General features: G+C 65.8%; 45 protein-coding genes and 3 tRNA genes (2 of these 48 running past the window's edge). 27 read left to right on the top strand and 21 right to left on the bottom strand.

Annotated features, from left to right (window positions below):
• The 13 genes from GQY20_RS12065 to GQY20_RS12005 form a co-directional block, all read right to left on the bottom strand.
• Nucleotides 1–7493, bottom strand: the 5' portion of a protein-coding gene (locus GQY20_RS12065; RefSeq protein WP_157217300.1) for a hypothetical protein. Its footprint begins 139 nt before the window's first position; the window shows 7493 of its 7632 coding nt (coding positions 1–7493); the start codon lies at nucleotides 7491–7493; its stop codon lies beyond the left edge, outside the window.
• A gap of 40 nt (nucleotides 7494–7533) precedes the next feature.
• Nucleotides 7534–9354, bottom strand: coding sequence for a ShlB/FhaC/HecB family hemolysin secretion/activation protein (locus GQY20_RS12060; protein WP_198350927.1), 1821 nt, complete (start codon nucleotides 9352–9354; stop codon nucleotides 7534–7536).
• A 256-nt stretch (nucleotides 9355–9610) separates the two neighbouring features.
• The gene (locus GQY20_RS12055) at nucleotides 9611–10378 is read right to left on the bottom strand and encodes a hypothetical protein (RefSeq protein WP_232476011.1); all 768 of its coding nucleotides are present in this window, start codon (nucleotides 10376–10378) and stop codon (nucleotides 9611–9613) included.
• The gene (locus GQY20_RS12050) at nucleotides 10365–12383 is read right to left on the bottom strand and encodes an adenylate/guanylate cyclase domain-containing protein (protein ID WP_232476010.1); all 2019 of its coding nucleotides are present in this window, start codon (nucleotides 12381–12383) and stop codon (nucleotides 10365–10367) included. The genes GQY20_RS12055 and GQY20_RS12050 overlap by 14 nt, the downstream gene beginning before the upstream one ends.
• Before the next feature lie 17 nt (nucleotides 12384–12400).
• Nucleotides 12401–15484 (bottom strand): CHAT domain-containing protein, encoded by a 3084-nt coding sequence (locus GQY20_RS12045; protein WP_232476009.1) that lies wholly within the window; start codon nucleotides 15482–15484, stop codon nucleotides 12401–12403.
• 96 nt (nucleotides 15485–15580) lie between these two features.
• Nucleotides 15581–16903 carry a hypothetical protein gene (locus tag GQY20_RS12040; RefSeq protein ID WP_157217297.1) on the bottom strand — a complete coding sequence of 441 codons (1323 nt, stop codon included), beginning with the start codon at nucleotides 16901–16903 and terminating at the stop codon, nucleotides 15581–15583.
• Complete coding sequence (locus tag GQY20_RS12035; protein WP_157217296.1) at nucleotides 16887–20237, bottom strand: polysaccharide deacetylase family protein; 3351 nt, start codon at nucleotides 20235–20237, stop codon at nucleotides 16887–16889. Before GQY20_RS12035 ends, GQY20_RS12040 begins: the two co-directional genes overlap by 17 nt.
• A 98-nt stretch (nucleotides 20238–20335) precedes the next feature.
• On the bottom strand, nucleotides 20336–21625 hold the full coding sequence (locus GQY20_RS12030) for an MFS transporter (RefSeq protein WP_157217295.1): 1290 nt from the start codon (nucleotides 21623–21625) through the stop codon (nucleotides 20336–20338).
• A 31-nt stretch (nucleotides 21626–21656) separates the two neighbouring features.
• Entirely contained in the window at nucleotides 21657–22079 is a 423-nt protein-coding gene (locus GQY20_RS12025) for a DUF4112 domain-containing protein (protein WP_157217294.1), read from the bottom strand.
• A 61-nt stretch (nucleotides 22080–22140) separates the two neighbouring features.
• Complete coding sequence (locus GQY20_RS12020; protein WP_157217293.1) at nucleotides 22141–23592, bottom strand: ABC transporter substrate-binding protein; 1452 nt, start codon at nucleotides 23590–23592, stop codon at nucleotides 22141–22143.
• Entirely contained in the window at nucleotides 23589–25124 is a 1536-nt protein-coding gene (locus tag GQY20_RS12015) for a peptide ABC transporter substrate-binding protein (protein ID WP_157217292.1), read from the bottom strand. The genes GQY20_RS12020 and GQY20_RS12015 overlap by 4 nt, the downstream gene beginning before the upstream one ends.
• Before the next feature lie 19 nt (nucleotides 25125–25143).
• On the bottom strand, nucleotides 25144–26028 hold the full coding sequence (locus tag GQY20_RS12010; RefSeq protein WP_157217291.1) for an aldose 1-epimerase family protein: 885 nt from the start codon (nucleotides 26026–26028) through the stop codon (nucleotides 25144–25146).
• A gap of 45 nt (nucleotides 26029–26073) precedes the next feature.
• On the bottom strand, nucleotides 26074–26217 hold the full coding sequence (locus tag GQY20_RS12005; RefSeq protein ID WP_157217290.1) for a hypothetical protein: 144 nt from the start codon (nucleotides 26215–26217) through the stop codon (nucleotides 26074–26076).
• A 119-nt stretch (nucleotides 26218–26336) separates the two neighbouring features.
• On the opposite strand from GQY20_RS12005, the gene GQY20_RS12000 reads away from it, so the two are divergent.
• From GQY20_RS12000 to GQY20_RS11950, 11 genes are all read left to right on the top strand, one after another.
• Nucleotides 26337–26421 (top strand) — tRNA-Leu (locus GQY20_RS12000).
• Between the two features lie 61 nt (nucleotides 26422–26482).
• On the top strand, nucleotides 26483–28123 hold the full coding sequence (tig, locus tag GQY20_RS11995) for a trigger factor (protein WP_157217289.1): 1641 nt from the start codon (nucleotides 26483–26485) through the stop codon (nucleotides 28121–28123).
• Nucleotides 28124–28221: 98 nt separating this feature from the next.
• Nucleotides 28222–29166, top strand: a complete 945-nt coding sequence (locus GQY20_RS11990) for a glycosyltransferase family 2 protein (RefSeq protein WP_157217288.1) — start codon at nucleotides 28222–28224, stop codon at nucleotides 29164–29166.
• A gap of 77 nt (nucleotides 29167–29243) precedes the next feature.
• Nucleotides 29244–29918 (top strand): ATP-dependent Clp endopeptidase proteolytic subunit ClpP, encoded by a 675-nt coding sequence (gene clpP / locus GQY20_RS11985; RefSeq protein ID WP_157217287.1) that lies wholly within the window; start codon nucleotides 29244–29246, stop codon nucleotides 29916–29918.
• Nucleotides 29919–30029: 111 nt separating this feature from the next.
• The gene (gene clpX / locus GQY20_RS11980) at nucleotides 30030–31295 is read left to right on the top strand and encodes an ATP-dependent Clp protease ATP-binding subunit ClpX (RefSeq protein ID WP_157217286.1); all 1266 of its coding nucleotides are present in this window, start codon (nucleotides 30030–30032) and stop codon (nucleotides 31293–31295) included.
• 98 nt (nucleotides 31296–31393) lie between these two features.
• Complete coding sequence (locus GQY20_RS11975) at nucleotides 31394–31990, top strand: class I SAM-dependent methyltransferase (RefSeq protein WP_157217285.1); 597 nt, start codon at nucleotides 31394–31396, stop codon at nucleotides 31988–31990.
• Nucleotides 31991–32063: 73 nt separating this feature from the next.
• Complete coding sequence (lon, locus tag GQY20_RS11970; protein ID WP_157217284.1) at nucleotides 32064–34469, top strand: endopeptidase La; 2406 nt, start codon at nucleotides 32064–32066, stop codon at nucleotides 34467–34469.
• 148 nt (nucleotides 34470–34617) lie between these two features.
• The gene (locus GQY20_RS11965; protein WP_157217283.1) at nucleotides 34618–34890 is read left to right on the top strand and encodes an HU family DNA-binding protein; all 273 of its coding nucleotides are present in this window, start codon (nucleotides 34618–34620) and stop codon (nucleotides 34888–34890) included.
• 163 nt (nucleotides 34891–35053) lie between these two features.
• A tRNA-Val gene (locus GQY20_RS11960) sits at nucleotides 35054–35128 on the top strand.
• A gap of 117 nt (nucleotides 35129–35245) precedes the next feature.
• Nucleotides 35246–35470, top strand: coding sequence for a hypothetical protein (locus GQY20_RS11955; protein WP_198350926.1), 225 nt, complete (start codon nucleotides 35246–35248; stop codon nucleotides 35468–35470).
• A 93-nt stretch (nucleotides 35471–35563) separates the two neighbouring features.
• Entirely contained in the window at nucleotides 35564–38959 is a 3396-nt protein-coding gene (locus GQY20_RS11950; RefSeq protein WP_157217282.1) for a beta strand repeat-containing protein, read from the top strand.
• 126 nt (nucleotides 38960–39085) lie between these two features.
• Here GQY20_RS11950 and GQY20_RS11945 read toward each other — a convergent pair whose 3' ends face one another.
• Nucleotides 39086–39229, bottom strand: coding sequence for a hypothetical protein (locus tag GQY20_RS11945; RefSeq protein ID WP_157217281.1), 144 nt, complete (start codon nucleotides 39227–39229; stop codon nucleotides 39086–39088).
• Nucleotides 39230–39604: 375 nt separating this feature from the next.
• Here GQY20_RS11945 and GQY20_RS11940 point away from each other — a divergent pair, with 375 nt between their 5' ends.
• From GQY20_RS11940 to GQY20_RS11930, 3 genes are all read left to right on the top strand, one after another.
• Nucleotides 39605–39811 carry a cold-shock protein gene (locus tag GQY20_RS11940; RefSeq protein ID WP_157217280.1) on the top strand — a complete coding sequence of 69 codons (207 nt, stop codon included), beginning with the start codon at nucleotides 39605–39607 and terminating at the stop codon, nucleotides 39809–39811.
• Between the two features lie 129 nt (nucleotides 39812–39940).
• Nucleotides 39941–40150, top strand: coding sequence for a hypothetical protein (locus GQY20_RS11935; RefSeq protein WP_157217279.1), 210 nt, complete (start codon nucleotides 39941–39943; stop codon nucleotides 40148–40150).
• A gap of 82 nt (nucleotides 40151–40232) precedes the next feature.
• Nucleotides 40233–40493 carry a hypothetical protein gene (locus tag GQY20_RS11930; RefSeq protein ID WP_157217278.1) on the top strand — a complete coding sequence of 87 codons (261 nt, stop codon included), beginning with the start codon at nucleotides 40233–40235 and terminating at the stop codon, nucleotides 40491–40493.
• Between the two features lie 335 nt (nucleotides 40494–40828).
• Here GQY20_RS11930 and GQY20_RS11925 read toward each other — a convergent pair whose 3' ends face one another.
• The 4 genes from GQY20_RS11925 to cysT form a co-directional block, all read right to left on the bottom strand.
• Nucleotides 40829–41068 carry a hypothetical protein gene (locus GQY20_RS11925; protein ID WP_157217277.1) on the bottom strand — a complete coding sequence of 80 codons (240 nt, stop codon included), beginning with the start codon at nucleotides 41066–41068 and terminating at the stop codon, nucleotides 40829–40831.
• 188 nt (nucleotides 41069–41256) lie between these two features.
• Entirely contained in the window at nucleotides 41257–42318 is a 1062-nt protein-coding gene (locus GQY20_RS11920; RefSeq protein WP_157217276.1) for a sulfate/molybdate ABC transporter ATP-binding protein, read from the bottom strand.
• Between the two features lies 1 nt (nucleotide 42319).
• Nucleotides 42320–43180, bottom strand: coding sequence for a sulfate ABC transporter permease subunit CysW (gene cysW, locus GQY20_RS11915; protein ID WP_232476008.1), 861 nt, complete (start codon nucleotides 43178–43180; stop codon nucleotides 42320–42322).
• Entirely contained in the window at nucleotides 43177–44049 is an 873-nt protein-coding gene (cysT, locus tag GQY20_RS11910; RefSeq protein WP_157217275.1) for a sulfate ABC transporter permease subunit CysT, read from the bottom strand. Before cysT ends, cysW begins: the two co-directional genes overlap by 4 nt.
• A 236-nt stretch (nucleotides 44050–44285) precedes the next feature.
• On the opposite strand from cysT, the gene GQY20_RS11905 reads away from it, so the two are divergent.
• Entirely contained in the window at nucleotides 44286–44567 is a 282-nt protein-coding gene (locus tag GQY20_RS11905) for a DUF2061 domain-containing protein (RefSeq protein WP_157217274.1), read from the top strand.
• Here the strand turns inward: GQY20_RS11905 and GQY20_RS11900 are convergent.
• Nucleotides 44536–44952: an RrF2 family transcriptional regulator gene (locus GQY20_RS11900; RefSeq protein ID WP_157217273.1), complete on the bottom strand. Its 417-nt coding sequence runs from the start codon at nucleotides 44950–44952 to the stop codon at nucleotides 44536–44538. The genes GQY20_RS11905 and GQY20_RS11900 overlap by 32 nt on opposite strands.
• A gap of 103 nt (nucleotides 44953–45055) precedes the next feature.
• On the opposite strand from GQY20_RS11900, the gene GQY20_RS11895 reads away from it, so the two are divergent.
• A tRNA-His gene (locus tag GQY20_RS11895) sits at nucleotides 45056–45132 on the top strand.
• A gap of 33 nt (nucleotides 45133–45165) precedes the next feature.
• Here the strand turns inward: GQY20_RS11895 and GQY20_RS11890 are convergent.
• Nucleotides 45166–46092, bottom strand: a complete 927-nt coding sequence (locus GQY20_RS11890; RefSeq protein WP_232476007.1) for a DMT family transporter — start codon at nucleotides 46090–46092, stop codon at nucleotides 45166–45168.
• Between the two features lie 127 nt (nucleotides 46093–46219).
• Between GQY20_RS11890 and ccmC the strand changes: the two genes are divergently transcribed.
• Genes ccmC through GQY20_RS11860 form a run of 7 tightly spaced genes read left to right on the top strand, consistent with a single transcriptional unit; the run spans nucleotide 46220 to nucleotide 50992 of the window.
• Complete coding sequence (ccmC, locus tag GQY20_RS11885; protein ID WP_157217272.1) at nucleotides 46220–46936, top strand: heme ABC transporter permease CcmC; 717 nt, start codon at nucleotides 46220–46222, stop codon at nucleotides 46934–46936.
• Nucleotides 46933–47061: a hypothetical protein gene (locus GQY20_RS32815; protein WP_269769734.1), complete on the top strand. Its 129-nt coding sequence runs from the start codon at nucleotides 46933–46935 to the stop codon at nucleotides 47059–47061. The genes ccmC and GQY20_RS32815 overlap by 4 nt, the downstream gene beginning before the upstream one ends.
• A complete protein-coding gene (ccmE, locus tag GQY20_RS11880; RefSeq protein ID WP_157217271.1) occupies nucleotides 47058–47492 on the top strand; it encodes a cytochrome c maturation protein CcmE in 435 nt (144 codons plus the stop codon). The genes GQY20_RS32815 and ccmE overlap by 4 nt, the downstream gene beginning before the upstream one ends.
• Entirely contained in the window at nucleotides 47489–49420 is a 1932-nt protein-coding gene (locus GQY20_RS11875) for a heme lyase CcmF/NrfE family subunit (RefSeq protein ID WP_157217270.1), read from the top strand. The genes ccmE and GQY20_RS11875 overlap by 4 nt, the downstream gene beginning before the upstream one ends.
• Nucleotides 49417–49944, top strand: coding sequence for a DsbE family thiol:disulfide interchange protein (locus tag GQY20_RS11870; RefSeq protein ID WP_157217269.1), 528 nt, complete (start codon nucleotides 49417–49419; stop codon nucleotides 49942–49944). Before GQY20_RS11875 ends, GQY20_RS11870 begins: the two co-directional genes overlap by 4 nt.
• Nucleotides 49941–50351: a cytochrome c-type biogenesis protein gene (locus GQY20_RS11865; protein ID WP_157217268.1), complete on the top strand. Its 411-nt coding sequence runs from the start codon at nucleotides 49941–49943 to the stop codon at nucleotides 50349–50351. Before GQY20_RS11870 ends, GQY20_RS11865 begins: the two co-directional genes overlap by 4 nt.
• Nucleotides 50351–50992, top strand: a complete 642-nt coding sequence (locus GQY20_RS11860) for a tetratricopeptide repeat protein (protein ID WP_198350925.1) — start codon at nucleotides 50351–50353, stop codon at nucleotides 50990–50992. Before GQY20_RS11865 ends, GQY20_RS11860 begins: the two co-directional genes overlap by 1 nt.
• Nucleotides 50993–51257: 265 nt before the next feature.
• Here GQY20_RS11860 and ald read toward each other — a convergent pair whose 3' ends face one another.
• Complete coding sequence (gene ald / locus GQY20_RS11855) at nucleotides 51258–52367, bottom strand: alanine dehydrogenase (protein ID WP_157217266.1); 1110 nt, start codon at nucleotides 52365–52367, stop codon at nucleotides 51258–51260.
• Between ald and GQY20_RS11850 the strand changes: the two genes are divergently transcribed.
• From GQY20_RS11850 to GQY20_RS11835, 4 genes are all read left to right on the top strand, one after another.
• Nucleotides 52332–52979: an Lrp/AsnC family transcriptional regulator gene (locus tag GQY20_RS11850; RefSeq protein WP_232476006.1), complete on the top strand. Its 648-nt coding sequence runs from the start codon at nucleotides 52332–52334 to the stop codon at nucleotides 52977–52979. The two genes, ald and GQY20_RS11850, sit on opposite strands and share 36 nt — an antisense overlap.
• A 124-nt stretch (nucleotides 52980–53103) precedes the next feature.
• A complete protein-coding gene (locus tag GQY20_RS11845; protein ID WP_157217265.1) occupies nucleotides 53104–55041 on the top strand; it encodes a potassium transporter Kup in 1938 nt (645 codons plus the stop codon).
• A 7-nt stretch (nucleotides 55042–55048) separates the two neighbouring features.
• Complete coding sequence (locus GQY20_RS11840) at nucleotides 55049–55648, top strand: nucleotidyltransferase family protein (RefSeq protein ID WP_157217264.1); 600 nt, start codon at nucleotides 55049–55051, stop codon at nucleotides 55646–55648.
• 58 nt (nucleotides 55649–55706) lie between these two features.
• A protein-coding gene (locus tag GQY20_RS11835; protein WP_157217263.1) for a M13 family metallopeptidase crosses the window boundary here: on the top strand, nucleotides 55707–57671 show its 5' portion. 84 nt of this gene lie beyond the right edge of the window; only the first 1965 of its 2049 coding nucleotides appear in the window; its start codon is at nucleotides 55707–55709; its stop codon lies beyond the right edge, outside the window.

Here is a 57671-nt window from a genome sequence, read left to right as displayed (position 1 = left end):
GTCTGGTCGAGGAACGGCGTCAGCACGCCGATTGGCGTGTCGCCGTCGATCACCGAGACGATGTCCTGAACCGGCGGCGTCGGCGGGCCGCCACCGCCCTCCACGCAATCGCCGCCTGCGATCAGGCAGTTGTTGGCCTTGGAGCCAAGCGTATAGCTTCCGGGCTTGTCGCTGTCCGCCTGCTGGATCTTGATCAGCGGGATGATCGCCTTGCCGGTCGTGAAGCTGCCGTCGCTGTTGAGGATGCGGCCGTTGAGCACGATGTCCGTCTGCGTCCCGTTCGCTGGCGTGACGATAGCGACGCTGCGCGCCGTGAAGCCGCCGCGCGTGCCGGGCGTGGTGCCGTTCTGCCCGCTATTCTGGATGTACAGCGACTCGCCGGGCGTAAATTCCAGCGCGCCCGCCTGGATGTAGCCGGCGCTGTTGTCGAGCCCGTCATTCTCTCCGAGGCGGCCATTGCGGGCTTCCGTATCGGTTAGCGTCGCCAGATCCTGCTCGGCCTTGAGCGTGCCGACGAAGATGCTGTTGGCGCCAAGCTGCAAGCGCCCCGACAGCGTATCGTCCTTGCCGGTGATCGTTACCGATCCGTCCGGCGTGATGACGTCCAGCAGCCCGCCCGCGTTCAGGGAGAGAATGTTGCCGCTGGCCGCATCGGTGAACCGCACGTCGCCCGCGACGCGCAGGCCACCGGGGCTCAGGATGGTGAGCGCGCCGGTCGCGGAGGCGATATTGGCGTTGGCGCCGTCGGCGCCGATCACATCCAGATCCTCGATGCGGATATCGGGCGCGCTCGGTACCAGGGCGCCGGGCGCGTCGACGCGGATGGTGATGTTCTGCGCGTGGAGGCGCGAAAATTCACCATTGTCGAGCACATAGCCCTGGCTGCCGCCACTGCCACCGATCGTGGTCGTGGTGCCTGGCGCGCTGTTGCGCAGCGTGATCTGCGATGTCTCGGTGCCGCCCCCGATCACCGCCGCATTGCCGATCCTGATATCGGACGAAGCGATGGCGATGGTTTCGCCTATTGCCTTGCCCTCGATCGTCACGAGGCCCTGCGCGGCGAGGCCAAGGGCGGATCCGGCCTCGACATCGCCGGTGAGCCCGGCCGTTCCGCCGGATTGGATGTCGATGTCGGTGGCCGCGCGGGCATCGCCGATCGTCACGGCATCGCTTGCGAAGAAGGTTGCCCCGCCGGCAGACCGGGCCTGATCGACCGAGAGCGTGGCCGCGAGCAGCGCGATGTCGCCGCTGGTCGATGTGACCGAGCCGACGTGCAGGTCGCCGATCGCGTTCAGCGTGACGGCAGTGCCTCGCGCATCCACATGGCTGCCGGATGCTATGTCGCTGCGCACCAGCACAGCGCCGCCGCTCGAAGTCAGGTCGATGTCGCTGCCGGCGTGGAGCGTATCGATGTCGATCCCGGCAGCGGCATCGATCGTCGCGCCTTTGCCGGCCTGAAGCGATTGGGCGCTGAGCCCGCCAGTGCCGACGTCTAGCGAAAGGGCGCCGGCCGCGTTCGCGGAATTGACCGAGAGCGGCCCGCCCGCGTTCACGTGGATATCGCCTTTGGAAGATTGGACGTTATCGATGGAGAGGCCGCCCAGCGCGGTCAGCGTCACAGCCGTACCGCTCGCATCGACCAGACCGCCCGCGGCGATGTCCGCGATCTGGATCGCACCGCCGCTGCTGCTCAGCTGGATGTCGCCATCGGAATGGACCGTCGTAATCACGATGGTGCCGGCCGCGCTGACGCTGACTGTCGTCGGGTCGATGGCGTCGCCGGTCACGGACCCGCCGATGCTCTGCACCGTCACGGCGCCAGGCGCGGTGAGCTCGCCGAAGCCGATGTCGCCCGCAGCCGTCAGCGTGAGCGAGCCCGTGCCGCCCGCAGTGGCATTCTGCACGTCCAGCGTGCCGCCGCTGCTGCCCAGAGTCACCGACTGGCTGGCGGTCGCCTTGTCGACCGAGAGGTCGCCGGCAGCATTGATCCTGACGTCTCCTCCGGTGGCGGCCACATTGTCGATCGCAAGCTTTCCGGTCGCGGTCAGCGTCACCGCCGTTCCGGTTGCGTTCACCACGCCGCCGCTGGCGATATCGTCGCGCACCAGGATTGCGCCATGGCCGGCAGAGAGATCGATTTTGCCGCCGGCCGACAGGCTATGTGTGTCGATGCCAGCGTCCGCATCGAGCGCCATTGCTCCCTTGGCGTCGATCGAGCCTCCCGTGATGCCGCCCTGGGCACTGGTGAAGGTCACGCCGCCGCCTGAGTGGACGGCGATGAACTGAATGTCGCCGACGCTGGTCACCTCGATCGCGCCGCTGCCGGTGGTGGCCGCGGCTCCCAGCGTCGCCTTGCCCGCTTTGATGTCGATCTTGCCGCCCGCGGTGAGGCTCGAGGCGCTCACCAGCCCCTTGGCGTCGATCGCGATGTCGCGCGCGGCATCGGCCTCGGTGATTGCAGCATCGCCGCCGGCGGTGACCGCTAGGTCTCGCTTGGCGCTGACGCTGGCGAAGCCGACATTGCCGACGGCATCGATCTTCACGTCGCGCGTGGCGCCGATCGTGCTGCCCGTGATGCCCGCGCCGCTCAGCAATAGATCCTGTGCTGCATCGGCAGCGAGAACCGACAGATCGTTGACGGCCGTGATCGCGACATCGCCGATCCGCGACGTTGCCGATCGGATAGCGAGCGCCCCCGGCGCGGTCAGGGTCACGGCGTTGCCGATCGCATCGACGAGGCCGTCGGATGCGATATCCGACACCAGCACGGAACCGGCCAGCGAGGTGAGTCCAATGTCGCCGCCGGCATGCGCCTGGCCGATCGTCACATCCTGCGATGCCTGCACCGTCATTTTGCCGCCCGCGCGCACCGTGGCGGCGTCGACCGGGCCGTTTAAGGCGATGATGGACAGATCCTCGTCCGTCCGGACGACGCTGCCCGGTGTCGCTGAAAAGGCGGTTCCAGCCTCGAAATTCGCCGAACCGGCGTGGATGCTGTCGGCTGGCGTCGCGGCCTGGCCGGCATGGTTGATATCGATCCGCTGGCCGGTGGTGACGAACAGGTCACCTCCGACATCGAGCCCGCCGGTATCCGCGAAGTCGAACTGTGCCGAGCCGCCGGTGGTGAGCGCTGCCGATCCCTGTATTTCGATCGCGCCGCTCTCCGAATAAACGCTGATGTTCGGCGTCGTGGCTGATGCTGCGCCATTCGCTGAGGCTGTAAGATTGGCGATGCGCAGCGATCCCGTCGGCCCCGCGGCGCGATCGGTGATTTCGACGAAGCCCGCCTGATCGCCGCTTGCTCCGATCACGATGGTGCCGAGCTGTGCGGAACCGGACAGACCCAGTTCGTTGTCGTCCGCTACGGCGATCACCACGCGTCCGCCCGCGCCCGGGCCATTCGCTCCCGCGGCGCCGTTGACCGGCGCGATCGGCGGTTGATTGGGTTGGGGGGAGGGGCCGCCCGTACCGCTGCCGCCGGCCGCGCCCTGGCCGCCCGCGCCGTCCGCCAGCAGCGATGCGCTGCCGAGACGGATCGAACCGCCGGATGCGGAGACGGAGGCAAAGCCGCCATTCCCCGCGCCACCGGCACCGCCGTCGCCGGCCGCCGAGCCGATCCCCGACGCATCGCCGCCACGGCCACCCGCGCCACCCGTGGCGCGAACGTCGAAGATCAGCGCGGAATGCGGATCATCCAGGATAGAGAGCGTGCCTTGGCCGCTGGCCAGCAGCGTGATGCCGCCTCCGTTCGCCTGGCCGCCTTGGCCACCCGTTCCGCCTGTCACACCGGAACTGCCCACGCCGCCGGCGCCGCCGGTCGCGCTCGCATCGATCGCCGTTGCATTGGCGATGGCTGCGGTCGCACCGCCATCGGCAGTAAAACCGATGGCGCCGCCCGCGGCATCGCCGCCGCTGCCGCCATTGCCACCATCGGCACTGTCGCCGCCGGCACCCCCGATGCCCGCCGCGGATGCCGAGAGCGCCTTGATCGTGAGCATGCCGCCGCCGCTCGCATAAAGATCGATCAAACCGCCAGTGCCCGCACCGCCGGTTCCGCCGTCGCCGGACAGGCCCATGCCGCCGGCCCCGCCCAGTCCCTTGGCGGAGAGCAGCGCGCTATCCGCCAGCAGAGTCCCGCCAAAGCTCGACAGGCTGATGGCGCCGCCGCTGCCGCTGCCGCCCATGCCGCCGGTGGCGCCATTGCCACCCGCGCCGCCCACACCGTCCGCGGTAAGCGCCAGGAGGAGCGGGTCCGCGTCGCTGAAGCCGATCGATCCGCCGAAGCCGCTGCCGCCATGGCCGCCCATGCCATTACCGGCGCCGCTGCCACCCGCGCCGCCCTGGCCGCTTGCGTGCAGATTCGCTGCGCTGCCGAGGTCGATGCTGTTGCTGCTGCTGGCCGAGGTGGCGATCGTCGCCATGATCGTGCCGCCGCGACCGTCGCCGCCATTTCCGCCACCGGAGCCGAAGGGGCTGTCCGGATTGCCCGGCAGCCCGTCGCCACCGATGCCTCCGGCATCCGCATCGAAACGGCTCGCCTTGAGCGAGCCGGCAGTCACCGAGAGGTTCACATTGCCGCCCCGGCCTTCGCCGCCATCGGCATTGCCGATGCTCATCTCGCCCGGGCCGCCGCCGAAGCCCCGCGCGTCGATCGATACATCGCCGAGCGCGATCGTACCGCTATGGGAGGAGGAAGAGCCGGAGCTCAGTCCAACGGTGCCGCCCTGGCCCAGCCCGCCGGTCCCCCCGGAATTGGAGGTGCCGCCCCGCCCGCGCGCCGACAGCCCTACGTCGCCCGAGCGAAGCTCCCCCGACGCCGCATCGAGGGTGATCGTGCCCCCGCTTCCAACGCCGCCATCGCCGCTTCCGCCGCCACCAAGCGGCGAGGCGAAGGATTGCGCGGAATCGCCGCCGCGTCCATCGGCGGTCAGCGTCATCGAACGGGACGTGATCCTGCCTGGAACGCCGGCTTCGCCTTGGTCCGCTTCGACGGTGATCCGGCCGCCGGTGCCGTTGGCGCCGGTGCCGCCTGCCGCGGTGGAGTAGCCGCCGAAGCCGCTGGCGTCGGCGTTCAGCGCGAAGCCGCTGGATCCGGAGGGTGCGCCGATCGTCCCATCGATCGCGGAAACCAGGATGACGCCGCCACGTCCCTCGGATCCGCCTTCGCCGGCCATCATGACGCCATTCCCGGACGTGCCGGTTGCAAACAGGTCGACGCTCGTACCGCGTATCGTCACGATGCCGCCGGTCGTCGAAACCTCGATCGATCCGCCCCCGCCATTGCCGGCCGAACCGTCTTTTCCCTGAAACGACCCGCTGCCGCCGGCGCCGCCGGCGCCGTTGGCCGTGATCGAAAGAGTGTTGGCGGAGGCCGCCCCGCCGCTGACCGCGCGGAAACTGGCGTTGCCGCCGGTGCCGAAGCCGCCATCGCCGCCATGGGGCGTGCCATAGCCGGTCTCGAATGCGTTGCCGCCGTCACCGCCGAAGCCGGAAACGTCGAAACTTACGTCGCCTACGGTCAGCGTGCCGGCATTGGCATAGATGTCGATCGTGCCGCCGCGGCCGGCGCCTCCGTGATAGCCGCTGCCGCTCCAGGCATCCGATCCCCGGCCGCCGGTCGCGCTGGCGTCCGCGGTGACGTTGCCGAGCGTCAGGCTCCCGGCGCCCGCGCCCAGGACGATCGTTCCGCCCGTGGCATTGCCGCCGTCGGTGCCGCCTATCCCGTCCGCGCCGACGGCCGAGGCGATCAGTGTCGCGTCGGTAGCGGAAATCGATGCGACGGGGGTGCCGGTGGTGACGATCGAGATCGAGCCACCCTCGGCATCGCCCCATCCGCCGCCGCCGATCGTCTGGGTCTGAAAGCCGCTATTGCCGGTCGCCTTGGTGGATGCCGTGATGCCCTTGGTGACGGCGATCTTGGCGCCGTCCGCCAGCACCGAGATGCGTCCGCCGCTCGCCACATTGCCGTCCGCTTCGGCCGAGAGAGCGAGAGCGCCGCCGATGGTGAGCGATCCGCCGGTCATGGCGATCGATGCCGTTCCGGCGACCGCCTCGTCATGGCCGGGCAGCGCATCGGCCTTCAAAGCAAGATCGCCGCCGATCGTGATCGTGCCGCCATTGCCTTCGATCTTCGCCGTCCCCGCCGTCACGTTGCCGAGCTGGGCATCGAGGCCGGAAACGATCAGCGTGGCGTCGCCGCCGACCTTCACCGTGCCGCCTTTGGCCGCGAGGGTGACGGTGGCGGGCACCGGATAGGCATTGGCATCGAAGCCGAAGGATTGCAGGACCAGATCGCCCCCGACCTGGATCAGCTTTCCCGCATCCGCCTCGAAGTGGATGTCCTGGCCGGCGTTGATCACCAGATTTTTCGAGAAATTCAGATTGCCGGCAACGCTTACGTCATTGGTCGCCGCTGCCAGCACGCGGGAAGAGAAAGTTCCGTCGGTCAGCTTCAGGTCGGCATTTTGTCCGACGCCCAGGTTGAAGTCGATGCCCAGCTGGAAATCGCCGTAATTGTCGAAGAAGGTGCGGATGTTCGATCCCGAAGAGAGCACGACGACGCCATTTTCGATGCTGGCGTTCGATGCGGCTTCGAAGCCGACATTGCCGCCGACAAGCATGGTCACCGCGTCGTTCTTGGGCACCGCCACCATCATCACCAGGTGCGGATCGCCCGATCCCGTGCTGGCGGGCCCGGTGGTCGTGCCGGTGTGGCTCAACGTCACCTCGTCGCCCGCGATCTTGGGATCGACATAGGATCCCGTCGTCACCTGGATGTCGAACAGGTTTTGCGTGATCGTGATGTCGGCAGCCTCCGCCGCCACATAGTTGGCGGTGCCGTTCACCGTCACCGTGCCGGCCTGGCTGATCCTCGGGGCGATCAGCGCGACATAGCTGCCCGCGTTCAGCGCATTGATCTTCGCGCCTTTCTCGACGGACACCGCGGCGCGGCTGTCGGCATCGCCGCGGAACTGGACGGTCTTCGCGCCGGGCTTGCTGATGATGTCGTCTGCCGTGAGCAGCAGGCTGCCGATGTTGAAGGTGGCGGACGATCCAACCACGATGCCGCCCGGGCTGTAGAACCATAAAGTACCGCCGCGTGCCGATCCGATCGTGCTGTTGATGGTGCCGTTCAGCCCGATCGGCCGGCTTGGATCCTCGGGTATGATCCGGTTGAGGACAGTATAGTTGCCGCGGCCCGTAAAGTTCGCGACATTGTCCTTGGGCAGGAAATCTATCGTTCCGCCGCCCGATCCGCTGTCGCTCGGTGTCCAGTTGATGATCGCGCTGGAAGATCCGATCGTGATCGTTTCGATGCCCGGCGTCGAGCGGTCGTATCCGACGCTGCCGGATGCCGTACTGGGCGCGCCCTGAAACGCCTGGCCTCGTGCTACCGACGGCATGGCCAGCACGGCCGCCAGCGCACAACTCGCCAGCAGGGGCAAGTGGCGGCGGCGGATATGCCCTCCGGACGACATTGCCTTGCTCGACATCACATCACTCCCCGCCGGCTGGATCCGGCTGCTGCTTTGATCAGTAGGCCCAGGGCCACAGGCGCGTGGTCAACGAAATCAGGAAACGGACATCGCCCTTGGGGCGCTGGACGCCAGCGAGAAAGGCGGGCGGATGGCTGAGCGGCACTGCCACCGTCGCATCAAACCGCGCCCGGTCGCCCCACGCCACGCGCGCCCCGCCGCCCGCGGAATAGAGATGCTGAGGATCGCGCTCCGCATAGGGCCGGTAGAAGCCCTTGTCCTGGTTCCACACCCAGGCTGCATCGAAGAAGGCGAATGGCTGTATCGCCAGGTCCTTGCCCGATTTGGGCACGATCGAGCCCAGCCGGATTTCGCTCTGGAAGCCGACGCCGCTGTCGCCGAGCAATGTGCCCGGATCGTAACCGCGGCCGACCGTATAGTTGCCGACCGAATATTCCTCGTAGCTCAGTAGCGGATCGGCCGAATATTGCCCGCGCGGCGAGAGGAAGAAGGCGATGCCGCGCATCGGTCGATATTCGAAGCGTGCGTCAGCCCGGAACACCGTCGCCCGCGGATCGCCGTCCGGATGGGTCAGCGTCGGCAGGATCAGGCTGCAGATCAGGCTGGATGGTCGCGAGCAGGGCTTGCTGGCATTGAAGATATCGATACCCTTGCGGATCTCCACCGATCCGCCGATCCGCCAGCGCGGCTCGATCGCATTGAAGCGCGGCCCGCCCGCGAGGCTGGTCGCATCGGTCGCGTCGAAGTCCAGCCGCGCGTAGAGCATGCGCAGCCGGTCGCGGTTCAGTGCCGCGCCACCGAAGCGCACATCCTGATCGATCACGTCGAGGCCCACCGCGCCGCGCAGATTGAGATCCTGCCGCCGCACGAAGGGGTAGGAGGCTTCGAGATTATAGACCCGGGTGTTCGATCGGATCGGGAAATTCCCCGCAATGCCGGGATGGGTCCATGCCTGGGTGTAATTGCCGCCGATCGTCAGCCCTTGCCGCCCGACACGGAAGTCGTAGCCGAGCTGCAGCACCTGCTGCTCTTCGAAGTCCGCGGTCGAGAAGAGGCTCGCCGACGCTCGGTCGCCCATGCCGAGCAGGCCGTAGACCTCGCCCCGGATCATGCCGCCGAAACGGCCCACCTCGCGCGATCCGTAGTTCTGGATATTGGCTTCGATCGCGACCGGCGTCTTGCGGATCGACACCTCGGCGATCACTTCGCCCGGCACGGTGCCCGCCGGCCGGAGCACGAGCCGCACGTCGTAGCCGGGAAGGTCGCGCGCAAGCAGCAGATAGCGTTCCGCCTCGCGCTGGTTGAAAACCTCTTCCTTCTTCAGTGCTTCCAGATAGCCAGCGATCAGCCTTTCCGACCGCCCGGCGTTGCCGCGGACCTGCACGGCGACGATCTTCGCCATGAGCACCTGGAGATGGACCGTCCCGTCACCGATCTTCTGCGGGGGAACCTGCACCGCGGCCAGATAGCCGGCCCGTCGCAGGATCGTCGCCGCCGCGTCGCGGATCTCGCAGACCGAGGCGATCGGGATCGTCTTGCCGCGCAGGTCCTGCCAGGACGATGCCAGCTGCGCGGCGGTGAGCCCGCGCAGATCGTCGAACACCACATTCTGCAGCGTGAAGGTGACCGACTGGAACTTCGGATCGGCGAGCGGACAGGGTGCACGCTCCACTTCGCCTTCGACGGTCAGCCGGCTCGGTGCAGGCTGACCATCCTGAGCGGGGGCGCGCTGAATCTCCTCGCGCGTCGGTGCACTGACGCCGGTCGACAGCTGCTGCCCAAGCGCGGGCCGTGCCGCGCCAGCGAGAAGTGCCAAGATCAGGCCCGAATATCGGCCCGCCTTGTGCCAGCAATTCATCATCGCGCCCCTTTGCGCCGCCACCATTCTACCGATTCGTATAGAAGGACATGCCGGCCAGCCGCCACCGGAGATCATGTGGCGGCCATCGAGCGCGGTGGGCTCCGAACCGAATGGGCCGGCCCCCAGCTTTTTCCGGGGCCTTGCTGGCCTTTGCCGGAAAACACCATCCCTGTCGTACACGGTGCGACCGTTGGGGTTGGGCTAACAGCCGCTGCCGAGGGTTGCAAGCGCCAACGCCCCTGATCAGGCCGATTCAGCCGCTCTTGCCCGACTTCGTTTCCGGCAACGCGACGGTTTCGATCAGCAGGTCGAGCTGTGCCTGGCAACCGTTGCGGATCAGCGCGCTCGCCATATCTTCGATGCCGGCGGGTTCGATGCCGATCGCCACGAAGGTCAGCTTCGTCGGTTTCTCGCCCTTCTGCCACGTCAGCGCATAATCGCCGTTCAGCGCCAGCTTCGCGGCGGCGGGCCAGGCCGCTGCCGCTTGGCCGGCCGACCAGGTCACCGGGGTCTGGCTGCCGTCCGGGCCCGTGATGGTCGCGTTCAGCGGCTGCCGGATGTCGGGTCGCCACAGCACCGGCGTGCTGCCTTCGCGCACGCATACGCGTCCGCTACGGCGTACATCGGTGTACCAGATGTTCGGGCTGCGTGCAGGCTCGTTCGCCGAGACCTCTGTTTCACCGCGAACCGCCCCGATCCGTGCCCGCCGCTCCGCACGTTGGGTGACGAGCGCGGTCAGGGTGTTGCGCGTTCCGCTCGCCTGATCGGAAGACGCGGCCGCGCTGAACGTGCCCGGCCCACGCAAGGTGCGCGTGCCGGCGCCGTCGAGCAGGACGATCATGTCGTTCGCCTTGAGCGCGATCGAGGTAGCGTCCGGCAGTTGCCGCCCCGGCGGATAACTTCCCGCCGACGGTCCGCTCGACCGCACGACGAGTACTTCCGCAGAGGCTGCGCCGGCGGCACAGACCAGTGCGATGCCCGTGATGGCGCGCAGCGGCGCTACAAATTTAGTCCAAGACAAAATAGCCTCCCGGTCCAATCTTTCGCAGCCGATCGAGCAGTTGGGCGAGCGCGCGGTCGTCGGGGCGCGCTTCCGACACTTTTTCGAGATCGGCGATTGCATGGGGATCACCATCGTCGAATCGCCGCAATAATGCTGTGAGGTCCGTCACATGGGGATTTTCGGCCGCATCCACCGGCTCGAATATGTCGACCGGTGTCGATCGCCCGCGCAGGAGGATTCGCCCCAGCGGTCGCAGTGCGGATTGCTGGATGCGTTCGCGCGCCTGCTGGCTGATCAGGATCGCCGTGCCCAGCCTTTTGTTCGCCGCCTCCAGGCGCGACGCGGTATTCATCGCATCGCCCAGCGCGGTATATTGGATGCGGTCTTCGCCGCCGAAATTGCCGACCACCGCATCGCCGCAATGCAGCCCGATCCGCGTCCGTCCGAGTGCCGGGAGCGCGTCGCTCGAGGGGCGCCGAAAACCCTCTCCTGCCTCGTGCATCTCGATCGCGGCGCGCAACGCCCTGTCGCCGTCGTCCGGTCGGGCGATCGGCGCGCCCCAGAAGGCGACGACAGCATCGCCGACGAACTTGTCGAGCGTTCCGCCATGCTTCAGCACGATCTCGCTCATCATGTCGAGATAGCGGTTGAGCAGAGTGGCAACCAGTTCCGGCGGGATTGCATGGCTCAGCTTGGTGAAACCCTCGAGGTCGGTGAACAGCGCAAAGATCCGGCGTTTCTCGCCATGCAGGGCCAGTTGCTCCGGATCGCGCAGAATCTGCTGCACCACGTCCCGCGGCAGATATTTGCCGAGCGCGGCCTGCGCGAACAGCCGCTCCTCCGATCCGACCGCCTTCGCCGCCGTGCCTGCGGCGGCGAAGGCGAAGATCCAGCCCACCGCCCAGCCGAACATGGGAAGTTCCTGCGTGTCCACTCCCGAGAATTGCAGCCAGACCGGTATGCCGAGGCCGAGCAGCAATTGCCCGATCAGCACCGCCGCGAGCCGCAGCGGCGCAAGCTCGCCGAGGCTGGTGAGCGCGCCCGCCGGCACGATCAGCAGCGCGCCGAGCCACAGCGCCCATCCGGGTATGATCGTCAGCCTGACGTCGTCGAGCAACTGGGCCAGCATCGTCGCGTGTATTTCCAGCCCGGTCGTCGTTTCCCCACTGATCCGCGTCGCCGGTGTTTCGAACTGGTCGACGTCGCTAATGTCTCCACCGATCAGCACATAGCGGCCCTCGATCTTCGACCTGAGCTGATCCGCTATGGCAGGAAGGGCAAATAAGTCTATAGGGAGCTTATTGAAAACGCCGCGATCCTCGTAGAGCGGCAGCCGGTACCGAATGCTCCCGCGATAGTCCCGGAACGCAGGGTGAAACGGCACCATCGCATTGGCCAGCAGCGGCGGCAGGGTGGCTGGCTGCGAGGGCCAGCTGCGCTCGACATTGTCCTCTTTGTCGGCTTCGAAGCGGATGCTGGCGGGCTTCACGGTCGCGCTGTGTATCGACCGCAGGAAACCGCGTAGAAACTCCTCCTGCCACAGCTGCATGAAGGTGCCGTTGGTCGCATTGGAGGCAAAGCCCAGATAGGTCGGCGTTTTTATCGCGCGAAAGGCCGCGATCAGTTCGGCGTCCTCCGGCTGGGCCTGATCGATCAATATGTCTATGCCGATCGCCTTGGGCTTCATTGCATCCAGCGTGCGCAAAGCGCGCGCCAGCACGGCGCGATCGAGCGGCGATCGCTTGCCCGTGGCGCGCAGCGTGTCGTCGGTATAGACGACCAGCGTGATCCGCTTGTCCTGCTCGACATGCGGCGAGGCCAGCACCGCGCGAAAATCGTACAGCGCCCGCTCGGCATCGCGTGCGAGCGGCACCGACCAGGAGAAGCGCGCGAAGAGCATCGCCAGCAGCAGGAACAGGATCGTTGCTGCGAGTCGCCACAGGCCGATACGCCGGAGCGTCCGGCGCAGCTCGGCACGCGAGAAGCGGCTGCCGGCAACGGTTTCGGACGATGCGTCGGGCACGATCGCTGCGCGAAGGGTCAGCGCGCGCGTACGATGGGCTGGCTGCCGTCGCCGATCAGCGCGAAGCCGGCCCAGTAATATGGATGGGAGGTGTTGGGATCGGCCATCAGTTTGAGCTCGGCCAGCCGCAGCGCCTCGGCGGCGGACGTGCCGGCCGGCGCATGGAAGAGGCCGCCTACCAACCTCTCGGTGGCGTTGTAATTGTCCGGCGCCGGCCAGTGGCTCGCCAGCACCGAACGGCCGCCCGCGCCGATGAAGGCGCGCACCAGCCCGTCCAGCGCATCGCCGCCGCCCGACGTCACGCCCGCCTCGCGCGTCGCCGCGATCGTGGCGGTGCCGGCGGTATCGCAGGCGGACAGGATCACGAGATCCGCATCGATATGCAGGTCGTAAATCTCGCGGAAGCTCAGCAGCCCATCGGAATCTCCGCTGCCGAAGGAGGTGAGCAGCGCCGGTCGCGCCGGGCATTCGGGGCGCGGCGCGGTGACCAGGCCGTGCGTGGCGAAGTGCAGGATCCGATATTGGGCGAGGTCCGGCCGCTGCTTCACGCCGGTGTCGGTGAAAGCCGCGTCGGTGACCAGTTGGGCGTTGGTACGGCCGATGATCGATTGCGCGGTGAGAAGCTCGGTTGCGGGGATAGGGTGGTTCCAATTGGCCAGCGGCCAGTTGCAATCCATTCCGTCGGCGCTGGGCGGCCGCACCGCGGTCAGCTGCAGGAAAGCCGAGACCGGCGCATTGTGCCCGAAGCCGAGATACTGATGCGCGCCGGCGGCCGGCGCGACGCTGCGCACGTCCTTGAACGCCTTGGCCGAGACGGCGGTGCTGATGTCGGTCCTGCGCGCCAGCCAGGCGATGTCCGTGAAGTTGAACTCCTCGGCTTCGGACGCACCAGGCCGCAGCCCGCGGCTGGCATAGGCGTCCACGCTTGCCTGATCGGTCACCAGCAGGCCGATCGGCAGGCGCAGCATCGCGCCGTCCGGCTCGAAGATGAGGTTGCGGGTCGCGGCGATCCGGTCGGCCACCGGCCCGGTGAGGGCCACGTAGAGACCGTGTGCCAGCTTCACGTCAAAGGGATAGGTGAGCAGCTGACCGTTCTCGACCACCGCGATCGTCTCGCGCAGTGCGTTCACTTGCTTTTCAAGATCGCCGGTCGAAATCGCCGCGCGGTATGCGGTCGCGCCGTCATGCGTGGCATAGAGGCCGTAGACCGCGTCGCCGATGACTGCGAGCTTGAAATAGGCTTCGTCGCCCTTCAGCGTCTCGCGCAGCTCCGCCAGTGTCAGCACGTCATTGGCCAGCGCGCGATAACGCGGAAAATCGGCGAGCTTCGCCTGCGTCGCCACCTGGTCCGCCTGCAATCCGACGAGCGCCTTCTTCGCTGTATCGAGCCGTGCGGTATCCTGCGGCGAAAGCGCCGGTTGCGCGGCGAGCTGAGCGATCTCCATCCGTGTCCGCTCAACCTCGCGGCCGAGATTGACCGCCTGGCGGAACAGCCGTGCCGCCTCGTCGCTGCCGCCGCCGAGCTGCCGGGCCAGCATCGCCTGCGTCTCGGCGACGCCCGGCCGGACGAGCGTCTCGCTGGCCAGGAAGAAATCGTCCACCAGCGCGGGCTGCGCCGGCATCTGATCGACCAGCAGCGCGAAATAGGGCGCGAGCAGATTCTCCATGCCGAGCGTGCTGGTCCGCGCCTCGACCATCCCGCTCACGACCTCCCTGTAGAGGGCGAGCGCAGCTTGCGCGCGGTCGGTGCGCGCCAGGAACGCCGCCAGCCGCGCCTTGGCGCCGTTTACGGCCGCGGATTGAGGATATTGGCCCTGCAGCAGGACCAGCGCGTCGCGCAGCAGCGTCTCGGCGCGGCCGCGATCACCCTTGGCCTCGGCGACCGCGGAGAGCTCGGCCATGGTCTGGGCGCGCAGGCGCACGATCGAGATTACCTTGCCCTCGCGCACGGCGACGAGCCTGTCGATCGCAGCGCCCAGATCCGCCTGGGCCTCGTCCAGCCGGCCTTCGAGACGCAGTGCCGTCCCCCGCAGGGCCAGCGCCTGGGCGTCCAAGAGGGCGGCCTTTTCCTCCGGGGTGAGGCGGGCCTCCGGCGACCCTGCGAAAGGACGCGCCATCGGCAGGCCGGTGTTGATCGCGGCTGCCATCGCCGCGTCGATCTGCGGTCCGGGGATCACGGCCGCGGCATCGGGCGCTCGCGGCGTCAGCGGCGCGTCGAGCTGCGCCAGTGCCTCGGCCGGCCTGCCCTGGTTGATCTGGTGGATGGCGCCGAGGTTGCGGCGGAGCCGCAGCTGCACCGGATCCGCGGTCGGAATCGCCTTCGCCCGCGCGAACAGAGCATCGGCTTCCTCGAACCGGCCTAGATTGGATTGCTGGAGCGCGCGGTTGACGAGATATTCTCCCGCCCGCTGATCGTCCGGACCGGAGCGCTGCAGCAACGTGTCGAAGAATTCGGCGGCCTCCGCATAGTTGCCGCTATTGTTGCGCCGATAGCCCTCGGTGCGCACCTGATCGCTGTCCAGCGAGCCCGCCTGCACCCGCGCGAAGGCGACGGCATCGCCGGCTTCGGTCGTCGCCACAGACACGGAGCCGGGCAGGAAGCGATCGGCGACGATCGTCCGCAGGCCGAGCTGAAGTGCGCTGTCATATCCGCCCAGCCCCTCGGCGACATAGACGGTCCGGCCGCGTTTGAGTGCGTGGACGCGGTAAGTGACGTCGGCGTCCAGCCGGACGCACTGCTGCGTGGCGACGGTGCCCAGGTCTTCGATCGCCTCGTTCGAAGGCGCCTCGCAGCGGGCTTTGGCCTGGCGGATCCGGTCCAGTCGGGCGATCGGATCGTCGACGCCGGTGCGCAGGGCGTAGACTTGCCCCACCGGCACGGCCGCATCTCGGCAGACGATCGACCAGGACCGGTCGAACATCCCGCGCAGGCCCGGATCGAGCGCGGCCGACTGCATCTGGCACAAGGCGCCGCCGCCGCTGCCGAGATGAAAGCTGTCACGCAGGCTCGGCGGGGTGCTCCCCTGCGCCGCCGCGACGGAAAGTGTCCCGGCCAGGCCGGCGGTCACAGCCAGATGGCGCAGGACCAAAACGATACGCACGCATGCCTCCCACTTTCGGCGGGGCGCCTGCGGCCGCATCTGGCCTTGCTTTATCTGTCCGCCCCCGGATCACGCGACTCGCCGGCGGACGATACATCACCGGGATCGCAAGTCTAATCCCTTCCCGCTGCCTGCGAAGGCGAGCAGCAACGCCAGCATACCGCCTATCATGGTCCAGAGATTGTAGCGCAGATCGGGGGCTACGCTGACTGCCAGATAACCGAGGCCATAGAGCAGGGCGGATGCGGAGAGCAGCACGACCGGCGGATCCCGTCGCACGAACAGCAGGATCGCAGTCACGAAAAGCCACGTGGCCGGGCGGCCCAGCGGCGAGCGGGCCAATGCCGTCGCTGCCAGATAGACGGCGCGGGCGCCCGGTCCGGGCTTGAAGGAGAGGCCGTAGGGATTGGGTGCGGACGCCAGGAAGATCGCGTCATCCGGCACGTCGCGCTCCAGGAAGCGGATGTTGCGGTTGAAATGGGCCAGCCGATGTGCGGCATAAGCGCTCGGGTGCGTCATGATGGTCGTCAGCCAGTAACGCACCGGATCCGCGTTGTTCTTCTGCAGCCAGTCGGCAAAGCCGTCTTCCGCGTCATAGCATTCCGACGCCGAACGGGGATTGAACATCGCATCGGTATAGCAGTGGCGTGCCAGCGCCAGGCCTTCGTCAGGGCCATATTGCGGAAAGAGATTTTGTCCGCTTCTCACCGTCATGCCGCCGAGATCGAAGGTCACGAGCGAGAGGAAGGGCTGCGTCTTTACCGGCTTCAGCAGCACGGTGTTGATGGCGTGGCCGAGGACGAGCAGCGCCGCGCCCGCCAGCGCGGTGGTGAGCAGCAGGCGCGGGAGGGTTGAGCGCCATCGGGCGGGTGCCAGCATCACGGCCAGGGGAGCGAGCGCCAGGAAGGCATTGAAGCGCGTAGCCGCGGCGATCAGGATAAGCAGCAGGCACAGCAGTCGTTGCGGCCAGCCAAGTGGGCGCCGCACGAGCAGATGCCAGACCAGCATCCCGGCCACGAGCAAAGTGAGAGCCGTCAGGAAACTGTCCTTGAGCACCGAGCCCATCTGTCCGAACGGGATCGGCACCAGGCCGACGAGCAGCACCATCCACGCCGCAATCCGTGCGCCGCGACGGCGGAGCCCATCCGCGATCAGGCCCAGGCCGGCCCAATAGACGACGCAATCCAGAACCAGCATCGGCCCGGCGCCCGGCGCAATGTGGAGCAGTTGGCGCCACAGCCACGCCATGATCGGCGGATGCCAGTCCTCGTAACGGCCGGTGAGCGCCTGGCGATACTGCTCCACCGCGTCGGGCAGTATCGCGCCCCAGTGGAACAGGTAAATCTGAGCCGCGAACAACGGCAGGATGGCAATAGGTAGATACCATCCCGGAAAGGCGGCGTCAGTTCGACGCGACACGGCCGCTGCGTTCCAGCTTGCCCCAGCCGACCCGCGGCCCGCGCAGGGCCTGGGTGACTGCCTTGATCACGACATAATACATGATCTGGCGGTAGCCGAAGCGCTGCGGAATCATCAGCCACAGCAGGCTCCAGCGTTCCTTCCGCTCCAGCGCGAACGCGACGACGCCGGCAAGCAGGTCGATCGCGGTGAACGCGACCCAGTAGGTCAGCATGCGCCAAAGGTCGCCCTGGGTCGCGGCCCAGCCATGCTCGTGCACCGAGATGCCCGTCGCGACGATACTCACCAGCAGCGCCAGATCGATCACCGGCGAGATCATCGCGAAGCCGATCTGGAAAACGAGCGCCTGCGGCAAGCCCACGCGGGCAAGGCCGCGTGGCGTGCCGGTGCGCATGATCTTACGGTGCTTCCACAGGCATTGCAGGGTGCCGAACGCCCAGCGGAAGCGCTGTCGGGCCAGCGTGCCGAAGCTTTCCGGGGCCTCGGTCCACGCGACGGCGCGCTGGTCGTAGATCACCTTCCAGCCCTCGCGCTGGATCATGATGGTCAGATCCTGATCCTCGGCCAGCGTCTGTCCGGGGAAACCACCGACCGTGCGCAACGTCTCGGCCCGCCAGGCCCCGACGGCACCCGGCACCACCGTGATCGCGTTGATCAGCGCCAGCGCGCGGCGTTCCAGATTTTGCGCGGTCACATATTCCAGCGCCTGCCAGCGCGTGATCAGGTTGATGCGGTTGCCGACCTTGGCATTGCCCGCCACCGCGCCCAGCTCGGGGTCCGCGAACCAGCGGGCGAGCCGCGCGATGGTCAGCGGTTCGAACTGGGTATCCGCATCCAGCGCAATCACGATATCGCCCTGGGCGAGCTTCAATCCCTCGTTGAGGGCGCGCGCCTTTCCGCCATTTTCGAGTGTCAGCAGGCGAACGCGCGGATCATCGGAGAAGGCGCGTGCGACGATCGCGCTCGTGTCGTCCTTCGATCCGTCGTCGATCACGATCACTTCGAGATGCACGTCCTCGCTCTCGAGCACACGACGTACCGAGGCTTCGATCACCCGTGCCTCGTTGAACGCGGGGATGAGCACCGAAACGAATCGGTCCGGATCGATTTCCGGCTTTTCGAGCCGGCTTTCCCGCCAGCTCTCGGCAAGCGCCAGCCCGGAGAGCAGCAGCGCGCGGGCGATGCCGATCGAAATGGCGATGAAGAACAGCCAGCGCAGCCCGATCACGATCGCGCCCAGCGTGCTGAACAAGGCAAGGTCGGTCTGCGCGGCGGCTTGGTCCGAGGCGGTCAGCGGCGGCATCACGTCAGTGGATTTGAGGCCGATGAGCTCCGACGCCAGTACGAAGCGATAGCCGCGCGCGCGAAGCTGCGTGATGATCTGCGGCAGCGCTTCCACCGTCTGGGAACGGTCGCCGCCGCCGTCGTGCAGCAGCACCACCTGACCGCTCCGCTCGGGTGTCGCCGCCAGCACGCCCTGCACGGCGGTGTCGACGATATGCTGGACGCCGGGTCGCTTCCAGTCGTCGGGATCGACATGCAGGCCGACCGACAGATAGCCCATTGTCTGCGCCTGGTAGACCGGATTGATTTCGTCGGCGGTGGTCGGCTCGGCGTCTCCGAAGAAGGGCGCGCGGAACAAACGCATCGATCGGCCGGTGAAGGCCTGGAATAGGCGCTGCGTCGCATTCAGCTCCAGCGCGGTCTGTTGCGGGGTCGCCATGCCTAGATTGGGATGGGTGTAACTGTGATTGCCCACCTCATGGCCCTCGGCGACCAGTCTTTTCAGAAGGCCGTGCTCGGTGAGGGCATTTTCCCCGATGACGAAGAAGGTGCCGTGCACCTGATATTGTTTCAGGATGTCGAGGATCTTCGGCGTCCAGGTCGGATCCGGCCCATCGTCGAAAGTGAGCGCGACGAGACCGGGCCGGTTGCCGGCGCGTTGGATGACGTAGGGCAGGGGAAGCTGGCGGAATGCGGTGCTCACGATCAGGCCGCGCTTGTCGACGCTCACATCGCGCACGCCGGGTACAGGCACCGCGCCGACCCGCAATATTTCACCGGTGCCTTCGATGTCGACGTCGGTTCCAGCCGGGATCTGCTGGATCACCTTGGCGGCCGGCAAGGAAGTGATCCTGCGTCCGAAGATCTGCCAGATCGACGGGTCCTCGGTGCCCATGCGCCAGAGCGCGAGGCCGTTGATGCCGGCGGCGCGCAGGGCGGCGATCTGATTATAGGCGCTCGCCGCATCGAGCATCCACACCGTGTGCAGCGCGCCCTGCTGCATATAGGTGAAGCTGCTGTTCGCACTCGTTGCGTCGAACGTCGGCGTGGCGTCGGATTCATGCGCGGCCAGCCATGCGTCTTCCACGGATACCACCTGCGTGTCGCCGCCCTGCGCCCAGTCATAGGCATAGGATCCGACCGCGATGACAACCTTCTCCGGCGGCAGGCCGCGCACGGCGTTGGTGACGACGTGACTGAACCAGGGCTGGGAAGCGATCGGCCCCGGCGGGCCGCCCTGGAAATGTTCGTCATAGGCCATCACGACGATCTTATCGACGATCGCCGCATAGGCGCGCAGGTTCCAGAAGCGGTCGCCTGCGGGGGCCGAGATGGCCACCAGCAGCCCCTTCGCCGCGAACCGGTCGTGCGCGATCTTCAGGAAGCGCAGATAATCGCGCTGCGCTGAAGGCGGCAGTGCTTCGAAATCGAAGAAGACGCCAGCCGCGTGATTGGCGAGCAGGAAAGGCTCGACGCGATCGAGCAGCGACTTGCTGGCGACCGGATCGTGCAGCAGCTTAGCAATTCCCGGCCCGTCCCAATCGCCGTCATGCGCGTTCTGTACCATCGGCAGCAGCAGCGGCTTGTGCGAGGAGGCAGCGAAGATGCGCCGGCCGCGGATGTCTGGATAGACGGTCAGCGTATGGGCGGGGCCGGTCACCGAGATCCAGGCCGGCACCAGCCAGTCGACATCACCGATATGTCGGCTCAGCGAGGCCGCGGAACTGTCGTCCCACGGCACATAGAAGGAGATGGCGAGCGGCCGGCTTCCCTTTGTGGGAGGCTTGCCGGATAGGAACCAGCTTGCCGCGCGCAATGCCCGCCGGATCCCGTGCCCGGCATCGTGCGCGAGTGCGCCTACCCGGCTCGCTCCGGTGATCGGCGGGCGCTCCGGCTCGAATGGCAGCGGCGTTTCGCTCGAGATGGTGACGACGGAGGTGACGAACAGGCTGACAGCCAGGATGGCGAGCGCGACGAAGGCAAAGACGGCCACCGCGAAGCGGCGGCGCCTCTTGCCTGACGCGTCATAGAAGATCGGCCGTTCCGCCACCGTTCCCGTTCCAGAAAGGACGCGGCCGTATCACCAGCGCCGCTTGCCGGGCCATGAACATCTCCATGAATAAATGTCCATGTTCGTTGCGCCTATGATCACCTCTTCTGGGTTGCGAGCCCCACGAGGCTGAGCAGGCCGGCGGCCGCCAGATACCAGCCGACGGGCGGCAGTCCGCCTTCCTCGGCGAGCGCGGTCGCGATCATCGGGGCCAGGCCACCGCCCAATATGCCGCCGACGTTGAACGCCATCGATGCGCCGGTATAGCGCACCCGCGCAGGAAACAGCCCGGGCAGCCAGGCGCTCAGCGGCCCGTAGACGAATCCCATCACGAACAGCGCGAAGGCGAGATAGAGGAAGACCAGCAACATCGTTCCGCCGCCGAACATCGGCGTCAGCAGCAGCCCCGCCGCCATAGTCCCGATGCAGCCGATCATCAGCACGCTGCGCGGGCTGCTCTTGTCGGCGAGCCAGCCCGCCGCGACGATGCCGGCCGCGAGGAACAGGATCGCTCCGAGCTGGATCCCCAGGAAAGTTTCGCGCGGATAGCCGAGCACCTGCGTGCCATGGCTCAGGGCAAAGGCGGTGGAGAGGTAAAAGAGCGCATAGCAGGCGATCACGCCCGCCGTGCCGCCGATCAGCGCGCCCGGCTGGGTCACGGCCACCTCGGCGAGCGGCACGCCCGGCGGGGGGCCTTCCTCCATCATCGCGGCGAAGGCCGGTGTCTCGGTGATCTTGAGCCTCACCCACAGGCCGACGCCGACCAGTACCGCGCTTGCCAGGAACGGCAGGCGCCAGCCCCAGCTCATGAACTGTTCCTGCGTCAACAGCACGCCGAGCAATAGGAAGACGCCGTTCGACGCAATGAAGCCCACCGGCGCACCTAGCTGCGGTGCGATGCCGAAACGCGCGCGCCAGCCCGGCGGAGCATTTTCCACTGCCAGCAGCGCCGCGCCGCCCCATTCGCCGCCCAGGCCGAACCCCTGTCCGAAGCGCAGCAGACAGAGCAGGGCCGGGGCGATCCAACCGGCGGTGGCGTAGCTGGGCAGGAAGGCGATCGCCATGGTCGATCCGCCCATGATCAGCAGCGAGGCAACCAGTGTCGATTTGCGGCCGATCCGATCGCCGAAATGGCCGAAAACGATCGCGCCGAGCGGTCGGGCGAGAAAGGCTATGGCAAAGGTCGCGAAGGCGGAAAGCTGCTTCGCGGTGGGCGACAGATCCGGAAAGAAGAGGTCGCCGAATACGAGGCTGGCCGCAGTCGCGTAAATGTAGAAATCGTAGAATTCGACGGCGGTGCCGACCAGGCTGGCGAGCAGGATGCGCCGCGTCGATGGCCGTCCTGCGGACGCTGGCGTTACCAGGGGTTCGTTGCTGATCGTTGCCATCCTCGCCGGATGGCGCGCGCCCGGCGGAGGGTCAAGCGTCGAGTGTAGCGGTTCCGGGATGATGCTTGTCGAGGTGACGCCGGATGATGCGCAGATTGCGCGTGTTCGAGCGGAAGAAGAAGTCAGGCACCGCACCGACGAAGGGGATGGCGCCCAGCAGCGCGTCGAAGCCGACATTGAGCGCCATGCGTGCCATCGCCCGTTTCGGCATGTTGAGGTTGCGCGCTTCCCAGACCATCCATGCGCCGAGCCCTGCCGCGATCGCATCGCCAATGAACGGCACCGCGTCCAGCATCACGTCGAGACCAATGGGGCGCCGGATGCCAGGCACGACAACGAGACGTTCCAGCAAATGCTCCATCATTTCCACGCGCTTGCGCACCGCTGCCGGATCGCGCGAGAGCGCATTCGTGAGGCGGTGCGCGTGGTCGAATTTGCTGGCCGATGCGTCCATGACACCAGAATGCGGAACGGATCATGAAGTTCCGCTGAACATCCCGTCACCCCTGGGGGCTTCATCGTCGCGGCGTCCGGAGTTCGTCGAGCGGGTGAACGCCGCGTGCATTGGTGCGGAACCCGTCGAGCGCGGGCGAGACCAGCGCCCACCGAAGAGGCATGGCGATCGGGATGAACGGCACGGCGTCGCTCAGTCTTTTTTCGGCATCCACCAAGAGGGCGGACCGCTCCGCGAGCGTGGCGACCAGCCTGGCGCCATCCAGCGACTGATCGGCGGTCTCGCTGCACACGGCGCTGAGCTTGCACGTGAATCGGCGCAGATACCAGCTGCCGACATCGGCCGGCGCCACGGCGTCGATCAGACGCAGGTCGGCGTCCGCATCCATCGCCACATAGGCGACATGCACGCCGATCGCTGCCCAATCGTCCCGGATCATCCGGAAAAGCTGCATCGCGCCCGGTCCGGCGGGCAGCGCGATGCGCAGCGTCGGCGCGGCGCCCTGCTGCTTGGTCCACATGGCAATATCGTGCGCGGCGGCGGTCCTTCGATCCCCGATCGAAGCACCCGCCCAATCCGGAGCCGTCGGTGCGGGGAGATCGGCTATACCCGCAGGAACCAGCGTCGTCGACGCTCTCCATCCCTTGACGGCGAAGGCACTGACGATGCGGTCGCGGTCCAATGCCATGGACAGTGCGCGTCGATTCTCCGGTGCTGCGAGGAAACCCTGTTTCTCCACGAACTGCAGGCCGAACAGCCCGATTACGGGATCGAAGCGCAGCGCGTCTGCCGGTGGATTGGCGTTGCGCGCTGTCTGTAGATCGGTAAAACTGCCGCCTAGCACCAATGCCGAGCGTCCGGTCACGAACCGGCGCACCGCGTTGTTGGCAGCCTCGCCGATCAGCCGTACGTCGCGCTCGCCCCGCCGGATCGCCCTGGTTGCCGGATCGTCGGCATCCTCGTCGAGCAGCGGACGCAGCAGCGCCGATCCGGCATCGCGAGACAGGATCCGCATCGGCCCGGTGCCCTTGCCGTCGAAGATCAGCGCCATGTCCGGTTGCGCGAGCAATTGCAGCAGGTTCGGGCGCGGCGATCGCAGCCTTATCTCCACCACCTCCGGCGTCACGGCCACGATCTCCTCGATCGCGCCGAGTACCGGGCGCAAGCCATTGTTGCTCCGGGGGTTGATCATCCGGCGGAGCAGCCGCGCTGCCTGTTCCGCACCGATGCCGGAGCCTGCGGCGATCCGGAACGTATAGTCCAGCCCGTCGTCGAAAATGATCCAGCGCTCGCCCAGCGCCGGCTTTACTTCGCCTGCCGCGTCGAAGGCGACGAGGCCTTGCGCGGTCGCGGAGAGCAGTATGGCGGAGGCAGGGTTCGGTGTCTTGCGGCTCGGGTCGACGAGATCCGGCGCTTCGCCGATCGCGCTCACCGTGATGGGGCCGTCCGCCGCCTTGCGCGAACAACCTGTCACCAGCACGGCGAGCGCCGTCAGGAGGAGGGCGAATCTCATCGGCTCGTCAGCCTCAGCGTCCGGCTCGGGTGTACGTTCGCCAGATTGTCCCGCCAACCCCGCACGCGCGTGCCGACGAGTGCGCGGCTGACATAGGTGTACAGCGGCAGCACCGGCGCATCGTCGATCAATATCGCTTCGGCTGCTCGCATCTTGCGTGCCCGGCGGCTCGGATCCGGTTCGGCTAGCGCTTGGTCCAGCGCCGCGTCGAAAGTCTTGCTTCGATAGCCCGCATAGTTGATCGGGCCGGCATCGGACCGGAAGATCGCCAGGAAATTCTCCGGCGCCGAAAGGTCTCCGATCCAGCCCGAGCGGGCGAGGGCGAAGTCCCCCCGGCGCAGGCTGGCAAAATGGAGGCTGGCTTCGCTGTTGAGCAGATGCGCCTCGACGCCCAGCGGCTGCCACATGGCCGCCAGCGCGATGGCGACGCGGCGATGGTCAGGATCGCTGTTGAAGCGGATGTCGAAGACCAGCGGGTGCGCCGGGCCGTAGCCGGCCTTTGCCAGCAACGTCCGTGCCGTCGCCAGCCGCCGTTCGCGCGGCCAGTCCGCCCAGGCCGGATGATAGGGGGGCAGACCTATGCCCTGCGGCACGACGCCCCAGGCCGGCGGATTGCCGATGCCGAGCAGCGGTCCCGCAATCCAGCGCCGGTCTACCGCGAGGCTGAGCGCCCGGCGGACGCGTCCGTCGTCGAAGGGCGGGCGTCGGAGGTTGAAGGTGAAATAATAGCTGCCCCGATAGGGCGCGACATGGACCGATCCGGGCCGGCGCGCGGCGATCCAACGGCGCCGTGTCGCTGGAAAATCGCCGCCGACATCCGCCCCGCCGGCCGCGAACAGCCGCAATGCGGTCAGCCGGTCGTCGATCGGCCGCCACTCGACATGGGCAACCGGCGGCACCCCGTCGTGCCAGCGGGGATTGGCGTCCAGCCGCATCCGGTTGTTGAGCCGCCATTCGGCGAGCCGATAGGCGCCCGACGTCACCAGCGGCCGCTCGGCGGTCCATCCGTCACCCACTGCGGCGATGCGATGCATCGGCAGCGCCGCCATCGCCGGGTGCGCCAGCAGTTCGGCAAGCGCAGGGAAGGGATGACGCAGATGGACGACCACGATCGATGGCCCCTCGGCCGAGATCCGTTCGATCGCCTCGAACAGCGCGGCATTGGGCGAGGCGGTCGCGGGATCGCGCAGTCGAGCGAAGAGCCCCGCGAAGGTTTGCGCGGTGATCGGCATTCCGTCGGAAAAGAGGAGGCCCTGGCGGAGCGCGAACCGCCAGTCGCGCCCATCCGCGGAGACCGTCCATCCTGCGGCGAGCCCCGGCTCGATCGTTCCCGCCGCCGTGAAGCGGGTCAGCCCCTCATAGAGGTCGCCGGCGATGCGCAGCGATGCCAGGTCGGAATATTTCTGCGGATCCAGCCCCTTGGCTTCGTCGTCTGCAATGCGCACCAGCGCATCCGGCGGCAGCACGGCGCGGCGCTCGCCCGTGCACGCGGCGAGCAGGAGAAGAAGGGCGGCAGCCGGACGACGGATCACGGCAACGCTTGTGGCGCGATCAGGCCGGTGCGTCGACCCCGACGGTGATCGACATGGCGAAGCGGCGTGATTGTTGCGGCGGAATCGCGACTACGCCCGGCTTCTCGCGAAAATCGCCGGCAAAGCCTTCCGGATCGGCGTGGCCTTGCCATGGTTCGATGCAGAGATAGTCCGCGCCGGGCTTCATCCACAGGCCGAGCGCGGGCATATCGGGAAAGCGAACCGCGACGCCCGGTGTGCCGGGTACGCCGTACCAGAGCGAGCGGCTGTGCAGCCGATCGAGGATCAGCGCGTCGTCGGTGAAAAGGCCGTCGTCCAGCTTCAGCGTCCGCCGCTCGATCGGACTCGGCAGCGCGACCGGGCGCAGCAGTCCGGCTTCGTCCAGGCGCCGAACCGGCTCGGGCTCGGCCTTGTCGAACAGCAGCACATGCTCCGCGCGCGGCGCGCCATAGGGAAGGGGCCAGCGCAGCGCCGGATGGAAACCAAAGCTCGCCGGCAGCGGGGCGTCCCCCGGATTGGTCAGCGTCGCCTCGATCGAGAGCGTCGCATCATCCGTGGCGAACCGGATCTCGAGTACGAAGGGGAAGGGATAGGCAGCACGTGTGGGCGGGCTGTCGGTCAGCCGGAAGACGGCTTCGCCATCCTGCTGCACCACCGGTGCGAAGCGGCTGCGCCGGGCGAAGCCGTGGCGCGGCAGCGAGAAACGGTGGCTGCCCAGTTGGTAGCTGTCGTTCGCGAGGGCGCCGACGATCGGGAACAGGATCGGCGCGCGGCCCGTCCAGAAGGCAGGGTCGCCGCCCCAAAGGAAATCGCGGCCCGCCGCATCGCGCAGGCTCTGCAGTTCCGCCCCGCCGGGCGAGATGGTCGCCGACAGCGCGGCGGAGCGGATCTCGATCGTATCCATGCCGCCGCTTTGCGGCCTGCCGCTTTCCCGCGCAAGTCGCTGCCGTCAGTCTGCGACTCCGGGCTCGGGTGGCACATCCTCGATCGTCTCGCGCTCGGGACGATCGGGATGGACCGGCTGCTCGGGCGCATCTGCAGGGCCTTCGGGGGGCGAATCGGGGTGCGGATCGGGCGGTGTGCTGGCGGTCATTCGGTGTCTCCTTGCTGACAGCGGACAACGCATCGGCGAGCCCCGCGCTCCTTTCCTTGCGTCGTCCGCCTTGCTCTGACGCACGCGCCTGCTATAGAGCGCCGCCGATCGTTGGCCCGGCGGGCGTGGCGGAACTGGTAGACGCGCTGGATTTAGGTTCCAGTATCGAAAGATGTGGGGGTTCGACTCCCTTCGCCCGCACCAGCTTCGTTTGCTTCGAACGGGGCCGGACTGACAGAATTCCAGAATGAAGGCTCTTTGAGAGATGCAGACTGTCGAGACTTTGAACGAGGGGCTGAAGCGCGCCTACACGCTCACGATCAGCGCGAAGGATATCGACGCGCGCGTGGAGAGCGAGGTGAAGCGCGTCGCGCCGCAGGTGCGCATGCCCGGTTTCCGCCCCGGCAAGGTTCCGGCCAACCTCATCCGCAAGATGCATGGCGAGGCCCTGGCCCAGGACGCCCTGAATTCCGCCGTGCAGGATGGCGTCCAGACGCTGATCTCGGATAACAAGCTGCGTCCCGCGATGCAGCCCGCGGTCGAGCTCGACGAGGGCTATGAGGCCGGCAAGGACGCCGAGGTGAAGGTCAGCCTCGAGGTTCTGCCGGAAGTTCCGGCGCCTTCGATCGATGGGCTGAAGCTCGAGCGGCTGACCGTCGAATCCGTCGACGCCGAGGTCGACACCGCCGTCAATCGCTTCGTTTCGCAGCAGAAGAGCTTCGAGGACGCGCTGGAAGGCCATCCGGCCGTCGAGGGCGATCTCGTGATCATGGATTTCGTCGGCAAGGTCGACGGCGAGGAATTCGACGGCGGCACCGGCACGGGCATGTCGGTCGAGCTGGGCTCGGGCCGTCTCATCCCCGGCTTCGAGGATCAGCTCGAAGGCGTGAAGGTGGGCGAATCGCGCACGCTGAACGTCACCTTCCCCGAGGATTACAACGTCGACTATCTGAAGGGTAAGCCGGCCACCTTCGACGTGACCGTCACCCAGATCCGTACTCCCAAGGAAGCAGTGGCCGACGACGAGTTCGCCAAGACGCTCGGCCTGGAGGGCATCGAACAGCTCCGCACCCTGCTCAAGGGTCAGGTCGAGCAGGAGCTGAACGGCCTCACCCGTACCTATATGAAGCGCAAGCTGCTCGATCAGCTTGCCGCCGCCCATGATTTCGAGGTCCCCCCCTCGATGGTCGAGGCCGAGTTCGCGCAGATCTGGCGCCAGCTCGAGCATGAGGCGTCGCACGAGGCGGATCCCGCCGCGGCGCTGGCCGAGATGGAGAAGGACCGCGAGGATTATCAGAAGATCGCCGAGCGCCGGGTGCGCCTGGGCCTTCTCCTCTCCGAGATCGGTCAGCAGAACGGGGTCGAGGTGACCCCGCAGGAAATGCAGCGTCTCGTGCTGCAGGCCGCGCAGCAGTACAATCCGAAGGACCGCGAGCGGTTCATCCAATATGTCCAGCAGGATCCGATGGCGGCCGCCCAGCTGCGCGCGCCGCTCTACGAGGACAAGGTCGTCGATTTCCTGTTCGAGAAGGCCGAGATCAGCGATCGCGCGGTGAGCCGCGAGGAGCTCGAGGCCGCGATCGAGGCCGAGGATGATGGCATCGGCTCCGGCCACCATCATCACCACGACCATGATCATGATCACGGCCATGTCCATGGCCCGGATTGCGATCACGATCATGATCATGCCCACGAAGCCGCGCCGAAGCCGAAGAAGGCCGCTAAGGCGAAGGCCGAGCCGGCTGAGGCCGCGCAGGATGACGAGGCGAAGCCGGCTAAGAAGGCTTCCGCCAAGAAGGCCAAGGCCGAGGAGGCCGAGGGCGATGCCGACGCGGAAACCGAGGTGAAGAAGCCCGCCGCCAAAAAGGCTTCCGCCAAGAAGAAGGCGGAAGAGGCCGAGGGCTGATCTTCCATCGCTCCCCTCCCGGGCGCGGGAGGGGAGTGTTGCCGTCTCCCGCTCTTCGGCTAATGCGGAACGCGATATCGTGAACGGAGAGGGGACCGATGGCTGAGGTGCCGGCGCCGCGGATCGCGGTGTTGCTCCCCTGCTATAACGAGGGGGCTGCGATAGCGGGGACGGTCGCCGCCTTTCGCGCGGCCTTGCCTGATGCCGCGGTCTACGTCTTCGACAATAATAGCCGCGACGACACCGTCGATCGCGCTCGCGCGGCCGGCGCAATCGTGCGGACCGAACGGATGCAGGGCAAGGGCCATGTCGTCCGCCGCATGTTCGCCGACGTCGATGCGGACATCTACGTCCTGGCGGATGGCGACGCGACCTATGACGCGTCGGCAGCGCCCGAGATGATTCGTCTGCTGCTCGCGGAGAGCCTCGATATGGTCGTCGGTGCCCGCCAGTCCGAGGTGGATGCTGCCTACCGCCGGGGCCATCGCCTCGGAAATCGGGTGCTGACGGGCATTCTCGCGCGCCTGTTCGGGCGCAGTTTTTCCGACATATTGTCGGGCTACCGCGTCTTCTCGCGCCGCTTCGTGAAGAGCTTTCCCGTGCTGTCCGCCGGTTTTGAGATAGAGACCGAGATCAGCGTGCACGCGCTTGAGCTGCGCATGCCGGTCGCCGAGGTGGTGACCGCCTATGGGGCGCGGCCCGAGGGCTCCGCATCGAAGCTGTCCACCTATAGCGACGGTTTCCGCATCCTTTCGACGATCGCCACGCTGTTCCGGCTGGAGCGGCCGGTGCTCTTCTTCGGTGCGATCGGCGCGCTTCTCGGCCTGGTGTCGATCCTGCTCGCGGTGCCGCTGGTCGTGACTTATGCAAAGACCGGCCTCGTTCCGCGCCTGCCGACCGCGCTGCTGTCCACCGGTCTCATGATCCTGGCCTTCCTCAACGGCTTTTGCGGACTGATTCTGGACACGGTGGTGCGCGGCCGCCGCGAGGTTCGCCGGCTGGCTTATCTCGGCTTGCCTGCGCCGGGCAATCCCGCCCGCTGATCGCCCCCTTGAATAGCGGGCGCGATGCGCCGATGTTGGCGATGCACATCAGGGCAATAAGGACCAGAGAGCTTCCGATGCACAATCCGTTCGAAACCGGCCAGTTCGCACCTCCGGGCTATCAGATCGATCCCATGACCGGCGGGCTGGTGCCGATCGTCATCGAGCAGTCGAATCGCGGCGAGCGGAGCTTCGACATCTATTCGCGCTTGCTGCGGGAACGAATCATCTTCGTAGTCGGCCCGGTCGAAGACCATATGGCGTCGCTGATCACGGCTCAGCTGCTGTTCCTCGAATCGGAGAATCCGAAGAAGGACATTTTCATGTACATCAACTCGCCTGGCGGTGTCGTCACGGCGGGTCTCGCGATCCACGACACGATGCAGTATATCCGTCCGCGCGTCGGCACGGTCTGTATCGGTCAGGCCGCCTCGATGGGCAGCTTCCTGCTCGCCGCCGGCGAGCCTGGAATGCGCGTGGCGCTCACCAACTCGCGGATCATGATCCACCAGCCGTCTGGCGGCGCCCAGGGCATGGCGGCGGACATCGAGATCCAGGCGCGCGAGATCCTGCGCATGCGGCACCGCCTGAACTCGCTCTATGCGAAGTACACCGGCCAGCCGATCGAGGAGATCGAGCGGGCGATGGATCGCGACAAATTCCTCGAGGCGGATGAAGCCAAGGCGTTCGGACTCATCGACGAAGTGTTCGACAAGCGCCCGATCCCGACCGAGGAGAAGGCGGCAGCTTAAGCCTTTATTCTCCCGTCCGTGACATTTTGGTGATTGCCGGGCGGGAGAAACGGGGGCTAGGATGACCGACACTAGAGAAGCGGCCAGAGTACCGGCCGATAAGGAAATGAGATGACGAAGCTGAGCGGCGGCGATTCCAAGAGCACACTTTACTGTTCGTTCTGCGGTAAGTCGCAGCACGAAGTGCGCAAGCTCATCGCCGGACCCACCGTGTTCATCTGCGACGAGTGCGTCGAGCTCTGCAACGACATCATCCGCGAGGAGACGAAGGGCGCGCTGTCCAGCAAGAAGGATGGCGGCGTTCCTTCCCCGAAGGAGATCTGCAAGGTCTTGGACGATTATGTGATCGGCCAGAGCCAGGCGAAGCGCGTGCTCTCCGTCGCGGTCCACAATCACTATAAGCGGCTCAACCATGGCGCGAAGGGCGCCGATGTCGAACTCGCCAAATCGAACATCCTGCTGGTCGGGCCCACCGGCTGCGGCAAGACGCTGCTGGCCCAGACGCTGGCGCGCATCCTGGACGTTCCGTTCACCATGGCGGACGCGACGACGCTCACCGAGGCGGGCTATGTCGGCGAGGATGTGGAGAACATCATCCTGAAGCTGCTTCAGGCGAGCGACTATAATGTCGAGCGTGCGCAGCGCGGCATCGTCTACATCGACGAGATCGACAAGATCAGCCGCAAGGCGGACAATCCTTCGATCACGCGCGACGTGTCGGGCGAGGGCGTGCAGCAGGCGCTGCTGAAGCTGATGGAAGGCACGACCGCCAGCGTTCCGCCGCAGGGCGGCCGCAAGCATCCGCAGCAGGAGTTCCTGCAGGTCGATACGACCAACATTCTCTTCATCTGCGGCGGTGCATTCTCTGGCCTCGAGAAGATCATCGGCGATCGCCTGCAGGGTAAGTCGATCGGATTCGGCGCCTATGTCGCCGCGCCGGAAGAGCGCCGCACCGGCGAGGTGCTGCGCCAGTGCGAGCCGGAGGATCTGCTCCGCTTCGGTCTGATCCCTGAATTCGTCGGCCGTCTGCCGGTCATCGCCACGCTCGAGGATCTCGACGAGGCGGCACTGGTCAAGATCCTGGCCGAGCCGAAGAACGCGCTGGTCAAGCAGTATCAGAAGCTGTTCGACATGGAGGGCGTGAAGCTCAGCTTCACCGACGAGGCCCTGGTCGCGGTCGCCCGCAAGGCGATTGACCGCAAGACCGGCGCCCGCGGCCTGCGCTCCATATTGGAGGCGATTCTGCTCGATACGATGTTCGACCTGCCCGGCATGGACGATATCGACGAGATCATGATCGACAAGGACGTGGTCGAGGGCCGCAAGGAACCGGTTCGCGTCTACGCGAAGAAGGAAAAGGCGGGCGGGGCGGCCTGATCGGGCCGTCCGCCGCACTACGCCCGGCTTTGTCACACATCTGAAGCCAATTGCCGTCTTATGATCGCCCCTGCATTGGGGCGATCCATGGAGTTGGCATGGCTGTTCTTTCCGATACCCGGCGCGCGGACGCCTGGCAGTTTTTCCGTACATGGCTGAAGGCGCCGCTGCGGGTCGCGGCTTATGGACCGAGCAGTCCTGCGCTTGCCCGCGCCGTCGCCGCCGCTGCGCGTCCGGGCCGGGATGGCCTCGTGATCGAGTTGGGCGTCGGCACCGGCGCGTTGACCGAGGCACTGGTCGAAGCCGGAGTTTCACCCGAGCGCCTGGTGCTTCTGGAAAGCGACGAAGGCTTCGCCGATCTGCTGCGCCGCCGCTATCCGCGTGCGCGGGTAATTGGCGGCAACGCTTATGGCGTGGTCGACATTCCGGATCTCAGGGGTGCGGCATCGATCGTGTCCGGGCTGCCGCTGGTCCAGGTGCCTGCTGGGCCCCGCGCCAAGTTCGTGCTCGATTGCCTGGCCCGCCTCGGCCGGCCCGGCGCCCGTTTTGTGCAGCTCACCTATATGCTGTCCTCGCCCGTCCCCCTGCCGCTGCTGCCGGGGACCGCGGCCGAGGTTTCACCGACCGTCTGGGCGAATTTTCCGCCGGCACGCGTTTGGAGCTATTCTTTGGAGCATGGCGCGAGCGTATCATGACGGATTGATGATGCGCCGGGCAGCGCCCATATAGGTCGGGCACACCCTTTGGCGGTGCCCGTCTGGAGTTGACATGTCTGAACTGCTGCCCGTTCTTCCGCTGCGCGATATCGTCGTATTTCCGCAGATGATCGTCCCCCTCTTCGTGGGCCGCGACAAGTCGGTGTCCGCGCTCGAGGCAGCGATGGCGGCCGACAAGTCGATCTTCCTCGTTGCCCAGCTCGATCCGGCCGAGGACGATCCCGATCGCGACGCGCTCTATGATCTCGGCGTCATCGCGACCGTGCTGCAGTTGCTCAAGCTGCCGGACGGCACGGTGCGGGTGCTCGTCGAGGGCCGGCAGCGCGCCAGCCTCGACTCGCTGGATATCTCGGGTGAGCATCTCACCGCCTATGTGTCGACCGTCGAGGACGGGCAGGCCGAAGGCACGGAGGTGAGCGCCCTGATGCGCTCGGTGGTCGACCAGTTCGAAAACTACGCCAAGCTCAACAAGAAGCTGCCTGCGGAAACCGCGGTCCAGCTCGGCCAGATCGAAGATGCGGCGCGTCTCGCCGACTCGGTCGCCGCCAACATCAATATCAAGGTTTCCGACAAGCAGGCGCTGCTGGTCGAGCTGGATCCGGTCAAGCGGCTGGAGATGGCCTTCGCCTTCATGGAAGGCGAGCTCGGCGTGCTGCAGGTCGAAAAGAAGATCCGCAGCCGCGTCAAGCGCCAGATGGAGAAGACGCAGCGCGAATATTATCTGAACGAGCAGCTCAAGGCGATCCAGCGCGAGCTGGGAACCGAGAGCGAGGAGGGCGGCGACGAGATCGCCGAGCTCACCGCCCGCATGGCGAAGCTGAAGCTCTCAAAGGAGGCGCGCGCCAAGGCGACGGCCGAGCTCAAGAAGCTCAAGACGATGGCGCCGATGTCGGCGGAGGCCACGGTCGTCCGTAACTATCTGGATGTGCTGCTCGGCCTGCCCTGGGGCAAGAAATCCAAGCTCAAGAAGGATATTCCTGCCGCTCAGGCGATCCTCGACGAGGATCATTACGGGCTCGAGAAGGTCAAGGACCGGATCATCGAATATCTCGCGGTCCAGGCGCGCACCAACAAGCTGAAGGGGCCGATCCTCTGCCTCGTCGGCCCTCCCGGCGTCGGCAAGACCTCGCTCGGCCGCAGCATCGCGAAGGCGACCGGGCGCGAGTTCGTCCGTCAGTCGCTGGGTGGGGTGCGCGACGAAGCGGAGATACGTGGCCATCGGCGCACCTATATCGGCTCGCTGCCGGGCAAGATCGTGTCGAACCTCAAAAAGGCCGGCACGTCCAACCCGCTCTTCCTGCTCGACGAGATCGACAAGCTCGGACAGGATTTCCGCGGCGACCCCGCTTCCGCGCTGCTCGAGGTGCTGGATCCGGAGCAGAACAACAAGTTCCAGGACCATTATCTGGAGCTGGACTATGATCTGTCCGACGTGATGTTCGTCACCACCGCCAACTCGCTGAACCTTCCGCAGCCGCTGCTCGACCGCATGGAGATCATCCGGCTCGAAGGCTATACGGAGGACGAGAAGGTCGAGATCGCCAAGGCGCATCTGCTGGCCAAGCAGGTCGATGCGCATGGGCTCAAGGAGGGCGAGTTCACGCTGACCGACGAGGGCCTGCGCGACCTGATCCGTTATTATACGCGCGAGGCCGGTGTCCGCACCCTTGAGCGGGAGATCGCCAAGCTCGCCCGGAAGGCGCTGCGCCGTATTCTTGAGGGCAAGGCCGAGAGCGTTACCGTAACGCCCGAGAATCTTTCCGAATTTGCGGGCGTGCGGCGTTTCCGCTTCGGCGTGGGCGAGGAAGAGGACCAGATCGGCGCCGTCACCGGCCTGGCCTGGACCGAGGTGGGCGGCGAACTGCTGACCATCGAGGCGGTCACGGTGCCCGGCAAGGGTCATGTCAGCACCACCGGCAAGCTCGGCGATGTGATGAAGGAGTCGGTCCAGGCAGGCTTCTCCTTCGTGCGTGCCCGGGCACCGGCCTATGGCATCAAGCCCAGCCTCTTCTCGCGCAAGGATGTGCATATCCACTTGCCGGAAGGCGCGGTGCCGAAGGACGGGCCGTCCGCCGGCATAGGCATCGTCACCACGATCATCTCCACCCTGTCGGGCATTCCGGTGCGGCGGGAAGTGGCGATGACCGGCGAGGTCACGCTGCGCGGCCGCGTGCTGCCGATCGGCGGCCTCAAGGAGAAGCTGCTGGCGGCACTGCGCGGCGGCATCACCACCGTGATCATTCCGCAGGAAAATGAGAAGGATCTTGCCGAGATCCCGGCGAACATCCGCGAAGGGCTGAAGATCGTTCCCGTCTCGCATGTGGATGAAGTGCTGGCGCTTGCGCTCGCTTCTCCGATCACGCCGATCGACTGGACCGAGGCGGATGAGCTGGCTGCCCAACCGAGCCCGCATATCGCCAGTTCCGGCGAGTCGGGAGGTGCGCCGATTCATCATTGATGGTTAAATTTTACCGGAGAGCGTCATTTTCTGCGGCTCGTCGCGAAAATGGCGCTTTCTTTTTGACTCCCGCCTCAGCGCTGGTTTTACTCGCCCTCCCGGCAGCTGCCGCGAATCCGAGAAACAAACGAATGGGGGTTCCTGAGGCATGAACAAACAAGAGCTTATCGGTTCGGTCGCCGAAGCGACGGGGCTTAGCAAAGGTGACGCTGGAAAAGCCGTCGAAGGCGTCTTTGATGTCATCTCCGCCGCTCTCAAAAAGGGCGATGAAGTTCGCTTGGTCGGTTTCGGAACATTCTCGGTCAGCAAGCGCAAGGCGTCCACGGGTCGTAACCCGCGGACCGGCGAGCCGATGAAGATCAAGGCATCCTCGCAGCCCAAGTTCAAGGCGGGCAAGGGGCTGAAGGACGCCGTCAACTAATCGAAAAAATATGGTCGGCGTGGGGTCGCGCCGACCATATCTTTTCTTCCGCTTCGGGCTGGACAAAGCCGCCGCGACGCCCTAATCGCGGCTGCAAGGCGGTCGCTCCAGTGCCGCCTTTTTCGTTTGGAGACAGGTTCGACCTGGATCCCGATGCCAGAGTGGGCGCGTAGCTCAGTGGTAGAGCACTGTGTTCACACCGCAGGGGTCGCTGGTTCAATCCCAGCCGCGCCCACCAGGCAAAAAAGCCCGAAAATCGGGGCCTTTCAGAGAATTTAAGCAGCTCGCGAAAGGCCCCGGATTTTCGCAGCTCCGGTGCACTGCCGCTTCTGGCACCCGATCGAGAATGCGATCGATGACTTCCTGGATGCCCAACTGGACCGTGCCGACGAACAGCGCCGGGTTCGGCGATGTCGCGAAGGCGGCGGACGTCTTCTATGCAAACGAGATCGAGCCGCTGCGGCGGCGCCTGCTCGAGGTGAACGAGTGGCTCGGCCAGGAGGCGGTGCGATTCCTGCCCTTTCAGCCTGTGGCGACAGGCGCCGGCGGCGACGTGATCCGTCAAGCCCTGATTTTTTAAACTCACGCAATTTTGACCGTAAAACCATTTCACCGAGAGCATTGGTCACCATAGGAAACTTCCCGAGACAATTGATTCACGGGGGGCATTTCAATGGTGACGGTCTACGGTTCGAACGGCAGCGATATCATGATCGCGAGCGACGTAGACCCTTCGGGTGTAACGGTCTATGGCCTCGGGGGCGACGATAGCATCATTACCAGCGTCTACGCCGACATATTATATGGCGGAGCCGGCAACGATACGCTGGACGGCAGCGCCGGAAACGACATTATCGACGGGGGTGCGGGCACCGATACCGCGAGTTACGCGTCCGCGACATCCGGTATCACAGTCAGCCTCGCTATCACTGGCGCCCAGGATACGGGCGGTGCGGGCATCGACACGCTGGTTTCAATCGAGAACCTCACCGGATCAGCTTATAACGACGTATTGACCGGCAGCACGGCGACCACGCTGCTGGCTGGCGGAGCGGGCGATGACGTCATTCATGCCGGCCCTTATGTGATTGGCGGCAGCGACATCGTGATGGGCGGGGCGGGAGCCGACGTCATGTACGGCAATGGTGGCGACACCCTAAGCTATCAAGATTCTGATATGGGAGTGACCATAAATTTTCTGACGGGGACTGTTGGCGGTGGAGCAACAGGCGATGTTTTCTCCGGCTTTCGAAATCTCATAGGAAGCGAGCATGATGATGTTCTGACCGCTGACTACGCTGGAGACACGATAGACGGCGGAGGGGGCAACGATACGCTCTATGGCGGCAACAGCAATGACATCCTGATCGGGGGTGCTGGCAATGATTATATCGATGGCAAAATTGGCACCGATACGGTCAGCTATGCCAACGCCACCACGGGCGTCGTCGTCAATCTGAGCATCACGACCGCGCAGGATACACTCGGGGCGGGCGTCGATCAGATCGTGAACATCGATTATCTGGTCGGCTCGGCCTATAGCGATGAGTTGACCGGCAACGATGACGCCAATTTCCTTTTCGGCGGAAATGGGGATGATCGGTTGGCGGGAGGCCTGGGGGTCAATGTGCTCTACGGCGGTGATGGAAACGACACCGTTACCTATTTCGATGCTGGCGGGCCAATAATAGCAAGTCTGTCGACGGGGGGCGCCTGGGGCACTGGCGGAGGGAGCGGTGCCGGCGATCGCGACACATACATGTCAATCGAGAACATCACTGGCAGTACCTATGACGATCAACTGACAGGCGACGTTGGGAACAATGTGCTCGTTGGCGACAACGGTGACGACACGCTGAATGGCGGCCTCGGTGATGACGTTCTGTACGGCGGCGGGGGCGTCGATACGGCGAGCTTTGCGGGGCTCAGCTCGGGGGTGACGGCGCTCCTGACAGTCGGTCCCACCATCGGAACTGCGTTCGGTAACGGGGGCACGGACTTCCTCATGAGCATCGAGAATCTGACCGGTACGTCCTATGACGACACTTTGGTCGGCAACGTGGGCGATAATGTGCTGAGCGGTGGGGCCGGCAACGATCAGCTGGACGGAGGCGCGGGCAACGACCGTCTCGATGGCGGCGCGGGAACAGACATAGCGAGCTATGCGACCGCGATCAGCGGGGTGACGGTGAACCTGGCGCTCATCGCTGCCCAGGATACGATCGGCGCGGGCATGGATACGCTGGTCTCGATCGATAATCTGATTGGCTCCGCCTATGATGACGTGTTGACCGGCAATGCCGGCAAGAACGTCATTTTCGGCGGCGATGGCAATGATCTGATAGACGGTGGCAGCGGGACCGGCGCGGATACGCTCTATGGCGGCAACGGCATCGACACGCTGAACTATGCCAGCGCGACCAACAAGGTAATCGTCAGTCTGGCGGTGACCACCTCCCAGGCCACGAGTGGTGCGGGCAACGACATCATCGCTGGCTTCGAAAATCTGATCGGTTCGTCCTTCAACGACACGCTCTCCGGCGATGCCAACGCTAACATAATCTACGGCGGCGCGGGCAACGACTTGATCAAGGGCGGCGGCGGTCCGGATACGCTTTATGGAGGCAGCGGCGACGACACTCTCAACATCGTATCCAGCGATGGCGCCGCGGTGGATGGTGGCATTGGCAATGACCTCGTTTCCTTCGCGGGCCTCGCCTCGGGGGTCAGCGTGACGGTGGAAGCCGGTACCGGCATCGTCCATGCGACGGGGGGTGCGGGCAACGTCACCATGACCAGCATCGAAGGACTGATCGGAACCGACTTTGCCGACTATCTGAGCGGCGACGACGGCAATAACAGCCTCTACGGCGGTGCTGGCAACGACGTGATCGACGGCCGGGGCGGCAATGACATGATCGACGGCGGGGCCGGCATGGACACGGTCTATTACAACCATGCGCTGTCCGGCGTGACGGTGAACATCGGCCTGACCTTTTCACAGAATACCGGCGGCGCGGGCATTGATATCATCCAGAATGTCGAAAGCCTCTACGGATCGGATTATAGCGACGTGCTGACCGGTAATCAGTTTGCCAACACGCTGATCGGATCGCTGGGCGACGACACCCTGAACGGCGGTCTCGGCAACGATTTCCTCTATGGCGGCGACGGCATCGACACGGCGAGCTATTCGGATGCCTCGGGTGCCGTGAGGGTGAGCCTAGCGATCACGACGGCGCAGTCGACCATCGCGGCCGGCACAGACACGCTGGCTGGTATCGAGAATCTGACTGGCGGCGCCTATGATGACCAACTTACGGGCGATGCCGGCAACAACGCGCTGACTGGTAATGCCGGCAACGACACGCTCGTCGGCGGTCTCGGCGACGACCATCTGATCGGCGGCGCTGGGATCGATACGGCAAGCTACGCTTCGGCAGTATCGGCCATAACCGTCGGCCTGGCGCTCACCACGGCGCAGGACACGCATGGCGCCGGCATCGACACTCTGTCATCCATCGAGAATGTGATCGGATCGGCCTATGATGACGTGATCACCGGATCGGCCCAGGCGAACGTCCTATATGGCGGCGCAGGTAACGACATAATCGACGCCGGTTCATCCAACGACACGGTCGATGGCGGCAGCGGCAACGACATTCTCAAAGGGGCGGGGGGCGACGATATCCTCACTGGCGGTGCGGGTACTGACACGCTCACAGGCGGTGCGGGCGCGGATACGCTGACCGGTGGCACGCAGAACGATACTTTCAGCTATCTAGCGGTGGGTGACAGCACGCTGGCGGCTTCGGATCGGATCACCGATTTCGCCAAAGGCGACATTCTCGACGTGTCGGCGATCGACGCGAATACAAAGGTGGCGGGCGACCAGGCATTCCACCTCGTCGGCGCCTTTAGTCACACCGCCGCCGAGTTCACGCTCAGCTACGATGCCGGCACCAACACCACCACCGCCCTGTTCGATACCAATGGCGATGCCACCGCCGACATGCAAATACTCTTCACCGGCAACGTCACGACGCTGACCGGAACATGGTTGCTCTGACGATTACGGGCCGTCAGCCGGCACTGAGATGATGCGCCCGCCAATGCAGGGCGGCGTAGTGAGCGGCCCGCGCCAACGCCTCCTCGGGCGTCTGCGCGTGGGCGCCCATTGGAGATGCGCGCAGATCTACTTGCCTGCCTTGACGTCGGCCTCCCAGCCGCGCTTCGAGCGGTAAACCTTCCGCGAATAATCGAAGCACGCGATCTGCGGTATCCACTCGGCGAGCGGGTTCACCGCGTCCAGCAGCGCGGGATCGACGTCATGTTTCATAAGAACAAAGATGGAACGAAGGGTCCGAGTCGGTCAATCGCTAAGCGCGAAACGATCCTACGCAGCCCCGAACACCGCATTCCCACGCCTTTCCCTGAGCCGGAAGGATGCAGCCCCTTCGGCAATGTTGGGCCCGACGGTCAGCAAGACGGCAACGGATTGTTCGGCCGCGCTTGATTTGCCTGATGCTGCGTCGATCTTTTTCCGGCAGGGGTGGCTTTTTGGATAGCCTTCCCCCATATGAGGGGTGCTGAACGTCGCCTGCGACGGATGATGGGCCGCTTCGGCTCCTCCCTTTGTCCCTTTCGAGCTTCAAGACGCCGGGATGTGCCGCTGTTGGCGCATGCCCGTCACACATGGGACAAGGATATTCTCATGATCACCGGCACCGTAAAATTCTTCAACACCGACAAAGGTTACGGCTTCATCGCTCCGGAAAACGGCAGTGGCGATGCGTTCGTCCACATTTCTGCCGTCGAACGCGCGGGCATGACGACGCTCAACAAGGACCAGCGCGTGTCCTATGAGCTGGAGACGGATCGTCGCGGGAAGACATCTGCCGTGAATCTGCAGAGCGCCTGACGGTGATTGGCGGATGCTGTGGCATCCGCCATTTGCCCGTCCGCCCGGATCGGACGCCTTCTGGCGGCACCTGCCGCTGGGCCCCCACAGGATCGGGAAATCCACCTTCGGTTACCAAGAAAGGCCTTTATGTCTCGGATACCCGTCGCGCCGTTTCTAATCGCCAAGGATGATGAAGGTCAGTTCCGGATCACGATCCGCAGCACGCGCTTCAATTCCCAGAATTATCCGATCGTCACGTCGAGCCCGCAGCCCGAGACGTTCAAGAGCGCTACAGCTGCGCGCTCCTATGCCAAGCAGAAGTTCGGCGCAGAGAACGGGCAGTTCAGCTCCCGGTAATTCGCCACCACCTTTTTGCGAGCCCTGCGCCTTCATCGCCATTTCTGACGGAGCGATCCGCCGCTTTCGTGGGAGACTCTCGATGACGGAGCAAGAATATGATCTGACGGCACAGCAACTTCTGGAAGCCCAGCAAGCTCTCGACGTCGCGGCGTTCAACGGGATATTGAGCCTCGCCATCGTGCTGCGGAAGCGAAACCTGCTTACCAACGGCGAGACGCAGAAATTGCACGATATCATGAGCAAGCCGCTCTCGCTCCCAGGCAACGCCGCCAATCCCATCGTCCAGGACGCGCAACAGAATCTCGATCAGCTTTTCGCCATGCTGGTGGAGTGTCGCTGAGAGACCCGACCGGTCTTGCCTCCTACGCCCACGCGCCCTTCGTGTCGGCCAGGCGTCAGCATCGTGCAAACATCTACGATTTTGCACTAGCTCACCGAGCCACGTCCATGTCGTGCCGACTATTGCGGGATGCGCTCAACTCCGAACGGCGGTATTTGGATTTGGTGGCTGGTGGGTCCAATGACTGACCGGGGTGCGCTGCCGTACGGCTGCCGATAGCATGCGAATGACCGGTTCCAGCATGAGCGACGCTCATGCTTAGGATGCGCAATGGTTGAACTGGTCAGATGCCGCAAGGGGATCGCCAGTGCCACGTTGGCATCGCCTCGCTGCACTCAATCAACCCTGTCGGCAAAGGCCGATCGCTGCGCCGCTCCGCGCTCCCGGTCGAACTTTTCGAACTGGGCGCGGATCGCCCTGGAAAGATCCTGGATGGATGCGCCGGCGCCGACCCGGTCCATGAGACCGAACGGCCGGAGCAGCGCCGGCGTCTGGACGAATCCGAACCGCATCATAGTGGACAGGCCGAGAGTCGTCTCGATGGTCAGGGCGAGGTCGCCGCAAATGACGAGCAAACCCCAAGCGTCGCCACCATCTTGACCAGCGCGCCGGTGAGCGCGGGATGTTTCTGTATGCGGTTGCGCCGCCTTGCCCAGGCAGTGAGTTGCGGCAATCCCACAGCTGCAACGGCGCTCCTGACGCCCGCGGGCGCCGCGCCGCCAGTATCGTGGCGTCGACGGTCATCCCTCCGCGCCCGGGGCGCTCACACCTGATCGGACGCGATCGTCTGACCTGCCGGAAACAGCTTTGCCCGGGTCGGCTGCACGAAGATGGCGCTGCCCGTCGATGGTGCCTGATCGCTCGGGATGTCGAGTTCCAGAGGCAGTTCCAGCCCCGCGACCTGGGCCTCGATCCTGACCGCGCCGTTGCGCGGGCGGGCTGAGGAGACGGTGGCGGGAACACCCGCTCCCTCCTGGGTGAGGCGGGCATCGTGCGGGCGGAAGAAGAGCTGGCCTGCGCCTTCCGCGATGTCCGGCGCCGCACCTTCGATCGCGACATTGTCGAAGACGATGCGACCATTGCCGACGGTCACCGGCAACCGGTTCGATTCGCCGACGAAATCGAAGACGAAGGCGGACGCGGGCTTGTCGTAGACGTCGACGGGCACCGCCACCTGCTCGATCTTGCCATGATCCATCACGACGACGCGGTCCGCGAGTTCCAGCGCTTCTTCCTGGTCGTGCGTCACGAAGATCGAGGTGAGGCCCATCCGCTCGTGCAGTTCGCGCAGCCAGCGGCGCAGATCCTTGCGGACCTTGGCGTCGAGTGCGCCGAACGGCTCGTCGAGCAGCAGGATGCGCGGCTCTACCGCCAGTGCGCGGGCCAGAGCGACGCGCTGGCGCTGGCCGCCGGAAAGCTGCGAGGGATAGCGGCCGCCGAGATGCTTGAGCTGCACCAGTTCCAGGAGATCGTCGACGCGGCGTCGGATCTCTTCCTTGGTGGGCCGTTCGCGGCGCGGCTTCACGCTGAGGCCGAAGCCGACATTGCCGGCTACGGTCATGTGCCGGAACAGTGCATAATGCTGGAATACGAAGCCGACTGCGCGATCGGCCACCGGCCGGTCGGTGATGTCGCTGCCGTTGAACGAGACGCTGCCTGTGTCGGGGAAGTCGAGGCCCGCCATGATGCGCAGCAGCGTCGTCTTGCCGGAGCCGGACGGCCCGAGCAGCGCCAGGAACTCGCCCGGACGGGCCTCCAGGCTGACATTGTCGAGCGCGGTGAAGTCACCGAAGCGCTTGGTGATGCCGGAGAGCGTTATGCTCATCTCAATGTCCCGTGTTCGAGCCGTGGTAGCCGTAGCGCCATTCCAGCGCGCTCTTCAGCACGAGGGTGACGAGCGCCAGCAGCGCGAGGAGCGAGGCGACCGCGAAGGCCGCCGCGAAATTATATTCGTTGTAGAGGATCTCGACGTGCAGCGGCATCGTATTGGTCTCGCCACGGATATGGCCGGAAACCACCGAGACCGCGCCGAATTCCCCCATGGCGCGCGCATTGCACAGCAACACGCCGTAGAGAAGTCCCCAGCGTATGTTGGGGACCGTGACCCGCCAGAAAGTCTGCCAGCCGCTGGCTCCGAGCGAGAGCGCCGCCTCCTCGTCGTCACGCCCCTGTTCGGCCATCAGCGGAATGAGCTCGCGCGCGACGAAGGGAAAGGTGACGAACACCGTCGCGAGCACGATGCCCGGCACCGCGAAGATGATCTGGATGTTGTGGCTTTCCAGCCAGGGTCCGAGCCAGCCCTGCGCGCCGAACAGCAGTACGTAGATGAGGCCCGAGACCACGGGCGAAACCGAGAAGGGCAGGTCGATCAGCGTGATCAACAGGTTCTTGCCCTTGAAGTCGAACTTGGTGATCGCCCAAGCGGCCAACACGCCGAACACCACGTTGAGCGGCACGGCGATCGCCGCTGTGATCAAGGTGAGCTTGATCGCCGAGATCGCGTCGGGATCCTTGATCGCTTCCAGATAGGCGCCGAACCCGTCACGCAGTGCCTCGCGGAATACCGCGACCAGCGGCAGCACGAGGAACAGGCCGAGGAACGAGAGGGCGACGAGGATCAGCACGATCCGAACCCACAGCGGACCGCCGATCCCACGCCGGCGGGGAGAGAAGAAAAGCGCCATCATCCCGCGAGCCTCTTACGGCTCCACAGCTGGATCAGGTTGATCACCGCCAGGAGGATGAAGGACACGATCAGCATCACTACCGCGATGCCGGTTGCACCTGCATAGTCGAACTGCTCGAGCTGAGTGACGATCAGCAGCGGGGAGATCTCGGTGTGGAAGGGCATGTTGCCCGCAATGAAGATGACCGAGCCATATTCGCCGACCGCACGCGCCAGCGCGAGCGCAAAACCGGTGAACAGCGCCGGCAGGATCGCCGGCAGGATGACGAGGCGGAATGTCTGCCAGCGGCTCGCGCCGAGCGAGGAGGCGGCTTCCTCTACGTCCGTGCCCAGATCCGCCAGCACCGGCTCCACCGATCGCACGACGAAGGGCAGCCCGATGAAGGTAAGCGCGACGACGATGCCAAGTGGCTTGTAGGCGACCTGTATGCCCAGCGGCTCGAGATATTGCCCCACCCAGCCGGTATTGGCGTAGAGCGAGGTGAGGGCGATGCCTGCGACCGCGGTGGGAAGGGCGAAGGGCAGGTCGACGATCGCGCTCGCCAGGCGCTTGCCGGGGAAGCGGTAGCGCACCAGCACCCAGGCGATGATCAGTCCGAACACCATGTTGACGCTCGCCGCCACCAGCGAGGCGCCGAAGGTCAGCCGGTAGGAGGCGACCGCGCGGCGCGAGAAGGCGACGTCGATGAACTCGTGCCATCCGCCCGCGGCCGTCCGCACGAACAGCGCCGAGAGCGGAATGAGCACGAGCAGAGACAGATAGGCGAGGGTGAAGCCCAGGGTGATGCCGAAGCCCGGCATGATCGATGGCTCGCGAAACCAGGCGCGTCTGCGCCTTCCGGCCGCGATGACGCCGGTTCTACTGGTCATGACTCCCCCCGCATTCGTGGTTGCGCGGGTGCATAGCTTGCCACGCGATATGAGGCCATAATAGTCTACCTACGGACTAGACAAGATTTGCATTTCATACACCGTCGCGGCAATTCGGTCGGAAGAGGTAGGAACGCGCTGACCGCATGGTGGTGCCTCTCTTGCCCTGTAGACTATCGGGTCGATCCTGTCGAAATAGGCCCGAATCCGGATTTGCTTTTCCGCGGAGGATGCGAATGTTCTTGTTCAACGGCCGGGAATCGCATCCCCGCTCGTTGGTGAAGGCGATCAGCTGGCGTACGCTCGGCAGCATCGATACTTTCATCCTGGGTATGATTTTCACCTCGAGCGTGAAAGCCGCAGGCTCGATCGCGTTGACCGAGGTGGTGACCAAGATCCTGCTTTACTACGTCCATGAGCGGGCCTGGGCATCCGTGCCTTGGGGCCATCAGAAGCCGGAGGAGCCCGCTGCGGCGGAGCCGGCAGTCAGGCGTCTGAAAGAGGTTCCGCAAGACTGACCATGTCGAGGATGCGCGCCGTTTCGTCGCGAACGGCAAGCATCACATGGTGGATGCGGCAGCTCGCCTCGTCCACGCAATTCTCGCAGGGCTGATGCGCGAGGCGGCTGGCGCACGGCACCAGCGCGAGCGACCCGCGTGTCAGTCGCACTATTTCTCCGTAGCTGATCTCCGCGGGCGGCCGGGCGAGCCAATAGCCGCCCTCCTTGCCGCGCATCGTTTCTATCAGGCCGGCCCGCCGCATCTCCGAAAGAATCACCGTCAGGAATTTCGCCGGTATATTCTGCGCTTCGGCGATCTCGCTGAGCTGCACGGGCCCTGCTCCGTAACGGTCTGCAAGATGGAGCAGGGCGCGGATCGCGTAGCGTGTGCGTTGGGAAAGCATCGCGCCCTCACCATGGCGGGCGAAAAACTCCTGTGCAAGAATGTTCAGGCCACCTTGCGCTCCGCGTGATGAGCCCGTATGTGGCCGGCCTTCCCGCCGTGTGGCGATCGTAGCTCAATTGGTTAGAGCGCCGGTTTGTGGTACCGGAGGTTGCGGGTTCAATCCCCGTCGATCGCCCCAGCACCCCCCTTCAGTCGAGCAGAATGGGGCCGTTCAGGCCGCGGGCGGGCCGAGTCCCGTGCGCTCCCGGTGCAGGCGATGTTCGCGATAGATGGTGAAGATGCCGCCGGCGGCGATCAGTCCGGCGCCGATCAGCGTATGCGCATCCGGCACTGCCGCCCAGAAGAGGAAGCCGAGCCCGGTCGCGCTGACGAGCTGCAAATAATCGAACGGTGCCAGCACCGCGATCGGCGCGAATCGCAGCGAGGCGGTCAGCATCATCTGGCCGGCGGCACCGAACACGCCGATGCAGCCCAGAATAATCCAGACTTCGGCGGGATGCCGAGTCGCCGTGAGCAGCAGCGGCACGAACAGCGCCACCAGGCAAAGGGCGCTGAACCAGAAGACGATCGCCGTCGCCGTCTCGCGCGCGGCGATCTGGCGCACCGTCACGTTCACCGATGCGACGCCGAGCGCAGCGGCAAGGCCGACCGCGACGGCGAGCGGCGGCAGCGGGGTCTGGCCCGGCTGGATCAGCACGACGACGCCGAGCAGCCCGAGCGCCAGCGCGAACCAGCGATGCGCGCCGACATGCTCGCGCAGCAGCACCGCGGACAGGAAGGTCGCGATCAGCGGCGCCATGAAGCCGATCGCCGTCGCGTCGGCGAGCGGCAGCATGGCGAGCGCCTGCACGTTGAACATCAGCGAGGTGAGCCCGATCGCGGTTCGCGTCACGTGGACGAGCGGCCGGCGCGTACGCACCGCCGCCAGCCCCGGCACGAGCGCGATGTAGGCGATGAGGAACGGCATGCCGAAAAGATTCCGGTAGAAGGCGATCTCCACCGTGTTGGCGCCGCGCGTGCTCGCCAGCTTCATCAGCGCGAACATCACCGAAAGCGCGGTCACCGATCCGATCCTGAGCGCGATGCCGCGCAGCCTGTGCTCGTCGGGACGCGATGCGGGGAGAGCGGCGGTGGCCATGCCCGATCAGTGCGCAGGTGGCGGCGCGAAAGCAAGCGAAGCGAGGTCCGGACCCGACTTGAGTCCAACGGCGATGCGGAACGCTTCCCCCCCGGCGGAAGCTGCTCTAAAGGGCAGGCGAAGACCTATGCACATCTTTGCCAATCCCGCCCGCTTCCTCGCTATCGCGCGGCCCCTGACGCCGTGGCTCGGCTGGGGCGGCGCGCTGCTCGTCGCCGTGGCCGCCGTCTCTGGCCTGTTCCTTACGCCGCCCGACTATCTGCAGGGCGACAGCGTGCGGATCATGTACATCCATGTGCCGTCCGCCTGGCTCGGCATGGCGGGATGGACCGGCATCGCGGCTGCCAGCCTCTTCCAGCTCGTCTGGCGCCATCCGCTGGCGGCCGTGGCCGGGCAGGCGATCGCGGTGCCGGGCGCGCTCTTCTCGGCGATCTGTCTCGTCACCGGCTCGATCTGGGGCCGGCCCACCTGGGGCACCTGGTGGCAATGGGACGGACGGCTGACCTCGATGCTCGTCCTGTTCTTCCTCTATCTCGGCTATATCGCGCTTGCCCGCGCCAGCGACGATCGCACCGGCGCCAATCCGATCGCGGCGATCTTCGGCCTGGTCGGCGCGATCAACATCCCGATCATCCATTATTCGGTGCTGTGGTGGCGCACGCTCCACCAGGGCCAGAGCATCACCCTCTCCGGATCGACGATCGACGCCTCGATCCTCTGGCCGCTGCCGATCGCGCTCCTCGGCTTCACCATGGTCTTCGGCGCGATCGTGCTGATGCGGATGCGGACCATCCTGGCGCGCAACAAGATCGAGGCGCGGCTCAAGCGGATGGCGGAAGCATGAACCACTGGCCGTTCATCATCGCGGCCTATGCGATCGGGCTCGGTGGCCCGGCGCTGTTCCTGCTGCAGAGCCTCCTGGCGATGCGCAAGGCGGAAGCCGAGGCGGAGGCGATCCGGCGGCGATGAAACCCAAGCATCAACGGCTCACGCTGGCGCTGCTCGCGCTGGCGGCCATCGTCGGCGCGACCCTGCTCGCCATGTCGGCGCTGCGCGATCAGGCCTCCTATTTCTACACGCCGGGCGACGCGATCCGCGATCATGTCGAGCCGGGCCGCGCGGTGCGGCTGGGCGGCATGGTCGCCGGCGGCTCGATCAGGCGCGCGGCCGACGGGGTGACCATCGATTTCGTCGTCACCGACGGGAAGCAGAGCGTGCCGGTCCGCTTCAAGGGCATCGTGCCCGATCTTTTCAAGGAGAATTCGGGCGTGGTCGCCGAGGGCGCCTTCGATGCCGGCGGCACCTTCGTCGCCGACACAATCCTCGCCAAGCATGACGAGCGCTACATGCCGCCGCAGATCGCGGGCGAGATGCACAAGTCCGAAAGCCTGAAGAAGTGATCGCGGAAATCGGCCTTGCCGCGCTGTGGCTCGCGGCCGCCCTGGCGGCGCTGCAATTCGTCTTCGGCGCCATAGCGCTGTACCAGCGGGACATGACGATGCTGCGCGGCGTGCGTGCGGTCGCGGTCGTCCAGGCGCTGCTCACCGCCACGGCCTTCGCGGCGCTGATCCTGGTCTTCCTGCGCACCGATCTGTCGGTGTCGCTGGTCGCCGCCAACAGCCATGTCGCCAAGCCCTGGCTGTACAAATTCGCCGGCACCTGGGGGAACCACGAAGGCTCGATGCTGATGTGGGTAACCATCCTGGCGTTGGCCGGCGGCGCCGTTGCGCTGTTCGAGCGACGGCTGGAGGATCGCACGTTGATCGCCACGCTCGCCGCACAAGCGACGATCGGCCTCGGTTTCTATGCCTTCCTGCTCTTCGCCTCGAACCCGTTCGATCGGCTCGATCCCGCGCCGGCGCAGGGCAACGGTCTCAACCCGCTGCTCCAGGATCCGGGCCTCGCCTTCCACCCGCCGACGCTCTACGTCGGCTATGTCGGACTTTCGATCGCCTTCTCCTTCGCCGTCGGCGCGCTCGTCACGCGCGATGTCGGCGCAGCCTTCGCCCGCGCGATGCGGCCCTGGGTGCTCGCCGCCTGGATCTTCCTCACCCTCGGCATCACCGCGGGCAGCTACTGGGCCTATTATGAGCTCGGCTGGGGCGGCTGGTGGTTCTGGGATCCGGTCGAGAATGCCTCGCTGATGCCCTGGCTGGCGGCGACGGCGCTGCTCCATTCGGTCACCGTGCTGGCCACGCGCGACGGCCTGCGCGCCTGGACGGTGATGCTTGCAGTCGTGGCCTTCTCCATGTCGATGATCGGCACCTTCCTTGTCCGCTCGGGCATATTGACGAGCGTGCACAGCTTCGCGGTCGATCCGCGCCGCGGCGCCTTCATCCTTGCCCTGCTCGCCATCTATATCGGCGGGGCGCTGGCGCTGTTCGCCCTGCGCGTCGGCACCGTTCGGGAAGGCTCGCGCTTCGACATGGTCAGCCGCGAAGGCTCGCTGGTGGCGAACAACCTGCTGCTCTCGGCGATCCTCGGCATCGTCCTGATCGGCACCCTCTATCCGCTCGGCATCGAGGCGCTGACCGGCGGCAAGCTGTCGGTCGGCCCGCCCTATTTCAACGCCGCGGCGGGCCCGCTGGCGCTGATCCTCGTCGTGGTGATGGCGGCCGGGCCGCTGCTGCGCTGGCGGCGCGACGAGCTCCGCGCGCTGGCACGGCGGCTCGCGGTGCCGGCGATCGTCGCCGTGCTCGCACTGGTGATCGTCCTCGCCGTTCTCCCCCGCGCGCATCTCCTGCCGAGCCTCGGCCTGATCCTCGCCGCCGGCGTCGCCGTGGCCAGCGTCGCACCGCTCTGGAAGCGCAATCTGCGCCGCACGCCGTTGTTCACCTGGGGCATGGTGATCGCGCATCTCGGCATCGCGGTAAGCCTCGCCGGCATGGCGAGCGAAAGCGCCTTCACCCAGGAAACCCTCGTCGCCGCGCGGCCGGGCGAGGTGCATGGGGTCGGCCCCTTCGCCGTGCGGTTCGAGGGGGTCGAACCGGTCGCCGGCCCGAACTGGACCGCGCTCGAGGCGACGCTCACCGCCACCCGCGGCACGGGCGCTCCGATGGAGATGCGGCCCCAGGCCCGCGCCTTCTGGGCGCCGCCGACCGAGACGAACGAAGCGGCGATCCGCACCCTCTGGGATGGACAGCTCTACACCGTGCTCGGCAAGCAGGCGGAGGATGGCCGCTGGCAGCTGCGCCTGTGGTGGAAACCCTTCGTCACCTTGATCTGGGCCGGCGGCGCGCTGGTCGCGATCGGTGGCGCGCTGTCGCTGCTGGGGCGGCTGCTGCGCGATCGGCGCGCGGCGCAGCGCGGCAAGGAGTGGTGGGAATGAAGAAGGCGATCCTCTGGGCGCCGCTGGCGATGTTCCTGATCTTCGCCGCGATGGTCGCCGGCAAGCTGTATGCGCCCGGCGACAGCAGCATCGTCTCGCACATGGTGGGCAAGCCGCTGCCAGCCTTCGCCCTGCCGGCGGGGATGCCCGATCGGCCCGGCCTCGCCAACACCGATTTCGCCAAGGGCAAGCCGCGGCTGCTCAACATCTTTGCAAGCTGGTGCGTGCCCTGCGCTGCCGAAGCGCCCCAGCTGGTCGAGCTGCGCAAGGCCGGCGTCGAGATCGACGCCATCGCCATCCGCGATCGGCCGGAGGACATTGCCGAATTCCTCAAGCGATACGGCGATCCCTATGCCCGCATCGGCAGCGACGCGAACAGCAGCGTGCAGGTGGCGATGGGCTCGTCCGGCGTACCCGAAAGCTTCGTGATCGACGGACAAGGCATCATCCGTCACCAGCATATCGGCGACATCCGGCCCGAAAATGTGCCGGACATCCTCGCCGCGATCCGGGCCGCGCAATGAAGCGGGCGGCGATCCTGATCGGCCTGATCGGCTGGGCCGCCACGGCCCAGGCCGATTCGCTGATGCCTGCGGATCCGATGGCCGACACCCAGCTCTCCGATCCTGCCAAGGAGGCGCAGGCCAAGGCGCTGATGGAAAATCTGCGCTGCGTCGTCTGCCAGGGCCAGTCTATCGCGGACAGCGATGCCGAGCTGGCCGGTGACATGCGCGCCATGGTGCGCCGCCGGATCGCGGCAGGCGAAAAGCCGGAGGCGATCCGGGCGTGGATGGTCGCCCGCTATGGCGACTGGATCAGCTTCCGGCCTCCGGTCGAACCGCTGACCTGGCCGCTCTGGGCGGCACCGATCCTCTTCCTGCTCGTCGGCCTCTGGCTGGCGCGTGGACGTTTCAGGCGCAGGGGGCGTTGATGGGCTGGCTCATCCTCTTCCTACTCGCGGCCGTCACTTTCGTCCTGTTGTGGCGGGTCGCCAGATTGTCGGGGCCCGCCTTGCAGTTGATGGCCGCCGCGGTGCTCGTCGCCATCGCCGGCTATGCCTGGCAGGGCAGCCCGAATTTGCCGGGCCAGCCGGCGGCGCCGAACCAGGACGTGATGCAATCGGATACCGCCTTCGCGACGGAGCGATCCAAGCTGATGGAGCGCTTCGGCAGCGAGGCGCAGTGGCTCGATTTCGCTGATGCCCTGCATCGCATGGGGCGCGATCAGATGGCCGTCGTGGCGATCAAGAGCGGCCTCCAGAAATATCCCAGGAGCGCCGATCTCTGGGTCGGCCTCGGCAATGCGCTGATCACCCATGGCGGCGGCATGATCTCCCCGGCGGCACAGTTCGCCTTCGATCGCGCGGCGCAGATCGCGCCGGATCATCCCGGGCCGCCTTTCTTCCTGGGTCTCGCTTACGCCCAGGCCGGGCAGATCGACAAGGCGGAGGCGGTCTGGCGGGCGCTGCTCGCCCGGACCCCGAACGATGCCCCATGGCGGGCCGATCTGGTGCAGCGTCTCGCCGTCATCGATGCGGCCCGCGCCCGCATGGGGCAGGCTGGCCGCCAATAGCTTGCCCGGCTCGGCTCTTCGCTGGCCGGATATGGACAAGCGTGGAGATCCGCTCCCGCGTGGCAAAGACTTTGCAAAATGGCGTGTCTTCACACCCGTCATCCGACGAAAGTCGGGGTCTATTCAGCGCTCGGTGGGTGGAGGGCCCCGACGGCCGTTCTTTCATCGGAGCGTCAATCGACCCCGACCTCCGTCGAGACGACGACATACGGAAAGGTCCGGCGAAAGCAGGCGACCAGATCGAACCGCATCGAACGCTCGATCCTCAATAGCCGTGCCAGCCCTCGAACCGGAGATCCAGCGCTTCGGCCACCGCCTGGTGACGGATCTTGCCTGCGGAGACGTTGAGGCCGGCGGCCAGATGCGGGTCGGCCGCCATCGCCGCCTCCGCTCCCTTGTTGGCGAGCGCCAGCGCGAAGGGAAGGGTGGCGTTGTTGAGCGCGAAGGCGGATGTGCGGGCCACCGCGCCGGGCATGTTCGCCACGCAATAGTGGATCACGCCTTCCTCGACGAACACCGGATCGTCATGGGTTGTGGGGTGGCTGGTCTCGAAGCAGCCCCCCTGGTCTATCGCGATGTCGACCAGCACGGATCCGCGCTTCATCGTCTTCAGCATCTCGCGCGTCACCAGCTTGGGCGCCGCGGCACCAGGCACCAGCACCGCACCGATCACCAGATGCGCCTTGGCGACGGCCGCCGCGATCGCGGCCTTGCTGGCATAGGCCGTCTTGATCTGGCTGGAGAAGAACATGTCCAGCTCGGCCAGCCGGTCGTTGTTGATGTCGTAGATGGTCACGTCCGCACGCATGCCGACCGCCATCTGTGCGGCATTCACGCCGGCGACGCCGCCGCCCAATATCGCGACGCGCGCCGGCGCCACGCCCGGCACGCCGCCGAGCAGCACGCCGCGTCCGCCTTGTTCCTTTTCCAGATAATGCGCGCCGACCTGGATCGACATCCGGCCGGCCACTTCCGACATCGGTTTCAAAAGGGGCAGGGAGCCGCCGCGCGAGGTGACCGTTTCATAGGCGATGCAGGTCGCGCCCGACTGCATCAGGCCCAGCGCCTGCGGCTTGTCCGCGGCGAGGTGCAGATAGGTGAACAGCACATGGCGGGGTTGGAGCAGTGCGATCTCGGAAGGCTGGGGTTCCTTCACCTTCACGATCATGTCGGCGGCGCCGAACACCTCGGCGGGGTTCGCGACGATGCGGGCGCCGGCCTCGACATAGTCGCTGTCCTCGAAATCGATGCCCATTCCGGCACGGGTCTCGACGATCAGCTCGTGGCCGGCCGCACTCAGCTCCGCCACGGACGCCGGAGTCAGCCCGACGCGATATTCGTGATTCTTGATTTCCTTGGGAACGCCGATGCGCATCTGACTGATCCTCCCATTCCGTTGGAAAGCAGCATAAACTGCGACTCGGCCGCGAATCTCTGCAAAGATGGCGCAACGGGACCGTTATGGATGCATGAAATCGAAGCTCCGCGCCCTTTGACCCAAAAATTCATGCACGAGCATCTGGATCGCATCGATCAGGCGATAGTGCGGGCCTTGGCGGACGACGCTCGCCTGCCGGTCAGCCAGATTGCCGAGCGGGCGGGCCTTTCCCAATCCGCCTGCACGCGGCGCATCCAGGCACTGGAGGATTCCGGCCGAATCACGGGATACGGCGCACGTTTCGGCCATCGCCGACTCGGTTTTCGCGTCACGGCACTGGTAGATATCACGCTCAGCACCCAGATAGAGGAGGATCTGGCGGCGTTCGAGGCGGCCGTTTCCCAGGTCGAAGGGATTGTGGAATGTGCCCTCGTGTCGGGCGGCCAGGATTATCGGCTCAAAATCGTCTGCCGCGATCTCGACGATTATGAGCGCATCCATCGGGAACATCTCGGTAAATTGCCAGGCGTCATGACGATCAATTCCAGTTTCGTGCTCCGCTCCGTAGCTACGCGAAGTGAAGCCGACGCGCTGTTCCGCGGCGCGTGATGGCATCGGGGCGCCCCTGTTGCGACGCATCATGGGAAGTGCTAGTGGCGCGCGCCAGTCGCCACGGGGCATCAGGCGGAAGCATGGGTCAGCATTCCAGTCCGGACCGAAGGTCCGGCCGCCGATGAACGAAACGGCGAGCGGCGTTCCGGCTTCGGCCGTACACGCATCATACGAGCATGGTCACGGCGATCAGGCGCTGTGGAAGCTGTCGCTGGGCGCGATCGGCGTCGTCTTCGGCGACATCGGCACCAGCCCGCTCTATGCCTTCCGCGAGACGTTCGTCGGCCATCACCCGCTGGTGCCCGATCATCTCCACGTCATGGGCGTGCTCAGCCTCATCTTCTGGTCGATGATGCTCGTGGTGACTGTGAAATATGTCACCATCATCATGCGTGCCGACAATAAGGGGGAGGGCGGCAGCCTCGCCCTTCTGGCCCTGATCTCGCGCTCTACAAATGCCAAGAAGCGCTGGACGCGCGGCCTCGTCCTGCTCGGCGTATTCGCCACCGCGCTCTTTTACGGCGACAGCATGATCACCCCGGCCATCTCGGTGCTGTCGGCGGTGGAAGGTCTGGCGGTGGTCGAGGCCGGTTTTTCCCCGCTCGTCCTGCCCCTCGCCATTGGCATCCTGATCGGCCTGTTCACCATCCAGGCGCGCGGCACAGCCAAGGTCGGCCTGCTGTTCGGCCCGATCATGGCGGTTTATTTCCTGACTCTGGCGGTGCTCGGCATCGTTCATATCGCTGCCAGCCCGCATATATTGGTGGCGCTCAACCCGCTTTACGCCATCCGCTTCTTCGCCGACGATTTCGTGCTCGGCTTCCTTGCCATGGGTTCGGTCGTGCTGGCGGTGACGGGGGCTGAGGCCCTCTATGCGGACATGGGTCATTTCGGGCGGCGGCCGATCCGGCTGTCCTGGCTCTATTTTGTCCTGCCGGCGCTGATGCTGAACTATCTCGGCCAGGGCGCGATGATCCTTTCCGCGACGCCGGCCGAAGCCGCGGTGATCATCCACAATCCCTTCTTCCTGCTGGCGCCCGATTCGCTCCGCCTGCCGCTCGTCATCCTGGCGACGATGGCGACGGTGATCGCCAGCCAGGCGGTGATCTCGGGTGCCTTCTCGGTCACCCAGCAGGCGATCCAGCTCGGCTTCATCCCGCGCCTCCGCATCACCCACACCAGCGCCTCGGCCGCCGGCCAGATCTACATCCCGTCGGTCAACTGGACGCTGATGGTGATGGTGATCCTGCTCGTGCTCACTTTCCGCAGCTCGACCAACCTTGCCGCGGCCTATGGCATCGCGGTCACCGGTGCGATGCTGATCGATACCTGCCTGCTCGGCGTGGTGCTGTTCAGCCTGTGGAAGTGGAACAGGTTCGCCGCGGCCGGCCTGCTGCTGGTCTTCTTCGCGGTCGATTTCGCCTATTTCACCGCCAATCTCACCAAGGTACCCGACGGCGGCTGGTTCCCGCTCGCCATTGGCCTGCTCGCCTTCACCATGCTCACCACCTGGTCGAAGGGGCGCGCGCTGATGATCAACCGGATGCGTGAATCGGCGATGCCGGTGCAGGTGTTCGTAAAATCCGCCGCCAATTCGGCGACGCGTGTTCCGGGCACCGCGGTGTTCATGACCTCGTCCGCCGATGGCGTGCCCCATGCGCTGCTGCACAATCTGAAGCACAACAAGGTCCTGCACGAACGGGTGATCCTGCTCACCGTGAAGATCGAGGACGTGCCCTATGTCGACGAGCCCGGGCGCTGCACCGTCGTCGATCTCGAACAGGGCTTCTACCGCTTCCACGTCCGCTATGGCTTCATGCAGGATCCGGACGTGCCGGCCGCGCTATCGCGAATCGTCAGCTGCGGTCCTGAATTCAAGATGATGGACACCAGCTTCTTCCTGTCGCGGCAGACGCTGATCGCATCGTCGCGCCCGGGCATGGCGCTGTGGCGCGAAAAGCTCTTCGCCTGGATGCTGCGTAACGCGGAAAGCGCGATGGAATTCTTCAAGCTGCCGACCAATCGCGTCGTCGAGTTGGGCAGCCAGGTCGAGATCTGAGCGCGGCGTGCGCGTCGCGATCCTGCTCGCTGCCGGACGATCGACCCGGTTCGGTTCCGCCAACAAGCTGATGGCTCCGCTCGCCGGCCGTCCGCTGGTCCTGCATGCCCTTGCTGCGGCCCGTGCAGCGCCCGTCGCCCGTGTGGTCGTAGTAACCGGTGCGCAAGCTCCCCGCATTGCCGCCACGGTCCGCAAGGCAGGCGTCAGGGTCGCCGTGGTGCGGGCACGCGATCATCGTCAGGGGCTTTCCGCCAGTCTGCGCGCAGCTTTTGCCGCGCTGTGGCCGATCGAACGGGCCGTTTTCGTCTTTCTCGCCGATATGCCGTCCGTCCCGCACGAAATCGCCGGCCGCCTCCTGCGCCGCAAGACGCATGCGCGCGTCGGCATGATAAGGCCGCTATGGCGCGGGCGGCCTGGCCACCCGGTGCTGCTGGATAGGCCCGATGTTCGTCGGATCGCCGCGTTGCGGGGCGACAGGGGGCTCGCCGCGCTCGGCTCCGTACATCGGTATCCGGTGCGCGCGCGGGGCGTCGTCCGGGATGTCGATCGGGCCGCGCAGCTCCATGGGGAGAGACCGACGCATCGCCCGGATGAATCGGCAGGTTGATCCGCCGGCCCGAATCGCTATGCCTCGTGTCATAGTCAACTGAGACACCGGGTTCGTCATGCGTAAGCGTTTCATAGTGCTCGCCGCGTCCAGCGGCCTTCTCTCCATCGCTGCCATTTCCGCTACGGTCGCCGCGACGGCGCATCGCGTGGCATCCGCCTCCGGCAAGCCCGCGATCGGCAGCTACGGCTTCGACGAATCGGGCATGGATCGGTCGGTCGCTCCGGGCGACGATTTCTATCTCTACGCCAATGGCGATTGGGCCAAGAAGACGCCTATTCCCGCGGATCGCTCCAATTTCGGCATGTTCTCGGTCCTCGATGATCTGTCCTTCGAACGGACGCGGGACATTCTGCAGGCCGAGCAGTCCGATCCCGCCTCGAAGATCGGTGCGCTCTACGCAAGCTTCCTCGATGAGAAGGGGGTGGAGGCGCGCGGCATTGCTCCCGTCCAGCCGGAACTGGCGGCGATCCGGGCGATTGCTACCAAGGCGGACTATGCCGCGGCGCTCGGCAAGGCTTTGCGGGCGGGTGTAGTCGGCCCGATCGATGCCACCGTTGGAATCGACGACAAAAATCCCGACAAGATGATCGTTCAGGTCTCGCAGGGCGGCCTCGGCCTGCCCGATCGCGACTATTATCTGAAATCCGATGCCAGCATGGTCGAAACCAGGGCTGCCTATGTGGCCTATATGGAAAAGCTGTTCGGGCTGGCGGGCGAGCCGGACGGCGCGGCGCGTGCCAAGGCCGTGCTCGACTTTGAGACGCGCATTGCCGAGGCGCAGTGGACGCGCGTCGACAGCCGGGACAGCGATAAGGTCTATAATCCCTTCCTGCGGGCCGATTTCGACAGCAAGGCACCGGGCTTCGACTGGAAGGCGTATTTCACTGCCGCGGGTCTGGAAGGGCCGCACGATTTTCTCGTGTCGCAGCCGAGCGCGATCGCCGGCGCGGCCTCTGCGATCGCCGCCGCGCCGCTCCCCGTGCTCAAGGATTATCTCTGGATCCAGACACTGGACGGAGCCGCCCCCTATCTTTCGAAGGCATTTGTCGACGCCAATTTCGCCTTTCACGGCACGGTGCTGAACGGCACGCCCGAGAACCGCGCCCGCTGGAAGCGTGCGGTCGATCTGGTGAACTCCTCGATGGGCGAGGCGGTCGGCCAGAAATATGTCGCGCGCTATTTCCCGCCGGAGGCGAAAGCCGCGGCAGACCAGCTCGTACGCAACATCATCGCAGCGTGGGACAAGCGCCTCCAGAACCTCAGCTGGATGGATCCCGGGACCAAGGCCGAGGCACGTGCCAAGCTCGCCGCCTTCCGTCCCAAGATCGGCTATCCTTCCAAATGGCGCGATTATTCGGCGCTGCGCGTCGATGCGCACGATCTCTACGGCAATGTTGAGCGGGCGAGCGAGTTCGACTGGCAACGTAAACTGAACAAGCTCGGCAAGCCGGCCGATCGCGCCGAATGGTTCATGACGCCGATGGAAATCAACGCCTACGCCAATCCGGCGTGGAACGAGATCGTCTTTCCGGCCGCCATTCTGCAGCCGCCCTTCTTCGACCCGAAGGCCGATCCCGCGATCAACTATGGCGGCATCGGTGCGGTGATCGGGCATGAGCTCAGCCACCATTTCGACGATCAGGGTCGCAAATATGACAAGACCGGCCGTCTCGCCGACTGGTGGACACCGCAGGACGTGCAGCGCTTCACCGCGCTTACCGATCGCCTGGTGAAGCAATATGACGCCTATGAGCCGCTGCCCGGCCTTCACATCCAGGGTGCGTTGACGCTCGGCGAGAACATCGCCGATCTTGCCGGTCTCACCGTCTCGCACGATGCTTATCTGATGGCGTTGAAAGGCAAGCCGGCGCCTGCGCTGGGCGGTTTCACCGGTGACCAGCGCTTCTATCTGGGATGGGCGCAGGTCTGGCGGCGCAGCTATCGCGAGGCGAACCTGCGCCAGCGCCTGCTCACCGATCCGCATTCGCCTTCGGAACAGCGCACTGCGACGGTGCGCAAT

Origin of the sequence: Flavisphingomonas formosensis (assembly GCF_009755815.1) — a bacterium.
GTDB classification, from domain to species: domain Bacteria; phylum Pseudomonadota; class Alphaproteobacteria; order Sphingomonadales; family Sphingomonadaceae; genus Flavisphingomonas; species Flavisphingomonas formosensis.
Note: the sequence above shows the minus strand (reverse complement) of the source record. Positions and strands in the feature narration are given on the sequence as shown.

What these genes read in the sequence shown, in the direction of transcription:
- GQY20_RS12060 (WP_198350927.1), bottom strand. Translation starts at nt 9,354, where the DNA reads ATGAATTGCTGGCACAAGGCGGGCCGATATTCGGGCCTGATCTTGGCA.
- GQY20_RS12030 (WP_157217295.1), bottom strand. Translation starts at nt 21,625, where the DNA reads ATGGCAACGATCAGCAACGAACCCCTGGTAACGCCAGCGTCCGCAGGA.
- GQY20_RS12025 (WP_157217294.1), bottom strand. Translation starts at nt 22,079, where the DNA reads ATGGACGCATCGGCCAGCAAATTCGACCACGCGCACCGCCTCACGAAT.
- GQY20_RS12020 (WP_157217293.1), bottom strand. Translation starts at nt 23,592, where the DNA reads ATGAGATTCGCCCTCCTCCTGACGGCGCTCGCCGTGCTGGTGACAGGT.
- GQY20_RS12010 (WP_157217291.1), bottom strand. Translation starts at nt 26,028, where the DNA reads ATGGATACGATCGAGATCCGCTCCGCCGCGCTGTCGGCGACCATCTCG.
- GQY20_RS12005 (WP_157217290.1), bottom strand. Translation starts at nt 26,217, where the DNA reads ATGACCGCCAGCACACCGCCCGATCCGCACCCCGATTCGCCCCCCGAA.
- tig (WP_157217289.1), top strand. Translation starts at nt 26,483, where the DNA reads ATGCAGACTGTCGAGACTTTGAACGAGGGGCTGAAGCGCGCCTACACG.
- GQY20_RS11990 (WP_157217288.1), top strand. Translation starts at nt 28,222, where the DNA reads ATGGCTGAGGTGCCGGCGCCGCGGATCGCGGTGTTGCTCCCCTGCTAT.
- clpP (WP_157217287.1), top strand. Translation starts at nt 29,244, where the DNA reads ATGCACAATCCGTTCGAAACCGGCCAGTTCGCACCTCCGGGCTATCAG.
- clpX (WP_157217286.1), top strand. Translation starts at nt 30,030, where the DNA reads ATGACGAAGCTGAGCGGCGGCGATTCCAAGAGCACACTTTACTGTTCG.
- GQY20_RS11975 (WP_157217285.1), top strand. Translation starts at nt 31,394, where the DNA reads ATGGCTGTTCTTTCCGATACCCGGCGCGCGGACGCCTGGCAGTTTTTC.
- lon (WP_157217284.1), top strand. Translation starts at nt 32,064, where the DNA reads ATGTCTGAACTGCTGCCCGTTCTTCCGCTGCGCGATATCGTCGTATTT.
- GQY20_RS11965 (WP_157217283.1), top strand. Translation starts at nt 34,618, where the DNA reads ATGAACAAACAAGAGCTTATCGGTTCGGTCGCCGAAGCGACGGGGCTT.
- GQY20_RS11955 (WP_198350926.1), top strand. Translation starts at nt 35,246, where the DNA reads ATGACTTCCTGGATGCCCAACTGGACCGTGCCGACGAACAGCGCCGGG.
- GQY20_RS11950 (WP_157217282.1), top strand. Translation starts at nt 35,564, where the DNA reads ATGGTGACGGTCTACGGTTCGAACGGCAGCGATATCATGATCGCGAGC.
- GQY20_RS11945 (WP_157217281.1), bottom strand. Translation starts at nt 39,229, where the DNA reads ATGAAACATGACGTCGATCCCGCGCTGCTGGACGCGGTGAACCCGCTC.
- GQY20_RS11940 (WP_157217280.1), top strand. Translation starts at nt 39,605, where the DNA reads ATGATCACCGGCACCGTAAAATTCTTCAACACCGACAAAGGTTACGGC.
- GQY20_RS11935 (WP_157217279.1), top strand. Translation starts at nt 39,941, where the DNA reads ATGTCTCGGATACCCGTCGCGCCGTTTCTAATCGCCAAGGATGATGAA.
- GQY20_RS11930 (WP_157217278.1), top strand. Translation starts at nt 40,233, where the DNA reads ATGACGGAGCAAGAATATGATCTGACGGCACAGCAACTTCTGGAAGCC.
- GQY20_RS11920 (WP_157217276.1), bottom strand. Translation starts at nt 42,318, where the DNA reads ATGAGCATAACGCTCTCCGGCATCACCAAGCGCTTCGGTGACTTCACC.
- cysW (WP_232476008.1), bottom strand. Translation starts at nt 43,180, where the DNA reads ATGATGGCGCTTTTCTTCTCTCCCCGCCGGCGTGGGATCGGCGGTCCG.
- cysT (WP_157217275.1), bottom strand. Translation starts at nt 44,049, where the DNA reads ATGACCAGTAGAACCGGCGTCATCGCGGCCGGAAGGCGCAGACGCGCC.
- GQY20_RS11905 (WP_157217274.1), top strand. Translation starts at nt 44,286, where the DNA reads ATGTTCTTGTTCAACGGCCGGGAATCGCATCCCCGCTCGTTGGTGAAG.
- GQY20_RS11900 (WP_157217273.1), bottom strand. Translation starts at nt 44,952, where the DNA reads ATGCTTTCCCAACGCACACGCTACGCGATCCGCGCCCTGCTCCATCTT.
- GQY20_RS11890 (WP_232476007.1), bottom strand. Translation starts at nt 46,092, where the DNA reads ATGGCCACCGCCGCTCTCCCCGCATCGCGTCCCGACGAGCACAGGCTG.
- ccmC (WP_157217272.1), top strand. Translation starts at nt 46,220, where the DNA reads ATGCACATCTTTGCCAATCCCGCCCGCTTCCTCGCTATCGCGCGGCCC.
- GQY20_RS32815 (WP_269769734.1), top strand. Translation starts at nt 46,933, where the DNA reads ATGAACCACTGGCCGTTCATCATCGCGGCCTATGCGATCGGGCTCGGT.
- ccmE (WP_157217271.1), top strand. Translation starts at nt 47,058, where the DNA reads ATGAAACCCAAGCATCAACGGCTCACGCTGGCGCTGCTCGCGCTGGCG.
- GQY20_RS11870 (WP_157217269.1), top strand. Translation starts at nt 49,417, where the DNA reads ATGAAGAAGGCGATCCTCTGGGCGCCGCTGGCGATGTTCCTGATCTTC.
- GQY20_RS11865 (WP_157217268.1), top strand. Translation starts at nt 49,941, where the DNA reads ATGAAGCGGGCGGCGATCCTGATCGGCCTGATCGGCTGGGCCGCCACG.
- GQY20_RS11860 (WP_198350925.1), top strand. Translation starts at nt 50,351, where the DNA reads ATGGGCTGGCTCATCCTCTTCCTACTCGCGGCCGTCACTTTCGTCCTG.
- ald (WP_157217266.1), bottom strand. Translation starts at nt 52,367, where the DNA reads ATGCGCATCGGCGTTCCCAAGGAAATCAAGAATCACGAATATCGCGTC.
- GQY20_RS11845 (WP_157217265.1), top strand. Translation starts at nt 53,104, where the DNA reads ATGAACGAAACGGCGAGCGGCGTTCCGGCTTCGGCCGTACACGCATCA.